Genomic DNA, 56,306 nt, shown 5'->3' on the forward strand with positions numbered 1-56,306 from the left:
GCTTCGAGCTTCGAGCTTCGAGCTTCGAGCTTCGAGCTTCGAGCTTCGAGCTTCGAGCTTCGAGCTTCGAGCTTCGAGCTTCGAGCTTCGAGCTTCGAGCTTCCAGCTTCCAGCTTTCAGCTGGCGGCGATCAGCCGCTGTCGCTTCTCCTTCTGCCGCGCCAGCGCCCAGCGCACGTGCTCGCGGACCAGGTCCGAGGGGTAGGGCAGCCGGGCGCGCAGCGCGGCCTCCACCGCCTCGCTCCAGGGGGCGTTGCCGAGTCCCACCGCCAGGTTGCGCAGCCAGCGCTCGTAGCCGATGCGCCGGATCGGGCTGCCGGCGGTCTTGTCCAGGAACTCCTCCTCGCTCCAGGCGAACAGCGCCGTGAGATCGACCCGGTCCAGGTCGTGGCGGGGCGCGAAGTCGGGCTCCCGGCTGGCGCGGGTGAAGCGGGTGAAGGGGCAGACCAGCTGGCAGTCGTCGCAGCCGAACACCCGGTTGCCCATGGCGGCGCGGAATTCCTCGGGGATGGCGCCGTGGAGCTCGATGGTCAGGTAGGAGATGCAGCGCCGGGCGTCGACGACCCTGTCCTCGACGATGGCGTCGGTGGGGCAGGCGGTGCGGCAGGCGCTGCAGCGGCCGCAGTGCTCGGTCTCGAAGGGTTCGTCGACCGGCAGCGGCAGGTCGGTGTAGAGCTCGCCGAGGAAGAACATCGAGCCGGCCTTGGGGTTGAGCAGCATGGCGTTCTTGCCGAACCAGCCGAGCCCGGCCTTGCGGGCCAGGGCTCGCTCCATCACCGGGGCGGAGTCGACGAAGGCCCGGTAGCCGAAGGGGCCGATCTCGGCCTGGATCTGCTTGGCCAGGGTCGCCAGGCGCTTGCGCATCAGCTTGTGGTAGTCGCGGCCGGTGGCATAGCGGGAGACGTAGGCCTTCTCCGGCCGGGCCAGCATCTTCGTCGTCTCCACCTCGGGGGGCAGGTAGTCCAGGCGCACGCTGATCACTCGCAGCGTGCCGGGTACCAGTTCCTCGGGCCGGGTGCGCTTGGTGCCGTGCTTGGCCATGAAGCCCATCTCGCCGTGGTGGCCGGCGTCGAGCCAGCGCTGCAGACGGGCCTCGTCCTCGGCCAGGTCGACGTCGGTGATGCCCACCTGCTGGAAGCCGAGTTCGCGGCCCCAGGTCTTGATGAGCATGGCCAGATGGTCGAGGTCGGGGGCGTCGCCCTGCGGGGACGGCTGGGTCATGATTCGGGAAACACCGTGGGGAAAGCGGCCGCGACGCTTGGCGGGCGGCGGGAGAAACGACACACTCCATGGTAAAGCATCGCGTTCAAGGGAGACAGCGCATGGCGGGCTCGTCCCAGTCCACCCGCGTCGCCCCGGGCCGGGCGCTGTATCGCGCCGACCAGGTCCGGGAGCTGGATCGTCGTACCATCGCCGCCGGCATCGAGGGCTTCGCCCTGATGCAGCGGGCCGCGGCCTCGGCCTGGCGGGAACTGCGCCGGGCCTGGCCCGAGGCGCGCCGGCTGAGCGTGCTGTGCGGCGCCGGCAACAACGGCGGCGACGGCCATGTGCTGGCCGCGCTGGCCGCCGCCGAGGGGCTCGAGGTCCAGCGCGTGGCCCTGAAGCCCGTCGAGGCGCTCTCGGGGGATGCCCGACGAGCCGCCGACATGGCCACCGCGGCCGGGGTCGAGCTGGTGCCCTGGCGGTCCGGGCTGGCGCTCACCGGCGAGGTGCTGGTGGACGCGCTGCTCGGCACCGGCCTGTCCGGGGACGTGCGTGGCGACTTCCGCGAGGCCATCGCCGCGATCAATGCCTGCGGCCGGCCGGTGCTGGCCATCGACATTCCCTCCGGGGTCCATGCCGATACCGGCGCCGAGCTCGGCGTGGCGGTGAGGGCCGCGCGGACCGTCACCTTCATCGGCGACAAGCTGGGGCTGCACACCGGCCGGGCCCCGGCGCTGACCGGGCCGGTGGTCTTCCGTGACCTCGACGCCCCCGAGGCGGCGACGGCGGGCGTGGCGCCCGCCGCCGAGCTGTTGCACCGCTCGATGATCGCCGCGGCGCTGCCGCCGCGTCCCCGGGACGCCCACAAGGGCGACGCCGGCCATGCCCTGGTGCTCGGCGGGGCGCCGGGCTTCGGCGGCGCGGCGCTGCTGGCCGCCGAGCACTGCGCGCGGCTCGGCGCCGGCAAGGTGAGCCTGGCCACCGCCCCCGAGCACGTCACGGCGAGCCTGGTGCGCCGCCCCGAGGTGATGGTGCACGGGGTGCGCGGCGCCGCCGACCTCGGTGAGCTGCCGGCGCAGGCCGATGTGCTGGTGGTGGGGCCGGGCCTGGGGCAGGGCAGCTGGGGGCAGGCCATGCTGCAGGCCGCCCTCGAGGCCGGCCGGCCGCTGGTGATCGACGCCGATGGCCTGAACCTGCTGGCGGCGCGCTTCGCCGGCGAGCGACGCGACGACTGGCTGCTGACCCCGCATCCCGGCGAGGCGGGGCGCCTGCTGGGTATCGGCGCCGCCGAGGTCGAGGCCGACCGCCCCGCGGCGGCGGCCGAGCTGCGGCGTCGCTACGGCGGCGTGGTGGTGCTCAAGGGCGCCGGCAGCCTGGTGGCCGGCCCCTCGGGGCTGGCGGTCTGCCCCTACGGCAATCCCGGCATGGCCAGCGGCGGCATGGGCGATGCGCTGTCCGGCATCCTGGGCGCCCTGCGGGCCCAGGGGCTGGCCCCGGAAGCGGCCGCCCGGGTCGGCGTGCTGGTGCACGCCCTGGCCGCCGACGGGGCCGCCGCCGCGGCCGGCGAGCGTGGCCTGCTGGCCGGCGATCTGGCATCCTGTGCGCGAATTCTGGTCAACCCGACGATGGGCGAAGACGATGCAGCTGCGACTCGATGACGAAGCCCGCCAGGTGGCCTTCGGCGAGGCCCTGGGGCGGGCCCTCGAGGGGCGGGGACGCCTCTACCTGGAGGGGGAGCTGGGCGCCGGCAAGACCACCCTGACCCGGGGCATCCTGCGCGCCTACGGCCATCTCGGGGCGGTGAAGAGCCCCACCTATACCCTGGTGGAACCCTACGCGCTCGAGGGCGTCCGGGTCCATCACTTCGACCTCTACCGCCTGGGCGACCCCGAGGAGCTGGAGTTCATCGGCGGCCGCGACCTGCTGGCCGACGATGCCCTGTGCGTGATCGAGTGGCCGGCCCGCGGCGAGGGCTGGCTGCCGGCCCCGGACCTGGTGGTGCACCTGCGCCTGGCGGGGGAGGGCCGCCGCGCCACCCTGACCGCCGGCGGCGACCGCGGGCGCCGGGTGATCGAGCGGCTCGCCGAGGCGCCGGAACTGGCCGGCCAGTGGCTCGAGGAGGATGAACGCGCCTCATGAGCAAGGGAGTGCTGCCCCGTCGCCTGCTCGGCGGCCTGTTGTCGCTGGCCCTGCTGGTGCCGGCCTGGGCCGGCGCCGCCAGCGTCGACAACCTGCGCCTGTGGGCGGCGCCGGACCACGCGCGGCTGGTGTTCGACCTGTCCTCGCCGGCCTCGGCCGAGGTGTTCGGCCTGGAGGACCCGCGTAGGCTGGTCATCGACCTCGAGGACACGCGCCTGCAGGCCGACGTGGCCCGGCTCGACCTGTCGGGCAGCGCCATCCGCGAGGTACGCACCGGCATCCGCGACGGCGACGACCTGCGGGTGGTGCTGGAGCTGTCCCGGGCGATCGAGCCGCGCCACTTCACCCTGGCCCCCAACGAGCAGTACGGCCACCGCCTGGTGGTGGACCTGGAGTATCCCGGCGAGAGCGCCGTGGAGGATCCCATCGATCCCATCGAGGCGATGATCCGCGAACAGGAGATCGCCGCCGACCGGGCCCAGGCCGAGGCCGTCGCCGAGGGCCGCGATCCCGACGCCGCGACCCCGGCGCTCGAGCCCGCGCGGCCGCATCCCAAGCGCGACATCATCATCGCCGTGGACGCCGGCCACGGCGGCGAGGATCCGGGGGCCATGGGGCCCTCCGGCACCCGCGAGAAGGACGTGGTGCTGGAAATGGCCGAGCGCCTGGCCCGCAAGATCGATGCCGCCGAGGGCTTCAAGGCGGTGATGATCCGCGACGGCGACTACTACGTGGGGCTGCGCCAGCGCACCCGCATCGCCCGGGAGCAGAAGGCCGACTTCTTCGTCTCCATCCACGCCGACGCCTTCCGCAGTCCGCGCCCCCACGGCAGCTCGGTCTATGCGCTGTCGCAGAGCGGCGCCACCTCGGAGACCGCCCAGTGGCTCGCCGCCACCGAGAACCGCGCGGACCTGATCGGCGGCGTGGACGGCAACCTCTCCCTGGACGACAAGGACGAGGTGCTGCGCGGCGTGCTGCTCGACCTGACCATGACCGCGACCCTCAACGATTCCCTGACCATCGGCGGCCAGGTGCTCGACCGCCTGGGGCGGGTCAACGACCTGCACAAGTCGCGGGTCGAGCAGGCCGGCTTCGTGGTGCTCAAGTCGCCGGACATCCCCTCGCTGCTGGTGGAGACCGGCTTCATCTCCAATCCCGACGAGGAGCGCCGGCTGCTCGACGCCGGCTATCAGGAGCGGATGATGGACGCGGTCTTCGGCGGCATCCGCGCGCATTTCCGGCGCAACCCGCCGCCGGCCAGCCTGCTGGCCTGGCGGCGCGACCAGGGTCGCGACACCGCCGGCAACGAGTACCGCATCCAGCCCGGCGACACCCTCTCCGAGATCGCCGCCCGCCATGGGGTGCCGGTGGCCCAGCTGCGCCAGGCCAACGAGCTCAGCGGCGACGTCATCCGGGTCGGGCAGGTGCTGCGGATACCCCGTTCATAAGCTGGAAGCCTGAAGAGCGGCGCTGCGCGCCTGGAAGCTGGAAGAATGGGGCTTCGGGCTTCGGGCTTCGGGCTTCGGGCCGTCTCCGTCGTATCGGGCTGGTTGGCAAACGCTCGCAGCTCGCGGCCCGTAGCCCGTAGCGTCCTTGAGGAGTGATATGACAGACAGCCAACGCATCCAGGTTCTCGACCCCCGACTGGCCAACCAGATCGCCGCCGGCGAGGTGGTGGAGCGACCGGCCTCGGTGGTCAAGGAACTCGTCGAGAACGCCATCGACGCCGGCGCGAGCCGGGTCGAGGTGGAGCTGGAGTCCGGCGGCGCGCGGCTGATCCGGGTCCGCGACGACGGCCGCGGGATCGGCGAGGACGACCTGCCGCTGGCCCTGTCGCGCCACGCCACCAGCAAGATCGCCTCGCTGGACGACCTGGAGGGCGTGGCCAGCCTGGGCTTTCGCGGCGAGGCCCTGGCCTCGATCAGCTCGGTGTCGCGCCTGGAGCTGGTCTCCAACACCCACGACGACCCCACCGGCGGCTGGCGCGTGGTGGTCGAGGGGCGGCGCATGGAGCCCCGGGTCACGCCCTCGCCGCACCCCCGCGGCACCTCGGTGACGGTGCGCGACCTGTTCTTCAACACCCCGGCCCGGCGCAAGTTCCTGCGCACCGAGAAGACCGAGTTCGGCCACGTGGAGGAGGCCTTCCGGCGCCAGGCGCTGTCGCGGCTCGACGTCGGCTGGGTGCTGCGCCACAACCAGAAGACCATCCACCAGCTGCGCCCCGGCGGCGACCTGGTGGGCCACGAGCGACGCCTCCAGGCGCTGCTCGGCCGCGCCTTCCTGGAGAACGCCCTGCACCTGGATATCGAGACCGGCGGGCTGCGGCTGTGGGGCTGGGTGGGGCTGCCCACCCACTCCCGGGCCCAGGCCGACCAGCAGTACTTCTTCGTCAACGGCCGGGTGGTGCGCGACCGCCTGGTGGCGCATGCCATCCGCCAGGCCTATCGCGACGTGCTGTTCCACGGTCGCCATCCGGTGTTCGTGCTCTACCTGGAGGTGGACCCCACGGTGGTCGACGTCAACGTCCATCCCACCAAGCACGAGGTGCGCTTCCGCGACGGCCGGATGGTTCACGACTTCCTGTTCTCCAGCCTGCACCGGGCGCTGGGCGAGGCCCGGGCCGGGGCGAGCGCCGGCGCGGAGGAAGGCGGCGAGTCGGGCAGCGAGACGCCGTCGCCCGAGCCGGCCGGCGGCGAGGTGCGCGAGGCCGCGCCGGAGCCGGCCTGGCGGCAGCAGCCCATGGCGCTGCATGGGCGCGAGGAGAGCGGGGAGCAGAAGGTCACGCCGGACCGGGTGCGGGCCTTCATGGAGGGCTATCGGGCCCTGCACCCGGAGCACGAGGAGAGCCTGCTGACGCCCCAGCCCGCCGCGCCCGGGGCCGGCGGCACCGCCGCCGACGTGGCGCTGGACGAGCGACGGGACGAGGCGGGCGCCGGCGTCGCGCCGCGGCCGGCGATGCCCGAGGCGGACGCCACCAAGGCGCCGCCGCTGGGCTATGCGGTGGCTCAGCTGCACGGTGTCTATATCCTCTCGCAGACCGAGCGTGGCCTGGTGGTGGTGGACATGCACGCCGCCCACGAGCGCATCGTCTACGAGCGCATGAAGGCCCAGGTGCACGGCGGGGCCCTGGAGGCCCAGCCGCTGCTGGTGCCGGTGTCGCTGGCCGCCAGCGCCGCCGAGGTGGCCACCGCTGAGGCCGAGCGCGACGCCTTCGCCCGCCTCGGCGTCGAGCTCGACGTGGCCGGCCCCGAGACGCTGCTGGTGCGCCAGGTTCCGGCGCTGCTGGTGGATGCCGACGTCGAGCCGCTGGTCCGCGACATGCTGGGCGACCTGGAGCGCTACGGCCGCTCGGACCGCCTCGAGGCCCATATCAACGAGCTGCTGTCGACCATGGCCTGTCACGGCAGCGTGCGCGCCAACCGCCAGCTGACGGTGGAGGAGATGAACGCCCTGCTGCGCGACATGGAGGTCACCGAGCGCAGCGGCCAGTGCAACCACGGCCGGCCCACCTGGACCGAACTCGGCATGAAGGAGTTGGACCGCCTCTTCCTGCGCGGCCAGTAAACGACGACGATGAGCATGAGCGACACCCGCCCCCCGGCGATCTTCCTGATCGGCCCCACCGCGGCCGGCAAGACCGACCTGGCCATCGCCCTGCACGAGCGCCTGGGCTGCGAGCTGATCAGCGTGGATTCGGCGATGGTCTATCGCGGGCTGGATATCGGCAGCGCCAAGCCGTCCCCCGAGGAGCGGGCGCGGGCCCCGCACCGGCTGATCGATATCCGCGACCCCGCCGACCCCTACTCCGCGGCCGACTTCCGCCGGGACGCGCGCCGCGAGATGGCCGCCATCACCGATGCTGGCGGGGTGCCGCTGCTGGTCGGCGGCACCATGATGTACTACCAGCGCCTGGTGGCGGGCGAGGCCAACCTGCCGCCGGCGGCTCCCGAGGTGCGCGCCGAGCTGGAGCGCGAGGCCGCCCGCCGGGGCCTCGGCGCCCTGCATGCCGAGCTCGCCCGGGTCGATCCGACCGCCGCCGGGCGCATTCATCCCAACGACCCCCAGCGGCTGATGCGGGCCCTGGAGGTGTATCGCGTCAGCGGGCGTTCGCTCACCGAGCTGTGGAACGAGCAGCGTCCGGAAACCTTTCCCTGGCGCACGCTGTCGATAGGGCTCGCGCCGGCCGACCGGGGCGTGCTGCACGAACGCATCGCCGCGCGCTTCGACGCCATGCTCGAGGCCGGCTTCCTCGACGAGGTCGCCGCGCTGCGCGAGCGCGGCGACCTGAGCGCGGAGCTGCCGGCCATGAAGAGCGTGGGCTATCGCCAGGCCTGGGCGCATCTGGAGGGCGAGATCGACCGCGCCACGCTGCGCCACCGCGGCATCGTCGCCACCCGCCAGCTGGCCAAGCGCCAGCTGACCTGGATGCGCGGCTGGCCCGAGCTGCACTGGGTCGACAGCCTGGGCGACGACCCGCTCGGCGAGGTCCTGAAACTCGTGCGCGAATTCGGGACTTAGCGTAAGATGGTCGTTTCGAGTGGCCGTTCGATCGCGCCCGTCGGTCAACCCGTGTCGTCCCGGAGTGGGACGAGCACATCAAGATCAACATCTGAGACAACTCAGGGAGAGCAACATGTCCAAAGGGCAGTCCCTTCAAGATCCGTACCTGAACATCCTGCGCAAGGAGCGCATTCCGGTATCGATCTTCCTGGTGAACGGCATCAAGCTGCAGGGCCAGATCGAGTCCTTCGACCAGTTCGTCATCCTGCTGCGCAACACGGTCAGCCAGATGGTCTACAAGCACGCCATCTCCACGGTGGTGCCGTCGCGCAACGTGCGCCTGCCGGCCCCGGATGCCGGCGCGCAGTCCGAGAGCAACGCGTGAGGTACTGATTGTTTTTCGAACGTCCCGACGCCGGTGAAACGGCGGTTCTCGTCCATGTGGACTTCCAGGACGAGCAGGAGCGCGAGGATGCCGGCGAGTTCCTCGAGCTGGTGCGCTCGGCCGGCGCGGAGCCGGCCACCCTGCTGACCGGCTCGCGCAGTCGTCCCGATCCCCGTGCCTTCATCGGGGCGGGCAAGGTCGAGGAACTGCGCGAGGCGCTGCAGACGCACCGGGCCGAACTGGTGATCTTCAACCACGCGCTCAGCCCCTCCCAGGAGCGCAACCTCGAGCAGTCGCTCAAGTGCCGGGTGCTCGACCGCACCGGGCTGATCCTCGACATCTTCGCCCAGCGGGCGCGGACCCACGAGGGCAAGCTGCAGGTCGAGCTGGCCCAGCTGGAGTACATGTCGACCCGCCTGGTGCGCGGCTGGACCCACCTGGAGCGCCAGAAGGGCGGCATCGGTCTGCGCGGGCCCGGCGAGACCCAGCTCGAGACCGACCGTCGCCTGCTGCGCGGCCGCATCAAGGCGATCCACAAGCGCCTGGACAAGGTGCGCAGCCAGCGCGACCAGAATCGTCGTGCCCGCTCCCGGGCCGAGATCCCCAGCGTGTCCCTGGTCGGCTACACCAACGCCGGCAAGTCCACGCTGTTCAACGCCCTGACCGCCTCCCGGGTCTATGCGGCCGACCAGCTGTTCGCTACCCTCGACCCGACGCTGCGGCGCCTGGAGGTCGAGGACGTGGGGCCGGTGGTGCTGGCCGACACCGTGGGCTTCATCCGGCACCTGCCGCACAAGTTGGTGGAGGCCTTCCAGGCCACCCTCCAGGAGGCCGCGGAGGCCAGCCTGCTGGTGCACGTGATCGACGCCGCCGACCCGGACCGCGAGCTCAACGTGGGCCAGGTGGAAGGCGTGCTGGACGAGATCGGCGCCCTGGAGGTGCCGACGCTCAAGGTGATGAACAAGATCGACCTGTTCGACAGCGCGCCGCGCATCGAGCGCGACGCCAACGGCCGCCCCGAGACGGTCTGGCTGTCGGCCCGGGACGGCAAGGGGCTGGCGTTGTTCGAGCAGGCGCTGTCCGAGTGCCTGGCCGATGACATCATCGACTTCGACGTCACCCTCGAGCCGCAGCAGGGCAAGCTGCGGGCCGGCCTGCACGAGCTCGGGGCGGTGCGCCAGGAGCGCTTCGACGAGGCGGGCCGCACCCTGCTGGAGGTGCGCCTGCCCCGGCGCGACTTCCTGCAGCTGATGGCCCGGCTCGGCGAGCGCGCCGACGACTACCTGCCGGAGGCCCTGCAGGAGCGCCCCCTTTGGGAACAATGAGTCGCCTTCGGGTGCCGGCGGGCTCGTCCCGGCCGGCACCACAAGGATCGCAACCGATGCCCGTCGCCCGGTGGCGCGGCGGAACGCAACGCAGAGTGGAGACGACGTATGGCCTGGAATGAGCCCGGTGGCGGCAACCAGCACGACCCCTGGAGCGGGGGAGGGCGCCGTGGCGGCAATGGCGGCGGTGGCAACCGCGGCGGCGGCAATCAGGGGCCGCCCGACCTCGACGAGGCCCTGAAGAAGTTTCAGGACAAGCTCAACAGCATGCTGGGCGGCCGCGGCAAGCGCGGCGGCCGTGGCGGCGGCGGTGGAGGTGGCGGCAAGCCGCGCAACGCCTTCGCCCTCCCGGGGCTGCTGCTGATCGTGGCGCTGGCCATCTGGGCGGCCTCCGGCTTCTACCTGGTCGACCAGTCCGAGCGCGGCGTGGTGCTGCGCTTCGGCAAGTTCCAGGAGGTGGTCACCCCCGGCTTGCAGTGGAACCCGCCGCTGATCGATGACGTGCGCATGGTCAACGTGACCCGGGTCCGCTCGATCACCCAGACCCAGTCGATGCTCACCCAGGACGAGAACATCGTCTCCGTCGAGATGTCGGCCCAGTACCAGGTCGCCGATCCTCGCGGCTACGTGCTCAACGTCCGTGACCCGGGGCTTAGCCTCGAGAATGCGCTGGACTCGGCCCTGCGACACGTGGTCGGCGGCACCGACATGATCGACATCCTGACCTCCGGCCGCGAGATCCTCGGCACCGCGGTGGCCAGCCGCCTGCAGTCCTACCTGGACAGCTACGGCACCGGCATCCGCCTGCAGACGCTCAACGTCGAGTCCACCGCGCCGCCCGATCCGGTGCAGGACGCCTTCGACGACGTCATCCGCGCCCGCGAGGATCGCCAGCGCACCATCAACCAGGCCATGGCCTACGCCAACGCCGTGATCCCGGCCGCCCAGGGCCAGGCCCAGCGGCTCGTCGAGCAGGGCCAGGGCTATCGCGAGTCCGTGGTGGCCGAGGCCCGCGGCCAGGCCAACCGCTTCAATGCCCTGCTGACCCAGTATCAGGATGCCCCGGCGATCATGCGCGAGCGCCTCTACCTCGACGCCCTGTCCGACGTCTACGGCGACACCGCCAAGGTGATGGTCGACGTCGACAGCGAGGCGCCGCTGATGGTGCTGCCCATGGACCGCCTGAGTCGCGGTACCACCGGCGCGGCCAGCCAGGGCGACGATGGGGAATCGCTGGACCCGGGGCTGCTCGAGCGCCTGCGTTCGAGCCAGTCCGACAGCGATAGCCGCAACAGCAATGCCAGCAGCAACGGAATCCGCAGGGAGGGCCGTTAATGATGATCAATAATCGATCCCTGCTCATCGTCGGCGGCCTGGCCGCCGTGGCCTGGCTGGCCAGCAACAGCCTCTACGTGGTGGACGAGACCGAGCGCGCGGTGAAGCTGCGCTTCGGCGAGGTGGTCGAGGAGAACATCCAGCCCGGGTTGCACTTCAAGATCCCGATCACCCAGACCATCCGCAAGTTCGACACCCGGGTGCTGACCCTGGACACCGATCCCAGCCGCTACCTGACCCTGGAGCAGAAGGCGGTGATCGTCGACTCCTATGTCCAGTGGCAGGTGATCAACCCCACCCGCTACTACGAGGCCACGGCCGGGGACGAGCTGCAGGCGGTGCGGCTGATCCAGCCGCGGGTCGACGAGAGCCTGCGTAACGAGTTCGGCCGCCTGAACCTCTCGCAGATCATCTCCGAGAGGCGCGATGACCTGATGACCGGGCCTACCCAGGAACTCGACAAGCTGATGCGCGAAGAACTCGGCGTGGCCATCCTCGACATCCGCGTCAAGCGCATCGACCTGCCCGAGGATGTGTCCTCGGCGGTCTACGACCGCATGCGCTCCGAGCGCGAGCGGGAGGCCCGCGAGTGGCGCGCCCAGGGCCAGGAAGAGGCCGAGCGCATCCGCGCCAACGCCGACCGGCGCCGCCAGGTGCTGCTGGCCCAGGCCCGTGCCCGCTCGGAGACGCTGCGGGGCGAGGGCGACGCCGAGGCGGCGGCGATCTTCTCCCAGGCCTACGGCCAGGACGAGGAGTTCTTCTCCTTCTGGCGCAGCCTGAATGCCTATCGCTCGAGCTTCCAGGGCGACGGCAACATGCTGGTGCTGGACCCGTCCAGCGACTTCTTCCAGTACCTCAAGTCGCCGCGTCCCCAGACCGGGGAGTGACGGTCGGGCGGGGCGGCGCCGCCGCCCCGTCCCGGGGTTCATCCCGCCCCCAAACGTGATAGACTCCTGTAACCGGGCGTGGCCCGGTTTTTTTGTGGCCTCTCCACTCCCCCGGCAATCCTCCGGCGCCCCGCCACGTCTCGCCGCGAGGCCTGTCGAAGGCCCAATCACCGTCTTGCAGGAAGAACGACATGACCATCGCTGACCGCTGGCTGTTGCCCGACGGCATGGACGAGGTGCTGCCGCCCCAGGCCAGCCGCATGGAGGAGCTGCGCCGGGCGCTGCTCGACCTCTACCATCGCTGGGGCTACGACCAGGTGATGCCGCCCCCCGCCGAGTTCCTCGATTCCCTGCTCACCGGTATCGGCACCGAGCTGGATCTGCAGACCTTCAAGCTGACCGACCAGCAGACCGGCCGCATGATGGGCGTGAGCGCCGACGTCACCCCCCAGGTGGCGCGCATGGACGCCCACTCCCTGAAGCGCCAGGGCCCGGTGCGGCTGTGCTACTGCACCAATGTGCTGCGCGCCAAGGCCGACCCGCATCAGGGCGGACGCAGCCCGGTGCAGGTCGGGGTGGAACTGTTCGGGCATGCCGGCCTGGAGGCCGACCTGGAGATCCTGCGCCTGGCGCTGACCAGCCTGCAGGCCGCCGGTGCCGGCGAGGTGCACCTGGCGCTGGGCCACATCGGCATCTACCGTAGCCTGGTGGAGGCCGCCGATCTCGGCCGCGAGCAGGAGCGGGCCATCTTCGAGGCCCTGGAGCTCAAGTCGCCCGGCGAGCTGGCCGCCCGGGTGGACGCCAGCGTCGACGATCCCGCCCTGGCGGCGATGCTGCGCGCCCTGGGCGAGCTGCACGGCGGCCCCGAGGTGCTGGACGAGGCTCGCGAGGCCTTCGAGGAGGCGCCCCAGGCGGTCTGGGCGGCCCTGGACCAGCTGCAGGCCCTGCACGCCGGGGTGACCGCCGAGCACCCCGAGGTCGAGCTCTACTTCGACCTGGCCGAGCTGCGCGGCTACCAGTACCACACCGGCATGATGTTCGCCGCCTACGTGCCCGGCTACGGCCAGGCGCTGGCCAAGGGCGGCCGCTACGACGACACCGGCCGCGCCTTCGGCCGCGCCCGGCCGGCCACCGGCTTCTCCCTGGAGCTCAAGCAGCTGGCCACCCTGGTGCCCAGCGAGCCGCGTCACGACGGCATCTGGGCCCCGGCCGAGGGCGACGGCCTGGCGGAGGCGGTGAATGCCCTGCGCCGGCAGGGCGAGCGCGTGGTCCAGGCGCTGCCGGGCCAGCGCACCGGCCCCGAGGAGCACCGCTGCCAGCGGCGCCTGGTCCCCGTCGACGGCGGCTGGCAGGTGGTTTCCCTGGCGTCGCCCTCCGAGCGGGCCTGACGTCGACAGACACGATACCGGCACCGCCCCGAGACCGGCGGCGCAGCAACGAGAGACGAGAGCACTATGGGCAAGAACGTAGTCGTACTGGGCACCCAGTGGGGTGACGAAGGCAAGGGCAAGGTGGTCGACCTGCTGACCGAGTCCGCCGGCGCGGTGGTGCGCTTTCAGGGCGGGCACAACGCCGGCCATACGCTGGTGATCGACGGCGAGAAGACCGTCCTGCACCTGATCCCCTCGGGCATCCTGCGAGACGACAAGACCTGCGTCATCGGCAACGGCGTGGTGCTGTCGCCGGAGGCGTTGATCGAGGAGATCCGCGAGCTGGAAGGCAAGGGCGTGCCGGTCCGCGAGCGCCTGCGCCTGTCGCCGGCCTGCCCGCTGATCCTGCCCTACCACGTGCGCCTCGACCAGGCTCGGGAGAAGGCTCGCGGCGTTGCCAAGATCGGCACCACCGGCCGCGGCATCGGCCCGGCCTACGAGGACAAGGTCGCGCGTCGCGGCCTGCGCCTGGGCGACATGCTGCACCGCGAGCGCTTCGCCTCCAAGCTCGGCGAGGTGCTCGACTACCACAACTTCGTGCTGACCAAGTACCACGGCGAGCCGGCGGTGGACTTCCAGGAGGTCCTCGACGACGCCATGCGCATGGCCGACGAGCTGCGCGACATGGTCTGCGACACCGTGAGCCTGGTCCATGACGTGCGCAAGGCCGGCGACAACATCCTCTTCGAGGGCGCCCAGGGCTCGCTGCTGGACATCGATCACGGCACCTACCCCTTCGTGACCAGCTCCAACACCACCGCCGGCGGCACCGCCACCGGCTCCGGCGTCGGGCCGCTGTACCTCGACTACGTGCTGGGCATCACCAAGGCCTACACCACCCGGGTCGGCTCCGGCCCCTTCCCGACCGAGCTGTTCGACGAGCACGGCCGCCACCTGGCCGAGAAGGGCCACGAGTTCGGCGCCACCACAGGCCGCGCCCGGCGCTGCGGCTGGTTCGATGCCGTGGCCCTGCGCCACGCCGTGCAGATCAACTCGGTGTCGGGCATCTGCCTGACCAAGCTCGACGTGCTCGACGGCCTGGAGAACATCCGCGTCTGCGTGGGCTATCGCAGCAAGGACGGCGACGTCCTCGACACCCCGGTGGATTCCGAAGGCTACGAGGCCATCGAGCCGGTGTATCAGGACCTGCCCGGCTGGACCGAGTCCACCCTGGGCGTCAAGCGCGTCGAAGACCTGCCGGCCAACGCCCGTGCCTACATCGCCTTCCTCGAGGAGCGGGTGGGCACCTCCATCGACATCATCTCCACCGGCCCGGATCGCAACGAGACCATCGTGCTGCGCAATCCCTTCGCCGAGGCGTGAGCGCGCCGGCGCCGAGGCCACTCCGCAACGCCGCCCGGGTCCTCCCGGGCGGCGTTTTTTATCAGCATCAGGTCCCCATCGGTGTCGTGGGAGCGCAATGCATTGCGCGATGGCGCCTCAGGCGCCCGGCGTATTCAGTGGCTCGCCAGCAGCAAGCAATGTACCCACGACTTCACCGGTTCCACGCTGATCTGCGAGGAATCAAAAAAAGATCGCCCCGCACGGGGCGGGGCGATCACGCTCGGGGAGCCGGCGCCAGGCCGGCTCGGTACGGGCGGTCTCAGACGCTCCTGGGCTCGCTCATCAGGCCCTTGACGATGGCGTAGCAGGCCGCCAGCAGGACCAGGGTGAACGGCAAGCCGGTGGTGATCACCGCGGTCTGCAGGGCGGTCAGGCCGCCGCCCAGCAGCAGGGCGATGGCGATGGCGCCCTCGATCAACGCCCAGAACACGCGCTGCGGCTTGGGTGCGTCCACCTTGCCGCCGGCGGTGATGGAGTCGATCACCAGGGACCCGGAGTCCGAGGAGGTGATGAAGAACACCATCACCAGCACGATGCCGACGAAGGAGGTGACGGCGGTCAGCGGCAGCTGGCCGAGCATCACGAACAGCTGCAGCTCCAGGGCCGCCTCCTTGACGCCCTGGAAGCCGTCGTTGATGACCTGGTCGATGGCGGTGCCGCCGAAGGCGGTCATCCACAGCACCGAGACCACGGACGGCACCAGCAACACGGCGACCAGGAACTCGCGTACGGTACGACCGCGGCTGACGCGGGCGATGAACATGCCGACGAACGGCGACCAGGAGATCCACCAGGCCCAGTAGAAGGCGGTCCAGCCCTGGCTGAAGTTGGCGTCCTCGCGCCCGAACGGCATGGACAGGCCGGGCAGGTGGACCACGTAGGACACCAGGTTCTCGAAGAAGCCGGTGGCGATCAGCAGGGTCGGGCCGACGAAGATCACGAAGACCAGCAGCAGGAAGGCCAGGACCATGTTCAGCTGGGAGAGGCGCTGCACGCCCTTGTCCACGCCCAGCAGGATCGAGCCCAGGGCCACCAGGGTGATCCCCATGATCAGGATCACCATGGTGGTGTTGGAGTCGGGCACGCCGAACAGATAGCCCAGCCCTGCCGAGGCCTGGGAGGCGCCCAGGCCCAGCGAGGTCGCCAAGCCGAACAGGGTGGCGAAGACCGCCAGGATGTCGATGACATGGCCCGGCCAGCCCCAGACGCGCTCGCCCAGGATGGGGTAGAAGATCGAGCGCATGGTCAGCGGCAGGCCCTTGTTAAACGAGAACAGGGCCAGGGACAGGGCGACGATGGCGTAGATCGCCCAGGGGTGCAGCCCCCAGTGGAAGATGGTCGCGGCCATGCCCAGCGAGATGGCGCCTTCCTGGTTGCCGGCGGCGGCGCCCAGCGGCGACCAGTCGGTACGCACCCCGTCTTCCACGGTGGTGCCGCCCATGGCGGTGCCGAAGTGGGTCAGCGGCTCGGAGACGCCGTAGAACATCAGGCCGATGCCCATGCCCGCGGCGAACAGCATCGCGAACCAGCCGGCATAGCTGAAGTCCGGGGTGGCGTGGGCGCCCCCGATCCTCACCTTGCCCATCGGGGTGAAGATCAAGGCGATGGCCAACACCACGAAGATGTTGGCGGCCAGCAGGAAGAACCAGGACAGGTTGCCGGTCAGTACGCCGAAGATGGCGTTGAAGATCGGCTCCACCTGATCCTGCAGGGCCAGGGTGATGATCACGAAGAACAGGATCACCAGCGAGGAGACGGTGAACACCTTCCCGTGAAGGTCCACATTCACGCCCAGCGGCGAGGCGGTGATGTTGTCCTGGCCGATCACGTAATCGGTATCGATGAGGTTGGCCGGGCCTTCGGGGGCGGGAATGCCCTCCCCGACGGCCGGCTCTTGCGCCTTGTTGTCGTTCGTCACGGGATCTCTCCTTGTCGACGTCGATTCAGGATGTGGCTGGAGGCGTCAGTCCTTTCCGGGGCGTACCAGGAAGATCGAGGCCGTGGTATGGGTGGCCACCTTGCCGCCATGGGAAGGAATGACGATATCCAGATGCTTCGGGGGATGCGTGGGCATGATCACCAGGTCGGCCCCGACCTCGTCGATGGCCTCGACCAGCACGTCGTCGAGGTCGGCGATGGGGTCCGGGCTGGTGATGACGCGGGCGCTGACCGGCTGGCCATGCACCTTGGCGCGCTCCTGGGCGAAGGCCTCCAGCTTCTGCTGGTATTCCTCCGGGGTGCGCGCCACGCTGCCGGGGGTGTTGGCGGTGACCGCGACATAGCAGATCTCGGCATCGTAGTGCCGCGCCTGGTCGGCGACGACCTTCAGCGACGGCTCGATGACCTCGATATGGGCCAGGTCCACCGGCACCATGATCTTGTTGAACATGCCTGCACTCCTTGTGGGTTGCGAGTCGGGTGATGAGACTAGTGTGGCCGCTCGACGGCGTTTCCGGGAGCCGCGCTTTCAACGGCTCCCTCGGTCGGCGCCGCCCACCCTACACCATCCCTGTGTCATGTAGCGGTCAGAGGCGCCAGGGGTCGGCGGCCTCGGATAAGCGATTTTAATCGAGATTGCGAGTGCTGATAACAGTCAATTAGCAAAGCCGGGTATCAGCTCGGCCGCGTGGTCGAGGGCGACAGCGACATGGCGTTCCGCGCCCGGAGCCGACAGCGTTGACGCCGGCCCGCGCGAGGCGCGGGAGAGTGCGCGCCTTGAATAGGATTTTATGATTCTGAAGACAAAATAAATATATTTTATTTAATCAGGGCCGACTCCTAAGGTGGATCCCACAAGACAACAAGGAGATCTTCCCATGACCGAGCCCGTTTTCGACAAAGAGTACACCGACACCCTGGTGGTCGGTGGCGGTCAGGCCGGCGTGGCCATGAGCGAGCACCTGGGCAACCTGGGGGTGCCCCACCTGGTGCTGGAGCGTGACCGCATCGCCGAGGCCTGGCGGACCCGCCGCTGGGATTCGCTGGTGGCCAACGGGCCGGCCTGGCACGACCGCTTCCCGGGCATGGAGTTCGACGACGTCGACGCCGATGCCTTCGCCCCCAAGGAGCGAGTGGCGGCCTATTTCGAGGCCTATGCGCGCAAGATCGGCGCGCCCATCCGCACCGGCGTGGAGGTCAGGAAGGTCGAGCGCAACCAGGGCCGGCCCGGCTTCACCGTCGAGACCTCCACGGGGGTGATCGAGGCCCATCGTGTGGTCGCGGCCACCGGGCCTTTCCAGCGCCCGGTGATCCCGCCGATCGCCCCCGAGGACGAGCGCCTCGTACAGATCCACTCGTCCGAGTACCGCAATCCCCGGCAGCTGCCCGAGGGCGCCGTGCTGGTGGTCGGCGCCGGCTCCTCCGGGGTGCAGATCGCCGAGGAGCTGCAGCGGGCCGGCAAGTCGGTCTACCTCTCGGTGGGCCCCCATGACCGTCCGCCGCGCGCCTACCGCGGACGCGACTTCTGCTGGTGGCTGGGCGTGCTCGGCGAGTGGGATGCCGAGGTCATGAAGCCGGGCACCGAGCACGTCACCATCGCCGTGAGCGGCGCCGACGGCGGCAAGACGATCGATTTCCGCGAGCTGGCGCACCGGGGCATGACGCTGGTCGGGCGCACCCAGGCCTTCGCGGACGGCGTGGTCACCTTCGAGGGCGATCTGGCCGACAACCTGGCCCGGGGCGATGCCAACTACCTGGCGATGCTGGATGCCGCGGACGACTACGCCGCCCGCAACGGCCTCGACCTGCCGGAAGAGCCCGAGGCGCGGCGCATCCCGAGCGATCCCGCCTGCGTGACCGAGCCGCTGCGCGAGCTGGACCTGCAGGCGGCCGGGGTGACCGCGATCGTCTGGGCCACCGGCTTCTCGGTGGACTACGGCTGGCTGGACGTCGACGCCTTCGACGACGACGGCAAGCCGCAGCATCAGCGCGGGGTGTCCAGCGAGCCGGGCGTCTACTTCGTGGGCCTGCCCTGGCTGTCGCGGCGTGGCTCCAGCTTCATCTGGGGCGTCTGGCACGACGCCAAGCACATCGCCGACCACATCGCCACCCAGCGCAAGTACCTGGCCTACCACGAGGCGACCAAGTGCCAGGACACGCCCGGGGCAGCCGAGTCATCCACCGACGACACCAGCGCAGAGAGGGTCAACTGATGCCGACGCACACCCGAATCCGCATGTTCAACACCAAGGCGACGTACCCCAACCAGGCGTTGGACAACGATCTCTGCCAGGCGGTGAGGGCGGGCAACACCGTCTACGTCCGCGGCCAGGTGGGCACCGACTTCGAGGGCCGGCTGGTCGGCCTCGGGGATCCGCGGGCCCAGGCCGAGCAGGCGATGAAGAACGTCAAGCAGCTGCTCGAGGAAGCCGGGTCCGACCTTAGCCATATCGTCAAGACCACCACCTATATCACCGACCCGCGATTCCGCGAGCCGGTCTATCGCGAGGTGGGCAATTGGCTCAAGGGCGTCTTCCCGATCTCCACCGGCCTGGTGGTGGCCGGCCTCGCCCAGCCCGAATGGCTGATGGAGATCGACGTCATCGCCGTGATCCCCGACGACGAGGAGGGCAACGCATGACCTTTTCCATCGCCGGCTTCTGCCGCCAGACCGGACAGTTCGGCACCGCCATCAGCTCCTCGAGCATCTGCGTGGCCAGCCGCTGCCCCTTCATCGCCCCCGGCAAGGGGGCGGTGCTGACCCAGAACGTGACCAATCCCGAGCTCGGCCAGCTGGGCGTGCGGCTGCTCGAGGAGGGGAGCGATGCCGAGAGCGTGCTGGCACGGCTCGTCGAGCACGAGGCGCACCCCGAGTGGCGCCAGCTCCAGGTGCTCGACGCCGAGGGGCGCAGCGCGGTGCACAGCGGCGCCGAGACCCTCGGCATCCACGCCACCCGGCAGGGCCGGGACTGCGTGGCCGGCGGCAACATGCTCGCCGACGAGGCCGTCATCGACGCCATGGTCGCGGCCTTCGAGTCCCACGACGGCGAGCTGGCCGAGCGCCTGCTGGCCGCCATGGACGCCGGCCTCGCCGCCGGCGGCGAGATGGGCCCGGTGTTCTCGGCGGGGCTCAAGGTCACCGATCGGGCCAGCTGGCCGGTGGTCGACCTGCGGGTCGACTGGCACGTGGCGCCGCTCAGCGAGCTGCGCATGGTCTGGGAGCACTACCTGCCGCAGCGCGACGCCTATGTACTGCGGGCGGTGCGCCCCGACGACTCGCCGTCCTACGGCGTGCCGGGGGATGCGCGCTGATCGTCGTGCGCCGATGCCGGTCGGAGGCGGCCATGGCCCCATGGCCGCCGTCTTACCTCTTCCCTGACCACCGGGGGTTCCTGATGTCCCAAGACAGCGTCGTCGACCTGCTCGCCGAGCTGGTGGCCTTCGACACCACCAGCCATCGCTCCAACCTGCCGCTGATCGCCTTCATCGAGGCGTACCTGGCTCGCCACGGCGTGGCCTCGCGGCGGGTGACCGACGCGACCGGCGAGAAGGCCAACCTCTATGCCACCATCGGCCCGGTGGACCGCCCCGGCGTGATGCTCTCCGGGCACACCGACACCGTGCCGGTCACCGGCCAGGCCTGGCGCGTCGAGCCCTTCCGCCTGACCGCCGAGGGCGAGCGCCTCTACGGCCGCGGCACCGCCGACATGAAGGGCTTCCTGGCCGCGATGCTGGCCGCCGTGCCGGCCCTGGTCGAGGCGGACCTGGCGGCGCCCGTGCACCTGGCCTTCTCCCACGACGAGGAGGTGGGCTGCGTGGGCGTGCGCACCCTGCTCGCCGACCTGGCCCACCAGCCGGTGCGTCCGGCGGCCTGCCTGGTCGGCGAGCCGACGTCCATGCGCCCGGCCACCGCCCACAAGGGCAAGCTCGCCGTTCGCCTGCACGTGCGCGGCAAGGCCTGTCATTCCGGCATGGCCCCCGAGGGCGTCAACGCCATCCATGCCGCCGCCCGCCTGGCCACCTGGGTCGAGGAGACGGCCGCCGCCAAGGCCACCCGCGGCCCCTTCGATGAGCGCTTCGCGATTCCCCACACCACCCTGCAGGTGGGCACCATCCAGGGCGGGGCGGCGCTCAACATCGTGCCCCAGGACTGTCGCCTGGACATCGAGATCCGCAACGTCGCCGAGGACGACCCCGAGGCACTGCTCGGCGAGCTGATGGCCGTCGCCGCCTCCCTGGAGGCCGAGATGCGCGAGACCTTCCCCGAGGCGGGCATTCGGCTGGAGCGCTTGAGCGACTACCCGGGCCTGTCGATGGCCGACGACCACGCCCTGGTGGCCTTCATCCTCTCGCTGCTCGACGCCGGCGAGCTGGAGCGCATCGGCTACGGCACCGAGGGCGGACTCTTCCATCGCGAGCTGGGCATCCCGACCCTGGTCTGCGGCCCCGGCAGCATGGCGCAGGGTCACCAGCCCGACGAGTTCGTGACCCGCGACCAGTTGGCCCGTTGCGAGGCCTTCCTGGCCCGGTTGATCGAGGCGCTCTCGGGCCTCGAGGCGCGGCGGCGCCTGGCCGCCGGCGAGCTGCTGGCCGCCGACCCGGCGTGAAGCGCCTGGCCGGGGCTCGCCCGGGACGTCCGGCCCCGGCAGCTGGTATGCTGGGAGGCGCCGCACCGCGCGTCGCGGGGCGGCGTCCCTTCCCAGCGGCGGTGGCGAGTCGATGCGTCAATTCACCCTCAAGCAGCTGCGCTACTTCGTGGTGGCCGGCGAGCTGTCCAGCGTTACCCAGGCGGCCCGCAAGCTGCACGTCTCCCAGCCCTCGATCTCCGCGGCCATCCAGCAGATCGAGGAGGTCACCGGGCTGCAGCTGTTCGTGCGCCATCATGCCCAGGGGCTGTCGCTGACGCCCTCGGGCAAGCAACTGATGCAGCGCGCGCGCCAACTGCTGCGCGACGCCGAGGGCCTGGAGAAGTACGCGCTGTCGCTGGGCGAGGAGATCGGCGGGGAGCTGCGCCTGGTGGCCTTTCCCACCTTCGCGCCGGTGTTTCTGCCCCAGCTGCTGCGCCGCTATGCCGATCGCCACCCCGCGGTGAGCCTCTACTGCGACGAGATGAACCAGGTGGACATCGTCCGCGGCCTGGGGCAGGGCGACTACGAGCTGGCCTTCACCTACGATCTCCAGGTCCCCGAGGAGATCGACTTCACGCCGCTCTACCGCTTTCCCCCCTATGCCGTGGTCGCCGCCGACCACCCGCTGAGCGGGCGCGACAGCATCGGCCTCGCCGAGCTGGTGGCCTATCCCATGGTGCTGCTCGACTGGCCGCTGAGCCGTGAGTACTTCCTGTCGATCTTCACCCACCACGGCCTCTCGCCCGCGGTGTCCCACCGCGCCAAGTCGATGGACATGCTGCGCGGGCTGGTGGCCAACGGCTTCGGCTTCTCGCTGTTCAATACCCCCTTGTCGGCCTTCGAGGCCCTCGACGGCGGCGGCCTCACGCCGCTGCGGCTCGAGGACGATGCCCCGCCGCTGTCGATGGGCATCGCCTGCCTGCGCGGCCTGCGGCTCAGTCCCGCGGCCGAGGCCATGCACCGCCTGGCCCGGGATCCCGACGCCCGGGGCGAAGTCTTCGCCCGCCTCGGCGACGGTCAGGCTCAGCCGGCCGGCGCCTGAGCGCGACCCAGGGACGATCCGCCTTCGCATGACCCCCGCCAGGGATGGCATCCCGGCCCGTGCACGCGGCCGTCTGCATAGGAAAATATGATGCTGTTGTTCGAGTAAAAATATTTTAATTAACCAAAAGCTCGGGGCTATCGTGACCTCAAGGTCGCAATAGATGCCGAGACGACCTCGACAACAATGACACTGACAACGGAGACCCTCCCGATGGCGGCACACGATCTGTCCTTCTGGCGAGACCTGCGCTCCCGGCTGACCCTGCCGGACGGGGCCTTCATCGACGGCCGGCGCGTCCAGGCCGACGATGGCGAGACCCTGACCACCTGGAATCCGGCTAGCGGCGAGGCGCTGACCGAGGTCGCGGCCTGCGGCGTCGACGACGTGGAGCGCGCGGTCGCCGCGGCGCGGCGCAGCTTCGAGGCCGGCGACTGGTCGCGGGCCGCGCCGGCCCACCGCAAGGCGGTGCTGCAGCGCCTGTCGGCGCTGATGATGGAGCATCAGGAAGAGCTCGCCCTGCTCGAGACCCTGGACACCGGCAAGCCGATCCGCGATGCCTTCGAGCTCGACATTCCCGGCGCCGCGGGCTGCTTCGGCTGGTACGCCGAGGCCACCGACAAGCTCTACGGCGAGGTGGCGCCCACCGACGGCGACAACCTGGCCACCATCACCCGCGAGCCGGTCGGCGTGGTGGCCGCGGTGATCCCGTGGAACTTCCCCCTCGACATCACCGCCTGGAAGCTGGCCCCGGCGCTGACCGCCGGCAACAGCGTGATCCTCAAGCCCGCCGAGCAGTCCCCGCTCACCGCCCTGCGCCTGGCCCAGCTGGCCACCGAGGCGGGCATTCCCGACGGCGTCTTCAACGTCCTGCCCGGCCATGGCCATATCACCGGCGAGGCGCTGGGCCTGCACATGGACGTGGACTGCCTGACCTTCACCGGCTCCACCGCCACCGGCAAGCGCTTCCTGGAGTACGCCTCGCGCTCGAACATGAAGCAGGTGTGGCTGGAGTGCGGCGGCAAGAGCCCCAACCTGGTGTTCGCCGACAGCGACCTGGACGCCGCGGCGAAGACCGCGGTGCAGGGCATCTACTTCAACCAGGGCGAGGTGTGCTCGGCGAACTCGCGGATCCTGGTCCAGCGCGACGCCAAGGCGGCCTTCGTCGAGCGCTTCGTGGCCGCCGCCTCCGAGCTGGTGGTCGGCGACCCGCTGGACCCGGCCACCGACGTCGGCTCGCTGATCGATACCGCCCATGCCGGCAAGGTGCGCGGCTATATCTCCCTGGGTCTGGAAGAGGGCGCCCGCCTGGCGCTGGGCCAGGCGCCCAGCGGCGAGGAGCGGGACGCCTTCGTCTCGCCGACGCTGTTCGAGGGCGTGACCCCGCAGATGAGCATCGCCCGGGAGGAGATCTTCGGCCCGGTGGCCGCGCTGATCGAGTTCGCCGACGAGGACGAGGCGGTGGCCATCGCCAACGACTCCATCTACGGCCTGGCCGCCTCGGTGTGGACCGAGAACCTGTCCCGGGCGCACCGCATCTCGCGCCGCCTGCGCGCGGGGACCGTCTCGGTGAACACCGTGGACGCCATCGACTTCACCACGCCCTTCGGCGGCTACAAGCAGTCCGGCTTCGGCCGCGACCTGTCGCTGCACGCCCTGGACAAGTTCACCCAGCTCAAGACCACCTGGGTGCGCCTCTGAGCCACCCCGATCACGCCCGCCGGTGCCTCGCCGGCGGGCGGATGACCCCACAACAACAAGAGGGTTGACGACAATGCAACACACCGTACCCAATGCGGCCGCGCCCACGGCCGCCGGCAAGCAGGCCCGCGGCGTCCTGGGGCTCAAGTCCCTGATGGCCGTCGCGGTCGGCCTGGTGGTGTCCCAGGGCGTCATGGTGCTGATGCTCCAGGGCGTCGGCATCGCCGGCTCGGCCTTCATCGTGCCGCTGGCCATCGCCTGGCTGCTGGCGCTGTGCTACGCGGCCTCCTTCTCCGAACTGGCCCTGCTGGTGCCCCGGGCGGGCAGCCTGAGCGCCTACACCGAGGTGGCCCTGGGACACTTCCCGGCGATCCTCTCGGTGTTCTCGGGCTATGTGGTGGTGGCCATGTTCGCGCTTTCCGCCGAACTGCTGCTGGTCAACTTCCTGCTCGGCGTGCTCTATCCGGCCGTGGAGGGCACCCACTACGTCGCCTTCGGCATCCTCGGCGCCTTCACGGTGCTCAACCTGCTGGGCATCGACGTCTTCGCCAAGCTGCAGAACCTGCTGGCCTTCGCCATGGTGGTGGCCCTGACCCTGCTCGGCGTCAGCGCCCTGACCGGCGGCTTCGCGCCTCACGCCTTCGAGGCCGGCGAGCTGGCCGCCGGCTTCAACCTGGGCGAGGGCGCCTTCACGCTGATCGCGCTGGCCATCTGGGGCTATGTGGGCGCCGAGTTCGTCTGCCCGCTGGTCGGCGACGCGCGTAAACCCGAGCGCTATATCCCGCGCTCCATGTACCTGGGCCTGACGGTGATCTTCGCGGTCTTCGCCCTCTATTGCCTGGGCGCGCTCTTCTACCTGCCGCGGGACGTGCTGATGACCGCCGAGCTGCCGCACCTGGAGTATGCCTCCGCCGCCTTCGGCGGCTCGGGCACCTTCCTGCTGGCCGTGGCGGCGATCACCGCCACCTGCAGCACGGTGAACACCTCGCTGGCCGCGGTGCCGCGCATGCTGCAGGGCATGGCCGAACAGGGCCAGGCCTTCCCGGTGCTGGGCTGGAAGACCCGGAAGACGCGCGAGCCCTGGGTCGCGGTGCTGTTCACCGCCGCCATCACCGGCCTGCCGCTGCTGATCTGGGGCAACGACGCCGGCACCGTGGGCCTGCTGCTGATCTCCGCCGCCATCGCCTGGCTGATCGCCTACATCATCGCCCACGTCAACGTCATCGCCCTGCGCCTGCGCTATCCCGACGCCGAGCGCCCCTACCGCTCGCCCTTCTACCCGCTGCCGCAGCTGATCGGCATCGCCGGCATGGTCTACGCCATCGTCTATGCCTCGCCGGCGCCGGAACTGACCGCGGAGATCTTCACCAACGCCGGCGTGGTGCTGGGCATCGTCAGCGTCATCGCCGTGGCCTGGATCAAGCTGGTGATGAAGAAGCCGCTGTTCAAGCCTGAACCCTTGAACGAGATCGCCAAGCGCTGACCCCCGGCGCCACAGGCAACCCCGGGAGGCGCCCCGCGGCGCCTCCCGACCCCGAAGGAGAATCACAATGACCAGTCAGAACGCATCCGCCCAATTCGACAAGCAGGAAATCTGGCAGAAGGATCGCGATCACTTCATGCACCCCTGGACCGACTTCTCCACCTTCAAGGAGACCGGGTCCATGGTCTTTCACCAGGCCGACGGGGTCTCCCTCCAGGACGCCGACGGCAAGCGCTACCTGGACGGCATCGGCGGCCTGTGGTGCGTGAACATCGGCTACGGGCGCGACGAGATCGCCGAGGCCGTCGCCGAGCAGATCCGCGACATTCCCTACTTCTCGACCTTCGGCCACCACACCACGGCCCCGGCCGCGCGGCTGGCCGCCAAGCTCGCCGAGCTGGCGCCGGGCGACCTCAACCACGTCTTCTACGGCTGCGGCGGCTCGGTGGCCAACGACACCGCCGTGCGCATGATCCACTTCTACTTCAACCAGCTCGGCCAGCCGAGCAAGAAGCAGATCATCTCGCGCATCGACGGCTACCACGGCAGCACCTACATGGCGATGTCGATCACCGGGGTCGAGGTCGACCACATCGGCTTCGACATCGACCGGCAGCTGGTGCATCACATCTCCAGCCCCAATCCCTATCGCCGCCCCCAGGACCAGAGCCTCGAGGCCTTCTGCGACGAGAAGGTGCAGGAGCTGGAGGACAAGATCCTCGAGCTGGGCCCGGACAACGTGGCGGCCTTCTTCGCCGAGCCGATCATGGGCGCCGGCGGCGTCATCGTGCCGCCCGAGGGCTATCACCGGAAGACCCTGGAGGTGTGCCGCAAGTACGACGTCCTCTACGTCTCCGACGAGGTGGTCACCGCCTTCGGCCGCCTGGGCCACATGTTCGCCTCGGAGGACGAGTTCGGCATCGTCCCGGACATCATCACCTGCGCCAAGGGCCTGACCTCCGGCTACCTGCCGCTGGGGGCGACCATCTTCTCGGACCGCATCTACGAGGTGATCAGCAAGCCCCAGGCCGACGGCGCCATCTTCACCCATGGCTTCACCTATTCCGGCCATCCGGTGAGCTGCGCGGCGGGTCTGAAGAACATCGAGATCATGGAGCGCGAGGGGCTGTGCGCGCACGTCGAAGACGTGGGCGACTACTTCGAGCGACGCCTCCACGAGCTCGAGGATCTCGAGATCGTGGGCGATGTCCGTGGCCGCAAGTTCATGATGTGCCTCGAGAACGTCGCCGACAAGACGACCAAGGATCTGATCGCCCCCGAGGCCAAGGTGGGCAACCGGATCGCCGACGAGTGCCAGCAGCGGGGCCTGATCGTGCGGCCGCTGGCGCACATGAACATCCTCTCCCCGACGCTGATCCTGAGTCGCGAGCACGTCGACTTCGTGGTGGCGACCCTGCGCGAGAGCATCGAGGCCGCGACCGCCTCGCTCAAGGCCGACGGCTACCTGCCGCGCTGATCCCCGGCAGGGGCTTCGCGAGGGCTTGCCCATCCCGGCCCGCGCCGGGGTGGGCATGTGCGTGTCGGGAGAGGCGGTTCGGCCGCCGACGGCCTGGGGGAGAGCCGGGCGACGCGCCAGCCGGCCGTGCCGGCAAACAAGAGGGGGAGATGCCTTGCGGCATCTCCCCCTGCTGGTTGGCCGGAATGTCGGCGGGAGGCATCAGGCCTCCGGCAGCCACTCCTGGACCAGCTCCTGGTTCTCCTCGACCCACTGCTTGGCGTTCTCGTAGGGGTCGGCGTCTTCCTCCTGATTCATGAGCATGACCTGGCCCATCTGCTCCGGGGTCCACTCGAAGGCGTCCAGGATGGCGTAGGCCCCCGGCAGGTCCTCCTCGAGTCCGTCGCGGACGATGGTGTGGATCTGCTCGGCGCCGCCGTAGACGTTCTGCGGGTCCTCGAGGTACTTGAGGTCCCAGCGGGCGAACATCCAGTGCGGCGTCCAGCCGGTCACCGCGATCTCTTCCTGGTTCTCGATGGCGCTCTTGAGGGCCGCGGTCATGGTGGCGCCGCTGCCGCTCTGCAGGTCCAGGTCGAGATCGTAGGCGTCGATGACGTCCTCGGTGAGGCTCATGATGCCGGCGCCGGGATCGATGCCGGTGATCTTGCCCTCGAAGTCCTCGGCGTGCTCGTTCAGGTCGGCGATGGAGTTCGCCTCGCTGTAGGCCGGGACCACCAGGCCGAGCTTGGTGCCGTCGAGGTTCGGGCCCAGATCGTCGACCTGGTCGCCGACACGCTCGAGGTAATCGGCGTGGGTGGTGGGCAGCCAGGCGGCGACGATGCCGTCGGCGTCGCCGGAGGCGACCGACTGCCACATGGCGGCGGCGGACAGCGAGGTGAGTTCCACCTCGTAGCCGGCCTGCTCCAGCACGGCGCGCACCACGTTGGTGGAGGCGACTTCGGAGGCCCACTCGACGTAGGCCAGGTGGACGGTGCCCTTGTCCTGGGCCTGGGCGGTGGCGGCGCTGAGGCCGGCGCCGGCGATCAGGGCCAGGCCGGCGAGACGCATCGGTTGCTTGGTCATTAGGTAAGCCTTTATGAGGAATGCGCTCCAAAGCATGCAGATCCCCGCCCCGGGATGCAACCGGGGCGGGGCGAGAGGCGTCAGGCCTTCTGCTTGCGCAGCGACTGGGTCAGGCGATCGAGCAGCATGGCCAGGATGACCACGGCGATGCCGGCCTCGAAGCCGTCGCCCGGGCGCAGGCGCTGGATGGCGCGCCACACCTCGCTGCCCAGGCCGTCGGCGCCGATCATGGCGGCGATCACCACCATCGACAGGGCCAGCATGATGGTCTGGTTGATGCCGGCCATCACGGTGGGCAGCGACAGCGGCAGCTGGACCTTGAACAGCTTCTGGCCGCGGGTGGCCCCGTAGGCGTCGGCGGCCTCGACCAGGTCGGTGGGGACCTGACGGATGCCCAGGGTGGTGAAGCGGATCGCCGGCGGCATGGAGAAGATCACGGTGGCGAAGATCGCCGACACCGAGCCGATGCCGAAGAACGGGATCGCCGGGATCAGGTAGACGAAGGCCGGCATGGTCTGCATGAAGTCGAGCACCGGCATGATCGTCCGGTAGAGCCGCTCGGAGAGCGCCGCGGCGATGCCCACCGGCAGGGCGATGACCACCGCCACCAGGGTGGCTATCACCACCAGGGTCAGGGTCTCGATCATCGGGTCCCAGAGGCCCAGGTTCCAGATCAGCGCCAGGCCGGCGACCGCGCCGATGGCCAGGCGCACGTTGGCCAGCCACCAGCACAGCGCGGCGATGATCACCAGCAGCGACCAGTCGGGCAGCCACATCAGGGCGTCGTTGAGGCCGTCGATGCCGGTCTGGGTGAGCCTTGAGATGCCGCGGGTCACGGCGGAGTATTCGCTGGTCAGCCAGTTGAGGCCGCCCTCGATCCAGTCGCCCAGCGGCATGCGCGGAAATTCGATAGCCATCAGTGATCTCCTGCCTGTGCGAGTTCGTCGAGCACGGCGCCTTTCACGACCACGCCCTGCAGTACCTGGTTGTCGTCCACCACCGCGATGGGGAAGCGGTTCTCGCTGAACATGGCGAAGAGATTGTGCAGCGGCTCGTCGCGGGTGACCTTGCGGAACTCCTGGGTCATCACCTCGGTGACGGTCTCCTTGCCGTCTTCCAGCGCCTGGCTGGCGGCATCGGCGTCGATCAGGCCGATCAGGCGGCGCTCGCGGTCGAGGATGTAGATGGAGTCCAGGCTGTGCTCGCGCATCTTGCGCAGCGCGGTGCGCGGGCCGTCGGTGTCGCGCACGGTGGAGCGCACCTTGCGCATGGCGCTCTCGGCGCTGAGGATGCGCGACTTGTCGACGCCCTCGATGAAGCGGCGCACATAGTCGTCCGCCGGCTTGGTGAGGATCTCCTCGGGGGTGCCGATCTGCACCACCTCGCCGTCCTTGAGCAGCACGATGCGATCGCCGATGCTCAGGGCCTCGTCGAGGTCGTGGGTGATGAAGACGGTGGTCTTCTTCATGCGGTGCTGGAGCTGCAGCAGTTCCTGCTGCATGTCGCCGCGGATCAGCGGGTCGAGCGCCGAGAAGGCCTCGTCCATCAGCAGCACGCTGGCGTCATTGGCCAGGGCCCGGGCCAGGCCGACGCGCTGCTGCATGCCGCCGGACAGCTGGCGGGGCAGGGCGTCCTCCCAGCCGTCCAGGCCGACCTGCTTGAGCGCGTTGCGGGCGATCTCGCGGCGCTCGGCGGTGTCGATGCCGCGGATCTCCAGGCCGAACTCGGCGTTCTGCTGCACCGTGCGGTGCGGGAAGAGGGCGAAGTTCTGGAACACCATGGAGAAGTGGCGGCGGCGGCACTCCAGCAGCTCCTTCTCCTTGAGGCTCGGGATGTTCTGCCCGTCGATGACGATTTCGCCCTCGGTGGGGTCGATCAGGCGGTTGAGGCAGCGGATCAGGGTCGACTTGCCGGAGCCGGACAGGCCCATGATCACCAGCAGCTCGCCCTCGTAGACATCGAAGTCGATGTTGGACAGGCCCAGGGTCTGGCCGGTCTTGTCGAGGATCTCGGGGCGCTTCAGTCCCTGGTCACGCAATTCCAGCGCCTTCTTCGGCTGGCTGCCGAAGACCTTGCTGAGATTGCGGACCCGAATCTTGACGTTTCGGTTGTCACTCATTGGCGGTGCCTTGGTCGGCGCCCGGTCGCGGCGGGAACGCGATCGGGAAATGGGTTGTGGGGTTGGGTGTCGACAAGCATGCCGTGCGGCTGCGTTGACGCGAAGCGAGGCGCCATACCCTAGCGTTTATTAAATAAACGTTCAAATTTGGCGCCGATGCCGACAGTTCAGGCTCAGTCGGCGCAACGGGGCGCACCCTGGGCGCTCGGGGGCGCCGGCGACAGCCGCCAGAGGCTACCTCCGGGATCGTCGTCGAGCAAGTAGAGGGCGCCGTCCCGGCCCTGGCGGACTGTGCGGATGCGGCCGATCTCGCCTTCCAGGATGGCCTCGCGCTCGACCACCGCCCCGCCCGCCAAGCGTAGCCGCAGCAGGGTCTCGCTGCGCAGGCCGCCGGCCAGCAGGTCGCCCCGCCAGGGGGCGAAGCCCTCGCCGGTCACCCGGGCCAGGCCGGAGGGAGCGAAGCGGCCCGAGAAGGCATGCACGGGGTCGCGCATCCCCGGGGCGCTGTCGCGACCGAGGGGCAGGTTGGTGACATAGTCCCGCCCCAGGGTGACCTCCGGCCAGCCGTAGTTGGCGCCGGGCACCAGCCGGTTGAGCTCGTCGCCGGTGCGCGGGCCATGCTCGGTGGACCAGGCGGTGCCGTCCCCGGCGACGATCAGCCCCTGGGGGTTGCGGTGGCCGAGGCTGAAGATCTCGTCGCGCACCTCGGGATCGTCGACGAAGGGGTTGTCGGCCGGCACCCCGCCGGTGTCGGTGAGGCGCAGGATGCTGCCGGCATGGTCGCCGCCGTCCTGGGCGCGCGACGGATCGACGCCGCGATCGCCGATGCTCATCAGCAGGGTGCCGTCGGGCCGCCAGGCCAGCCGCGAGCCGTAGTGGCGCCCCGGCGTCGAGAATCGATCCTGGACGAAGAGCGGCTCGAGGTCGGTGAGGCGGCCGTCGCCGAGCCTGGCCCGGGACAGGGCGGTCGCCGTGCCGCCGGGGCCCGGCCGGCTCCAGGTGAAGTAGAGCCAGTCGTGCTCGCCGTCGCCGTAGTCCGGGTGCAGGGCCAGGTCGAGCAGGCCGCCCTGGCCCCGGGGCGAGACCTCGGGCAGGCCGGCGAGCCGGGTGATCCGGCCGTCGTCGATCAACGCCAGCCGGCCGTCGCGCTCGCTCGCCAGGAAGCGCCCGTCGGGAAGCATGACCAGCCCCCAGGGGTGGGCCAGGCCGGCGGCGATCGGCGTCAGGCAGAGGGCGAGGTGGCGGGTGACGAGGGGGCGCTCATCGGCCTGGGCCGTGAGGGTGGCGGCCAGCAGGGCGGTGGCCAGCCAGCGGTGGTGCGGGCGCATCCGAGACCTCCATGAACGGACGACGCCTCACAGTATAGGGGGTGCGCGCATCAGCAGGGCCAGCAGGACCGGCAGGTAGAGCAGCGACAGCAGGGTCGAGCAGAACACCAGGCTGGCCACGTAGTCCGGCTGCCGCCGGGCCTTCTGGGCGAACAGATAGTTGAACACCGCCACCGGCATGCTCATCTGCAGGATCAGGATGGCGTGGGCCGTGGCGGGCAGCTCGAGCAGCGCGCCCACCGCCCAGGCCAGGCTCGCCGCCAGCGGCAGCCGCAGCAGGCTGAAGCCGACACCCGAGCGCAGGCCGCGGACCTGGATGTTGGCCAGCGAGACGCCGAGGGTGATCAGCATCAGCGGGACCGTAAAGCCCGAGATCAGCTCGACGCTGTTGGCCAGCCAGCGGGGCAGGGCGGTGTCGGTGAGCAGCAGCGCCAGGGCGATCAGGATGGCGTATACCGTGGGCGTTGTGGCGAGGATCCTGAGCGGGTGGCCGCGCCCGGCCATCAGCGAGCCCAGGGTGAACTGGAACAGCGTCACCGTGACCATCACCGTGATGCCGAAGGCGAAGCCGGCGCTGCCGAAGGCATAGAGCACCACCGGCAGGCCCATGTTGCCGGTGTTGGGGTACATCATCGGCGCCAGCAGCACCCGCCAGTCGCGCCGCAGCAGCCGGGCGACGAGGACGGTGGCCGCGCCCATGCCCAGCAGCACCAGGGCCGTGGCGAGCATGGTGCGCCCGAAGCTGCCGGCGTCGATCTCGGCATCGGCCAGCGAGGCCAGCACCAGCGAGGGGGTGCCCACGTTGAACACCAGGCGGGTGACGAAGGCCACCGGGAAGTCGTGGCCCAGCCTCACCCAGCCGAAGCCCAGGCCGGCCCCGGCCAGCACCGGGGCCATCACGGCGAACAGTTCGGCGAACATGGCGAGTCTCCTATCCGTGTGAGCGACGCGGCCGGCCCCGCCGCCGTCAGGCCGCCGCCGGCAGCGGCGCGGCCCGCGACTCCCGGGCCCGGCGGGCCTGTCGACGCAGCGCCAGGTCCAGGCGCTCCACCAGCCCCGCCAGCATGGCGCGCCGCCGTTCGGCGAGCGCGGCCTGGTCGTCGAGCGCGGCGATCAGGGTCCGGCCGGTGCGACGGACCGCCTCGTTGGTCTCGCCCCGGGCGCTGTCGGCGAAGGCGCGGGCCAGGGCGGCGAAGAAGGCGCGCCGGGCCTCGCCCAGGGCCGCGCCCGGCAGGTCGTCGAGCCGGCGGCGCAGCTGCAGGCAGGCGTAGCCCACGTCGAGGCCGGTCAGGCCCAGGGCGAAGAGGTGGCGGCGCTCCTCCGGCAGCAGGTCGTCGTGGCGGGCCAGGTGCAGCAGGCGGTCGGCCATGTGGCCGATGAAGCGCGTCTCCGCCTCGGCGAGGCGTCGCTCGGGCAGGGCCCGCAGGTCGCGGGCGATGGCCCCCACCAGGCGCCGGCGATGCAGCGCCGGCCCCAGCCCCGGCAGCAGGCGGAAGCCGGTGACCACCGTGCCCAGGCCGATCATCACCGCGATGGCGCGGTTGAGGAAGGCGTCGAAGGAGAAGTCCATGCCGTTGCCGGGCATGGTCAGCAGGATGTTGCCGATGGTGAAGGCCAGGCAGTAGCCGGTCAGCCGCGGGCTGGCCGAGCCCAGCAGGCCCAGGAACAGCGGCGGCAGCATCAGCAGGGCGAGCAGCGGGAAGCCGCTGGCCTGGGCGAGCAGCACATGGCCGAACAGCAAGGCGCTGGGGATCGCCGCCAGCATGCCCTTGGCGAACATCAGGCTCACCGTCACCGGATCGTCGCGGCTGGCGAAGAAGGCCGAGCCCAGGGTGCCCATCAGCATCGCCACCTGGCCGTTGGTCCAGCCGGTGGCCAGCCAGAAGGCCGCCAGGGTGGCGAAGACCCCGCCGGCCCGCAGGGCGTTGAGGCCGGCGTCCAGGTGGTCGCGATGCCAGGCCAGCGGCGCCTCGCGCAGCCGCATGCCCCCGGGGCGGCCGATGGCCGCCCGGGCATCAAGCATGACCAGCGCATGGCCGAGGATCTCGCGCAGCCCCAGCACCACGCGCAGCTCCAGCGGCGAGAGCGCCTCGTCGGGGCAGTCCATGGCCTGGTGGCGCAGCGCCTGCAGGCGTCGGCGGGCCCGGTCGTGGTCCTCGTCCTCGGCCGCGGCCCCCAGGCCCTCGGCCAAGGCCTCGACCAGCCGCCGGGTCGCCGGGGCCAGGCGCCGGCCATGGTGATGCAGCAGCTGCTGCAGGGCGTGCAGGGTGGCCATCAGCCGCAGGGTGCGGCGCGTCAGCACATGGCTGGCGCGAATCCGGCCGCCGCCCTCCGGGCCCTCGTAGCGGGCGGCCTGGCTGTCCGACTCGAGCTGGGTCAGCGGCCCCAGGCTGCCGGTCAGGGTGGCCTGGAGGGCGGCCGGGTCGTCGCTGTCGGTCAGCCGCAGCCGGGCATGCCGGAAGGCCTCGAGGAGCACCCGGTCGGCCTGGTCGGCCAGGTGGTCGCGTACCCGCACCGGCCACAGCAGGGCGCTGACCAGGGTGGCGGCCACCGCGCCCAGGGCCAGCTCCGAGAGCCGGGCCACGGCGATGGCGAAGATGCCCTCCGGGCGGCCGGCACCGATCACCACGATCAGCATGGCGGTGACGCCGCCCATGATGCAGCCGTAGGAGGCGTTGTTGCGCATCAGCGAGCTGCCGTAGGTGCACAGCATCAGCCACAGGGTCAGGGTCGTCAGCGCCGGCACCGGGGCCTGGGCGAACAGCGCCATGATGGCGATGCCGGCGCCGCAGCCCACCAGGGTGCCGGTGAGCTGGCTGAGCCCCTTCTCGATCACCATGCCGCTCATCGGCCGGATCTGCAGGAAGGCCGCCGAGATCAGCGCCCAGTAGGGGCGCTCCAGGTCGCACCACAGGGCCGCGTAGAGCGCCAACAGCATGGCCAGGCTGGCCTTGACGGCGAACTGCACGGCCCGGGAGGACGGCGTCAGGTAGGCCTCGAACCAGGGCGACATGGGCGCCTCACTCCGCCGCGTCGAGGATGTGCACCGAGGCCGTCATGCCGGCGCTCAGCGCGCGTTCCTCGGGAAGCTCGTCGAGGGCGATGCGCACCGGGATGCGCTGGGCCAGCCGCACCCAGCTGAAGGTGGGATCGACCCGCGGCAGCAGCTGGGCATCGGGGGCGGTGTTGGGATCGGCGATGGCCCGGCCGATGCTCTCGACATGGCCGCGCAGGTCGACGTCGCCGCTCATCAGCGTCACCCGCGCCGGGTCGCCCACCGCGATGCGCGGCATCTTGGTCTCCTCGAAGTAGCCGGTGACGTAGAAGGAGTCCGCCTCGATCAGCGCCAGCACGGGCGTGCCGGCGGCGGCGTAGTTGCCCTCGGCCAGCTGGAGGTTGAGCACGTGACCCGCGGTGGGGGCGGTGACGGTGGTGCGCGCCAGGTCGAGCCGGGCGCGGTCCAGGGCGCTCTCGGCCTGGGCCAGGGCGGCCTCGGCCACCCGGCTGTCGATGCGCGCCGTCTCGCGGCTCTCGTCGCTGATCGCCTGGCGGCTCAGGCGGTTGCGCCGCGCGGCCTCGTGCTCGCGCAGCTCGAGCTCGGCCCGGCGCCGGGCGACCACCGCCTCGGCCTTGTCCACCGCCGCCCGGTAGCGCGCGGGATCGATCCGCAGCAGCGTCTCGCCGGCCTCGACGCGCTGGTTGTCGTCGACCGCCAGCTCGATCACCCGGCCCGCGACGTCCGGCGCCACGCTGACCACGTCGGCGCGGACCCGGCCGTCGCGGGTCCAGGGGGTGTAGAGATAGTAGTGCCACAGCCAGAGGCCGGCGGCGACGGCGATCGCCACGACGGCCAGGGTCACGAGGCTTCGAAGCAGGGTGCGCATATCAGACGGTCCCGGCGGCGATGGAGGAAAGGTAGGTGACGGCGGCGGTGCAGATCACGAACAGGGCGGTGTCGAACCAGGCCTCGAACCAGGGACGTCGGGCCCCCAGCCAGCGGTGCAGCAGGGCGCGCCCGATCAGCGCCAGGCCAATGCCCAACAGGGCATGCAGCAGCAGGGGAGAGAGGTAGAGGCCGCCGATGGCGATTTCGCGAAGTCCCATGTCCGTTCCTGGCCGGTCGCAGAGGCATATATCTTAGCAACCGAACGGTTTCGAGGCACGGTGCGCGCCTTGACGGCCCGGTGACCGGCGGCTAGGTTCCTGTATACAAATCTCTTGTCGTCAACCATGCCCGGGCCGCCGGCGCACGGTGCCTCCTCTCCGGATGCAGGCAGGACGCCGCCCTCGCGAAGCCGCGCCGCCCCGTCGATCGCCCGAGCCGCGAAGGGGGCGAGATGACGACCGACGATGCGACCCCCGCCCGACACCACAAGATCGTGGTGGATCATCTCTACAAGGTCTTCGGCGCGGATCCGGAGGCGACGATCCGGCGCGCCGAGGCCGGCGAGTCCAAGGACGATATCTACGCCGAGACCCGCTCGGTGGCCGCGGTCGCCGATGTCTCCTTCACGGTCGAGCCCGGCGAGATCTTCGTCGTCATGGGGCTGTCGGGCTCCGGCAAGTCGACCCTGATCCGCTGCCTCAATCGCCTGATCGAGCCCACCCGCGGCGCCATCCGCCTGGACGGCGAGGACGTGGTGTCGCTGTCCGCGGAGGCCCTGCGCGAGCTGCGCGCCCACAAGCTGTCCATGGTCTTCCAGCACTTCGCGCTCTTCCCCCACAAGACGGTCGGCGAGAACGTCGAGTTCGGCCTCAAGGTCCGCGGCGTCGCGCCCGACGAGCGCCGCGACAAGGCGCGTCGCGCCCTGGCCCAGGTGGGCCTGGAGGCCTATGCCGAGGTGCCGCCGGACAACCTCAGCGGCGGCATGCAGCAGCGGGTGGGGCTGGCCCGCGGGCTGGCGGTGGATCCCGATATCATGCTGATGGACGAGCCCTTCAGCGCCCTGGATCCGCTGATCCGCCGCGACATGCAGGAGGAGCTGCTGGCCCTCCAGGCGCGGCTGCACATGACCATCATCTTCATCACCCACGACCTGCACGAGGCCCTGCGCGTCGGCGACCGCATCGCCATCATGAAGGATGGCCGCTTCGTGCAGACCGGCACCCCCGAGCAGATCGTCGCGGCCCCGGCCGACGACTATGTCGCCGCCTTCACCCGGGACGTGGATCGCGGCCGGGTGTTCCGCGCCGGCCGCCTGGCGAAGTCGGCTCCCGCCGTTACCCCGGACGAGGCGCCGGCTCGGGCCCGTCGGCGCTGCGAGGAGGCCGGGCTGTCGGCCATCCATGTCGTCGACGCGGACGGCGTCCCGCAGGGCATCCTGACCCGGGACGAGCTGGCGAACGACGAGGGGCCGGGGCTGGGCGAACGGATGCGCCGCGACTTCCCCGTCGCCGGGGCCGACCAGGAGCTGATCGGCCTCTACGGGGCCTGCGCCGAGGGGCTGCCCATCGCCGTGCTCGATGAGGCCGGCCGGCTGCATGGCACCCTGGAGCCGCTGCGGGTCTTCGCCCTGCTGGCCGGCAACGGCGACGGCGCCGCGTCGACGCGCGAGCCCGCCCCGGCGAAGGAGGCGTGACCATGGCCACTCGCATCTCCGAGCTCTACACCCTGCCGCTGGACGACTGGATCGAGGTGGTCGTCAAGGAGTGGCTGGTGCCCAACTTCCGGCCCGCCTTCCAGGCCCTGCAGTGGCCCATCGAGCAGGTGCTCGGCGGGCTGGAGGCGCTGCTGCTGTGGCTGCCCTATCCGGTGTTCGTGCTGCTGGTGCCGCTGATCGCCTGGCGCGCCGCCGGCAGCCGGGTGGCGATCTTCGCCCTGGCGACGGTGCTGTTCCTCGACCTGCTGGGCATCTGGCGGGAGACCATGATCACCCTGTCGATGATCATCACCGCGGTGGCCTTCTGCGTGATGGTGGGCGTGCCGCTGGGCATCCTGGCCGCTCGCAGCGACCGCTTCGCCGCGCTGATCCGGCCGGTGCTGGACATCATGCAGACCATCCCGCCCTTCGTGTACCTGGTGCCGATCGTGATGCTGTTCGGGGTGGGCATCGTGCCCGGGGTGATCGCCACCATCATCTTCGCCCTGCCGCCGATGATCCGCCTGACCAACCTGGGGATCCGCCAGGTCCAGGCCGAGCTGATCGAGGCGGGGCTGGCCTTCGGCGCCTCGCGGCGCCAGCTGCTGTTCGAGATCCAGATCCCGCTGGCCCTGCGCACCATCATGGCGGGCCTCAACCAGACCCTGATGCTGTCGCTGTCGATGGTGGTGATCGCCGCCCTGATCGGTGCCGGCGGGCTGGGCCTGACGGTGTTCACCGGCCTGGGCCGCCTGGACATCGGCCGGGCGAGCCTGGGCGGCATCGGCATCGTGCTGCTGGCGATCCTGCTCGACCGGGTCACCCAGGCGCTGGGCGAGGGCGGCCATGCCCGCACCGGCGGGCGACGTTCCTTCAAGCGACTGCTTTGCCAGGGACTCGGCAAGATGCGCAGGGATCGGGCTCCATGAATCGCCCCGTCCGCGGGGCGCCACAAGGGGAGGGCAAGCGATGAACGCACGACACCAAGGCATCACCGGCCTGCCGTGGACGGGGCTGGCCCTGGCCCTGGCGCTGTGGGCCGCTCCGGCCCAGGGCGGCCAGCACCTGCCGGGTGAGGGCGTGGACGTGACGCCGGCCCGGGCCACCTGGGACACCGGCTGGTTTCCGGCCGCGGTCTACAGCCACCTGCTGGAAGAGCTGGGCTACGAGGTCGATCGACCCACCACCCTCGACAACCCGCCCTTCTACCAGTCCGTGGCCCAGGGCGACGTGGATTTCTGGGTCAACGGCTGGTTCCCGCTGCACAACACCTATCGCGCCACCTTCGAGCCGGGCGCCGAGCTGATCGGCTACGTGGCCCAGGGCGGCGCCCTGCAGGGCTACCTGGTGGACAAGCGGACCGCCGAGGCCCATGGCATCACCGGCCTCGAGGACTTCAAGGATCCCGAGATCCGCGCGCTGTTCGACAGCGACGGCAACGGCAAGGCCGAGCTGGTGGCCTGCCCGCCGGGCTGGGGCTGCGAGCTGGTGATCTCGCACCACCTCGAGGCCTACGGCCTCGGCGAGCACGTCGAGCCGATCAAGGCCGGCTACTCGGCCTCCATGGCCGATGCCCTGGGGCGCTATCAGGAGGGCGGCCCGATCTTCTTCTATACCTGGACCCCCAACTGGACGGTGGGGCTGCTCGAGCCGGGCAAGGACGTGGTCTGGATCACCGTGGACGAGGCCGACCTGCCCGCCGACCAGCAGGAATTCGAGGACGAGACCGTGGTCGAGGGCGTGACCGGGTGCACGGAGGATCCCTGCAACCTGGGCTGGCCGGCCAACGATATCCGCCCGGTGGTCAACAGCGACTTCGCCGCGGCGAACCCGGCGGCCGCGCGGCTGTTCGAGGTGGCGCGGATCCCCGTCGACGACATCTTCGCCCAGAACGCCAGGATGTTCGACGGTGAGGACAGCGCTGAGGACATCCAGCGCCATGCCGAGGAGTGGATCGCCGCGAACCGCGAACGGGTCGACGGCTGGCTCGAGCAGGCGCGTGACGCGGCGATGCCCTGAGCCCCGCGTCGCACAAGGCCTCGCCGGGCCGGTGCCTCACCGGTCCGGCAGCGTCTGCCAGGCCGCGGGGCGGGACTCGCGCAGGAACTCGAGCAGTGCGGTGACCCGGCGCGGCCGGTGCCCGTGGGCGTAGAGCAGGCTGACCGGCGCCGCCGGGGCCTGCCAGTCGGGCAGGCAGCGTTCCAGGTCGCCGGGGTGCGCGGCGCGGCGGCGCTCGGCCATCCAGATCGGCAGGATCCCCAGGCCCCGGCCCCGGGCGATGGCATCCGATTGCAGCACCAGCCGGTCGACGCGCAGCCGGGACCCCGGCGGCTTCACGTCGTGTTCCCCCTGCCGGGGGTGGCGCAGCACCAGGCCCCGGCCGGCCTCGCCGAGCAGGTCGATCCAGGCATGGCCGTCCAGGTCCCGCGGGTGGCGCGGCGACTCGTGGCGGGCCAGGTAGTCGGGATGGGCGTAGAGGCCGCGGGGCAGGTGCGCCAGCGGCTCCTGGCGCAGCGAGGTCTCGCCCACCCGGCCGTACCAGATCACCACCGAGCCGTCGGCCTCCCCCTCCGGGAGGCGTTCGCGCGTCGCCAGGGTCAGGTGCAGCCCCGGGTGGCGGCTCATGAAGTCCTCGATGGCCGGCGCCACCCAGCTGCGGGCCAGCGCCTCGTGGACCACCAGCGTCAGCTCGCCGCTGATCTCCTCGCGCAGCTCGTCCAGGGCCTGCTGCCCCTTGTCGGCCAGCGCGATCAGGCGGCGGCAGTAGTCGTGGAAGACGCGGCCGGCCTCGGTGGGCTCAAGGCGATTCGACTGGCGGCGCATCAGCGGCTGGTTCAGCCGGCCCTCGAGCTGCTGCAGGCGGCGGCTCAGGGTCGACTTGGCCACGCCCAGCCGGCGTGCGCTGACGGTCAGGCTGCCGGTGGTCATGACGCTGTGAAAGGCGTGCAGCTCGTCGAGATCGGTCATCGCAGGCGGCGGGTCGAGGGTTCGGGCGGGATGGTACCCCAGCGATGGCTGAAAATCATTCGCGTTGGCTGTTGCGTATCCTGCAACGCGGCGTGCGAGGACGCCGGCGTGACAGTGTGGAAGAATATGAATAATAAACATTCTTATTCATATCGCCGGCCGGAGGCGCCGGCGGGATCGTCAGGAGACCCCTTCCATGCCCTTGCCCCATGCTCGCTCCCTGCTGGCCACCGCGATCGCCGGCCTGGCCGCGCCGGCCGCCATGGCCGAGGACACCGCGCGACTCGAGGATATCGTGGTCACCGCCGCGGGCTTCGAACAGCAGATGCAGGACGCCCCGGCCTCGATCAGCGTGATCCCCCGGGAGCGGCTCGAGGACCGGGCCTATCGCGATGTCACCGATGCCCTGCGCGACGTCCCCGGGGTGACCGTCACCGGTGGCGGCTCCTCCTCGGACATCAGCATCCGCGGCATGGCCGCCAAGTACACCCTGATCCTGGTCGACGGCAGGCGCCAGGGCTCTCGGGAGACCCGGCCCAACAGCGACGGCCCGGGCATCGAGCAGGGCTGGCTGCCGCCGCTGTCGGCCATCGAGCGCATCGAGGTGATCCGCGGGCCCATGTCCTCGCTGTACGGCTCCGACGCCCTGGGCGGGGTGATCAACGTCATCACCCGCAAGGTTCCCGAGGCGTGGGGCGGCGAGGTCTCCACGAGCATGACGATCCAGGAAGACTCCGCCTCGGGCGACGCCTACAACGGCCGCTTCCATGTGGCCGGTCCGCTGGTCGCCGACCGGCTGGGCCTGCAGGTCTACGGCCAGTACGACCAGCGCGACGAGGATGACATCCTCGAGGGCTACAACGACCAGCGCCTGGCCAGCGGGACGGCGAAGCTCAGCTGGACCCCCGACGCCACCCACGAGCTCGGCCTGGAGGCGGGCTACAGCCAGCAGCGGCGCATCGCCCATCCCGGCGAGTCCATCCCGACCATGCGCCGGGGCCGGCCCGCGGAACGCTCCGAGCAGGACTATCGCCGCCGCCACTTCGCGCTGAGCCATGACGGCCACTTCGGCTTCGGCAGCACCGAGAGCTACCTGCAGCAGGAAACGGTCGACAACCCGTCCCGGGACATGAACTATCGCAGCACCGTGGCCAACACCAAGGGCGTCCTGCCGCTGGGCGAGCACATCCTGACGCTGGGCGCCCAGTACGAGGAGCAGCGCCTCGAGGACGGTGGCAACCAGTCCGAGACGTCCGACCTCGACGAGCTGACCCGCTGGCGCTGGGCGGTGTTCGCCGAGGACGAGTGGCGGCTCGCCGAGGCCTTTTCGCTGACCGGCGGCGTGCGCCTCAATCACGACGAGAACTACGGCAGCCACTGGTCGCCGCGCCTCTACGGCGTGTGGCGCCTGGACGAGCGCTGGACCCTCAAGGGCGGGGTGTCCAGCGGCTTCCGGGCCCCGGACCTGCGGGCCACCAGCCCCGGCTGGGGCCAGATCAGCCGCGGCGGCAACATCTACGGCAACCCGGACCTGGAGGCGGAGACCTCGCTGAGCCGGGAGCTGGGACTGCACTATGCCGGCCCTTCGGGGCTGGCGGCCGGGATGACGATCTTCCACACCGACTTCGAGGACAAGATCACCCGGGTCACCTGCCCCGACAGCGTCTGCAGCGTGGGGCCCAACCAGTGGGGCAGCGATCCGACCTATCGGGTCAACGTCGACGAGGCGGTCACCCAGGGGGTCGAGGTCTCGTTGAGCGCGCCCCTGGGCGAGGCCTTCGAGCTGCGCGGCAGTTACACCTACACGGATTCTGAGCAGAAGAGCGGCGAGTACAAGGGCGAGCCCCTGACCCAGCTGCCCGAGCATCAGCTCTCGGCGACCCTGGACTGGCAGGCCGGCGAGCGGCTCAGCCAATGGACCCGGATCTCCTATCGCGGCGAGGAGAGCCAGCCGACCACCGGGCCCTCCCAGGACGCCATCGTCGCGCCGTCCTACACCTTCGTGGACGCCGGTCTGGCCTACCGCCTGACGCCCGCCGCCACCCTCAGTGCCGGCCTCTACAACCTCCTCGACGAGGACATCACCGCCGACGAGTACGGCTATGTCGAGGACGGCCGCCGGCTGTGGCTTGGCGTGCAAGTCGACTTCTGAGGCGTTGCCGATCGTCGAACGCGATGTTCGGCGATCGGCCTGGTAATTTGCATCTGATATTCATTATCATTACGCGATTAGCCCGCGGGCGCGGCTCGCAGGCCGCCGTCGTCCAGCCAAGGAGCCATCATGCCAGTTTCCCTGCTCAAGCCCTCGCTGCGGGCCGTCGCCTGCCTGGCGGCGGCCCTCGCCGTCGCGGGGCCGACCCAGGCCCGTACCCTGGACACCGCCCATGGCGAGGTCGAGGTGCCGGACGCCCCCGAGCGGGTGGTCACCCTCTACGAAGGCGCCCTGGACGCCTCCCTGACGGCCGGCGTCATGCCGGTCGGCGCGGTGACCACCCGGGGCGGCGACGACGTGGCCCGCTACCTCGACGCGCACCTCCGCGACCAGCGCCCGGCGATCGTCGGCGTGGTGCGCGAGATCAACCTGGAAGCGGTGGTAGGCGAGCGGCCCGACCTGATCCTGGCCGGGCCGCACCTGCCCGATGCCCAGTACGCGCTGCTGTCGAAGATCGCGCCGACGGTGGTGCCGGACAGCCCGGGCCTCACGCCCGACGCCTGGAAGGTCGAGGCCCGCCAGTATGGCCGGGCCCTGGGGCGCGCTTCGGCGGTGAACGACGCCATCGCCGGCGTCGAGGCCCGCGCCGCCGAGCTGCGCGAGGACCTGGGCGATACCGAGGCGGGGACCGCCAACCTGGTGCGCTGGATGCCCCAGGGGCCGCTGGTGATGGCCGACCGGCTGTTCTCCTCGGGCCTGCTCGCCGCCGTGGGTCTCGAGGTCGACGCTGCCGGCCTGATCGAGGGCCAGGGCCCGCACAGCGACCCGCTGAGCCTGGAGAACCTCTCCTCCCTGCGGGGCGACTGGCTGTTCCTGGCCACCCTCAACGAGGAGGGCGGCGAGGCCCTGGCCGTGGCCCAGGCCTCCCCGGCCTTCGCCCGCCTGCCGGTGGTCGAGGCCGGGCGGGTGGTGCCGGTGGACGGCCAGCTGTGGACCAGCGCCAGCGGTCCCCTGGCCGCCGAGGCGATCCTCGACGACATCGAAGCGGCGCTGCTGCCCTGATGGCTCGGGGCGCCGCCGCCTCGTCCGAGCCCCGCCCATCGGCGGGGCTTGCCCGTGTCATGGCGATGCTGGCCGGGCTGCTGGCGCTGGCGGCGCTGGCCAGCCTGCTGTGGGGGGCCGGCGAGGTCGGGGCGGCCCGCGCCCTGGCCGTGCTGGTCGGGCACGGTGACGACGAGGCGCGCTTCGTGGTCGAGACCCTGCGTCTGCCGCGCACCCTGATCGGCATCGCCGTGGGCCTGGCCCTGGGCGTGGCCGGGGCGCTGCTTCAGGCGGTGTCGCGCAATCCCCTGGCCGAGCCGGGGCTGCTCGGCGTCAGCGCCGGGGCCGCCTTCGCGGTGGCCGTGGCGCTGTGGCTGGGCGCCAGCGCGGCGACCCTGCGCGTCGCCGTGGCCCAGCTCGGCGCCCTGGTCGGCTGCCTCGCGGTGATGGGCGTGGTGCGCCTGCGCGGCCTGGCCGACGACCCGGTGCGTCTGGTGCTGGCCGGCGCGGCCTTCTCGGCGCTGCTCGCCTCGCTGACCTCGCTGCTGCTGCTGTTCGATCAGCGCACCGCCGACGAGATCCGCTTCTGGGTGGTCGGCAGCCTGGCCGGCCGGCGCCTGGAGGACCTGGTCGCCGTGCTGCCGAGCCTGGCGCTGGCGCTCGTCGTCACCGGACTGATCGCCCGGCCGCTGGCGGCGCTGGCGCTGGGCGAGCGGGTCGCCTCCGGGCTCGGCCATCGGCCCGGGCGGGTGCGGGCCCTGGTGGTGCTGGCGGTGGCACTGCTGGTGGGCGCGGCCACCGCCATCGCCGGGCCGATCGCCTTCGTCGGCCTGGTGGTGCCCTTCGCCGCCCGCGCCCTGGCCGGCCCCGACATCCGCCGCACCCTGTGGCTGTGCCTGCCGCTGGGGCCGCTGATGGTGCTCGCCGCGGACGTGGTGTCGCGGCGGGTGGTGGCGCCCTCGGAGCTGCCGCTGGGGGTGCTCACCGCGCTGATCGGCGCCCCGGTGCTGGTCGCCGTGGTGCGTGCTCGCCGACTGCCGACCCTGTAACCCGGAGCCCGCATGTCCGAGACCCTCCCGCTATCGCCTCGCGCCGCCGCCCCGGCGGCGCCCCAGGCCGTGCCGCCGCCCCCCGGCCGCTGGCGGCTGGCTCTGGGCGGGCGCCACGTGCTGGTCGAGCGCCGCGCGCTGGCCGTCGGCCTGCTGCTGCTGGCCGCGCTGCTGGTGGCCTCGCTGGCCTACCTGTGCCTGGGCCAGCAGTGGCTGTCGCCCGTCGGCGCCTGGGCGGCGCTGTGCGGCGAGGGCGATGCCATGGCCGCCTTCGTGATCCGCGAGCTGCGCCTGCCGCGGCTGCTGGCGGCCTGGCTGACCGGAGCGGCCCTGGCCCTGGCCGGCTGCCTGATGCAGACCCTGGCCCGCAATCGCCTGGCCACCCCCGGCATCATCGGCATCGACAACGGCGCCACCGCCTTCGCCGTGGCCTCCATGGTGGGGCTGGGAACCTCGCTGGCGCCCTCGGCCATGGCCCTGGCCGGGGCCGCCACCGCCGCGGCCGTGACCTTCGGCGTGGCCAGCGGCGGCGACACCCGTGGCTATCGTTTCATCGTCGCCGGTATCGGCGTGGGCGCGGTGTGCGGGGCCGTCACCCAACTGCTGCTGGCGCGGGTGGACATCGACACCGCCAACGCCGCCTATCCGTGGACGGTGGGCACCCTCAACGCGCGCCCGGCCGGCGCCGTCACGCTGCTCGCCCTCGGCCTGGCCCTGGGCTGGCCGCTGGCCGTCGCCCTGTCGCGCTCGCTGTCGCTGATGCGCTTCAGCGACGCCGTGGCCCGTGGGCTCGGGGTGGGGTTGCGCCGCCGGCGCGCCCAGGTGCTGGGGCTCTCGGTGCTGCTGACCGCCCTGGCGGTGGCGGTCGCCGGCCCGGTGGGCATGGTGGCGCTGATCGGCCCCGAGATCGCCCGCTCCCTGGCCTCGCCCCGCGGCGTGCCGCTCACCGCCTCGGCGCTGGCCGGCGCCCTGGTGATGGTGCTGGCCGACCTGGTCGGGCGGCTGTTGCTGGCGCCCATCGAGCTGCCGGTGGGCATCGTCACCGCCGTGGTCGGCGGCCCCTGGCTGCTGTGGATCCTGCTGCGTCCGGTCAAGAGGACATCGACATGAACGCCCCCCAACGCCTGCAGGCCGCGTCCCTGAGCCTGAGCCACGGTCGCACGCCGATCATCGAGGACCTGGCCGTCGAGCTGCCGCCGGGCCGGGTGACCGCCATCGTCGGCCCCAACGGCTGCGGCAAGTCGACCCTGCTGGCCGGCCTGGCCCGGCTGCATGCGCCGGACCGCGGCGCGGTACTGCTCGACGGCCGCGACATCCGGCGGCTGCCGGCCCGGGAGCTGGCCCGGCGGCTGGCGCTGCTGCCCCAGGAGGCCACGGCGCCGGAGGGCCTGACCGTGGGCGACCTGATCCGCTTCGGCCGCCAGCCGCACCAGGGCTGGCTGCGCCAGTGGTCCGAGGAGGATCGACAGGCGGTGGCGGAAGCCCTGGCCGCCGCCGGGCTGGAGGCCCTGGCCGAGCGCCCGCTGGAGGCGCTGTCCGGCGGCCAGCGTCAGCGCGCCTGGATCGCCATGACCATCGCCCAACGCACGCCGCTGCTGCTGCTCGACGAGCCGACCTCGGCCCTCGACCTGGGCCATCAGCTGGAGGTCTTCGAGCTGGTGCGCCGGCTGGCCGCCGACGGGCGCACCCTGGCGCTGGTGCTGCACGACCTGGCCAGCGCCTGCCGCTACGCCGATCACCTGGTCGCCATGCGCGACGGCCGGGTGGTCGCCCAGGGGCCGCCGGCGGAGGTGGTCACCGAGGCGCTGGTCCACGAGCTCTACGGCGTGGCCTGCACCCTGGTGCCGGATCCGGCCACCGGGGCGCCGCTGCTGGCCGACCTGCGCCGGGCCTGAACGCGACGCGCCCCGGCGGAGCGGGGCGCGAGGAGGCGGACGGGGAGGTCGGGGCCGGCGGAGGGACTATTCGGCGGCCTTCTGGGCGCTTTCGCCGGCGCTCTGCAGGGCCTGGCCGATGCGGTCCAGGGCGGTGGAGGCGCCCTCCTGGGTGGTCTCCCAGGCGCTGGCGGCCCCCTCCCGGGTATCGGCCCAGGCGTCGCGCATGCGCTGGCGGGCCTGGTTCCACCAGCCGTCGGTGTATTCGGGCTGGTCGCGCAGGCTGGCGGCGTCGAGGTTCAGGGTGACGCGGTACTCGATGTCCTCGAGGCGCTCCCCATGGCGGGTCTCGACCTTGAACTGGTCGGCCTCGACCACGTATTGCTTCTCGCCCAGGTCGAGCAGGCTGCCGGAGTCGATGACCAGGGCGCGCAGGCGCATGTCGTCGTCGAGCAGCACGTCTTCCACCTCGCCGATCGAGCGCTCGGGGTCCGCCTGGGTATAGACGTCGGCGTCGAGCAGCTCGTCGGCGGAGTACAGGCCCTGGGGCGCGGCCTGGGCGGCGGCGGCCCAGGTCAGGCCGGCGGCGAGCAGGGCGCCGGCGAGGGCCGTCGGGCGGGACGTGTCGCGGAACATGGCATCTCTCCTTGTGTCGGTGTCCATGGGCGACGCCGGCGGGCGTCGCCTACGCTTGGTGTCCGCCGCCGCGGCCAGGGTTCCGGGAAACGGGTAACGAAGTGTTAAGGTGAAGGCGATGACGCAGCGGGCGGTGCAAGGCGACCAACGAGGGAGGCGAGCGATGCGAATCCGATGGGCGGCCCTGGGGCTGGCGATGACGCTGGGCACGGCCGAGGCGGCCGAGCCGCTGGATACGGTGGTGACGATCGGCATGCTCGGCGACGTCGCCCAGCGGGTCGGCGGCGAGTGCGTCGAGGTGACCACCCTCATGGGCCCCGGCGTGGACCCGCACCTCTACCAGGCCAGCGCCCGGGACGTGGCGACCTTCCAGCGGGCCGAGACGATCCTCTACTCGGGCTATTCCCTGGAGGGCCAGCTGGGCGAGGTGCTGGGGCGCTTCGCCGAGATCAAGCCGACCCTGGCGGTGGCGCCGTCCGCCATCGACACCGCCGACCTGATCACCGTCCAGGACGTCTACGGCATCGATCCCCACCTGTGGATGGACGTCTCGCTGTGGGCCGAGACCCTGCCGGTGCTGGCCGACACCTTCAGCGAGGCGCGGCCGGCCTGCGAGGCGCGGATCCGCGCCAACGCCGAGGCCTATGCTCGCCAGCTCGAGGCCCTGCACGCCTGGGTCGGCGACAGCATCGCCAGCATTCCCGAGGGCCAGCGCATCCTGGTGACCGCCCACGACGCCTTCAACTACTATGGCCGGGCCTATGGCATCGAGGTGGCCGGCATCCAGGGCATCAGCACCGAGACCGAGACCGGGGTGGCGGATATCCGCGCCATGACCGATATCGTGGTGGAGCGTGGCGTGCCGGCGGTGTTCGTGGAGACCACCATCAACCCGCGCACCGTCCAGGCGGTGATCGACGCCGCCCGCCAGCGAGGCCAGGAGGTGGCGATCGGCGGCCAGCTGTACTCCGACGCCATGGGCGAAGCGGGCACCGCCGACGGCACCTACATCGGCATGCTGCACGCCAACACCCGCCACATCGTCGAGGCGCTGGGCGGCACGCCGGCGCCGCTGCCCGAGGCGCTGCACGGCTGGGCCGAGCGCTGGCAGCGTCCGGCGGAGGCCGGTTCATGAGCGCCACCGGCCTCCATGAGCCGGACCTCGCCCTGCACGTCGAGGACCTGACCGTCAGCTACCACAGCAAGCCGGTGCTGTGGGACATCGACTTCGACGTGCCGCCCGGGGTCATGGCCGGCATCGTCGGCCCCAACGGGGCCGGCAAGAGCACCCTGATCAAGAGCGTGCTGGGGCTGGTGCCGGCGGTGGCCGGCCACGTGCGGCTGTTCGGCCTGCCCTACAAGGCACGGCGGCGGCGGGTGGGCTACGTGCCCCAGCGCTCCAGCGTCGACTGGGACTTCCCCACCACCGCCCTGGACGTGGTGACCATGGGGCTCTATGGCCGGCTGGGTTGGCTCAAGCGCCCCGGGCGCCGCGAGCGCGACGAGGCCCTGGCCGCCCTGGAGCAGGTCGGCATGGCCGACTTCGCCGGGCGCCAGATCAGCCAGCTCTCCGGCGGCCAGCAGCAGCGGGTGTTCCTGGCCCGGGCGCTGGTCCAGCAGGCCGACGTCTACTTCCTCGACGAGCCCATGGCCGGGGTCGATGCCACCACCGAGCGCGCCATCGTCGACATCCTCCGGCGCCTGCGCGACCAGGGCAAGACGCTGATCGTGGTGCACCACGACCTGCAGACGGTGCGCAGCTACTTCGACTGGCTGCTGATCCTCAACGTGCGGGTCGTCGCCCAGGGACCGGTGCGCGAGGCCTATACCGCCGACAACCTGCGGCGAGCCTACGGCGGCCAGATCGCCCTGCTCGACGAGGCCAGCTTCCTCGCCGGCGGGGAGCGCGACGGCCGATGAGCGAGCTGCTGGCGCTGCTGCGCGACTACACCCTCCAGAACGTGATGGCCGGGGCGGCCCTGCTGGGGCTGATCAGCGGCGTGCTGGGCAGCTTCGCGGTGCTGCGCCGTCAGAGCCTGCTCGGCGACACCATGTCCCATGCGGCCCTGCCCGGCGTCTGCCTGGGCTTCTTGATCGCCGGCGGCCGCCACCTGGGCAGCATCCTGGCCGGGGCCCTGATCACCGGCAGTCTGGCCGCGCTGCTGATGCTGCTGCTGACGCGCATGAGCCGCCTCAAGACCGACGCCGCCCTGGGCATCGCCCTGAGCACCTTCTTCGCCCTGGGCGTGGTACTGCTGACCCATATCCAGGGCATGAACAACGCCGCCCAGGGGGGCCTCGACGCCTTTCTGTTCGGCCAGGCGGCGGCCACGCTGCGCTCGGACGTGTGGATCATGGCCGGCGTCACGGCGCTGGCCCTGGCGCTGGTGGCGGCGCTGTGGAAGGAGTTCAAGCTGGTCACCTTCGACGCCGAGTTCGCCGCCTCCCTGGGCATGCCGGTGGTATGGCTGGAGGTGCTGTTGACGGTGATGATCGCGCTGGCCGTGGTGGTCGGCCTGCAGATGGTCGGTGTGGTGCTGATGGCGGCCATGGTCATCGCCCCGGCGGTGGCGGCCCGCCAGTGGAGCCGGCGTCTCGAGGGCATGGTCGGGCTGGCGGCGGCCATCGGCGTGGTCGGCGGCGTGGCCGGCGCGCTGCTCAGCGCGCTGTCCCGGGGCCTGGCCACCGGCCCGCTGATCATCCTCAGCGTCTCCGGCATGGTGCTGGTGTCGATCGGCCTGGCCCCGGGCCGCGGCCTGGTATGGGAGGCGCTGCGGCTGTGGCGGGGGCGGCGCCGGCTGCGCGAGCAGCAGGTGCTGACCACCCTCTACCGGCTCGCCGCCCACCATGCCGACCCGGTGTTCCGCTCCGAGCAGGGGCTGCTCGACACCTATCACGGCCTGGGCACGCGCACCGCGCTGCGCAAGCTGGAGCGGCGCGGCCTGGTGGCCTGGGGCGAGGCACCGCCGGGCGAGCCCGGGCCGCCGCGGCGCTGGCTGCTGACCCCGGCCGGGCGTCTCGAGGCCGAGCGGGTCCTCGCCGCGATCGACGGGGAGGGCGACTAATGCTGGCCGCGCTGTTCGACAGTCCGCCGCTGCTGATCATGCTGGTGGGGGCCCTGGTGGGCATCGCCTCGACCCTGGTGGGCACCTTCCTGGTGCTGCGCGGCAACAGCATGCTCTCGGATGCCATCGGTCATGCCATCGTCTTCGGCATCGTCATCGTCTGGCTGCTCACCCACCGGCAGAGCGGCCCGGTGCAGATCCTCGGCGCCGCCCTGACCGGCGTGTTCACGGTGGTGCTCACCGAGCTGCTGGTGCGCACCCGCCGGGTCAAGCAGGACGCCGCCATCGGCCTGGTGTTCCCGGTGCTATTCTCGATCGGGGTGCTGCTGCTCAACCTCTATGCCCGGGACGTGCACATCGACACCCATACGGTGCTGCTCGGCGAGATCGGCTTCGTGTGGCTGGATACCGTCACCCTCGGCGACTATCGGGTGCCTCAGGCGCTGCTGTCTATGGGCGCCATGACGCTGCTCAATGCCGCCTTCGTGGGCGCCTTCTACAAGGAGCTCAAGCTGGCGACCTTCGACGAGGGGCTGGCCCGGGCCCTGGGCCTGGCGCCCGGGGTGCTGTTCTACGGCCTGCTGTTGCTGACCAGCGGCACCGCCGTGGCGGCCTTCGATGCGGTGGGCGCGGTGCTGTTCGTGGCCTTCGTCATCGTCCCGCCGGCCACCGCCTACCTGCTCACCGACCGGCTGTGGCTGATGTTCGGCTACGGCACCCTGGTGTCGATCCTCGCCAGCGTCAGCGGCTACGGCCTGGCGGTGGCCTGGAACGTCTCCATCGGTGGGATGATGGCGGTGATGACCGGCGTTTTCCTGCTGCTGGCGTTCCTCGCCGGGCCTCGCTATGGCCTGGTGGCCCAGTGGCGGCGGCGCCGCGGCCAGCGCCGGCTCAACGAGATCCGCACCCTGGCGGTGCACCTCTACAACCACGAGGGCAGCCCCCAGCAGCACGAGGAGAACGTCACCCGGGCGCTGCGCGAGCACCTGCTGTGGGACGACGCCAAGGCCCGGCGGGTGGTGGCGCGCAGCCGCGAGCGCCGCCTGATCGAGCGCGCCGGCGAGGCGCTGACCCTGACCCCGGCCGGCCGCGAACTGGCCCGGGAGATCCTCGAGCCGGGGCGGTCGCGTCGCTAGGGTCGGCGATCAGGGGCGGCGTCGGCGGTGATGTCGATGGCGCGCCACACCTCGCTGGGGGTGGCGCCGGCTGCCTCGAGATCGGCGCAGGTATCGAGGCGGACCAGGGTGTCGCTCCGGCAGTGTACGACGAGCCGGCCGCTCAGCTCGCCCTCCCGCCAGCCGAACCTCAGCCGCCGGGTCCGGCCATCGCCGTCGTCATCCAATAGGCGCAGAGAGGCGTCGTGTCCGTGCGCCGCCAGCCAGCCCAGCGCCGCGATCTGGGCGCACTGCTGCACCGGCGTGAGCCTGGCGTCGCCGCGATAGCAGGGCAGGTAGGGCCGACCGCCGACCTCGGCCTCCAGCAGCGGCAGGACGTCCTCCTCGCCGATGCGTCCGTACTTGCGCAGGGCCGGAAAGACCATGGCGCTGGCCGCCAGGCGACAGCCCCCCAGATGGCTGCTCTCCCAGATCTCGATCGGCAGTTCGTGACGGGCCGCGGTGCTCGCCAGGGCCTTGTAGGCCGCGAACCCGAACTTGGCGCAGCACTTGTCCTTCTTGCCGTGGGTGCAGCACAGCAGCAGTGGCCCGCTGGGCGGCGCGACCTCCCAGGCGGCCAACGACTCGCCACGCCCGAAGGCGTCCAGGAAGTCGGGCAGGGCCTCGCGCTCGACCTCGTAGCCGCGATTCTCGGGCATCAGGTAGATGCGGTGGCGGTGCGTGGGTCGGTCATGGCGATGGATCAGGTTGACCCGACGCCCCGACTCGGCCAGGGCCGTCAGTCGCTCGACGACCGTCTCGGGCATGTCGCTGGCCTGGCGCAGGCTGCGGCACCATTTGGCCCGCGGCCAGGCGAGCAGCAGGTTGCGCTCGGCGTGGGTGGCGGTGCCCGCCAGCGGATCGCCGACGGCGGCGCTTTCGACGGCACAGAAGCGGCGGTTCATGCGCCGACCCCTCGCAGGGCCTCGCGACGCGAGCGGACGCGGCCCGACTGGGTGGGGACGCACACCGGGCTGCCGGTGCGAGGCTCGTGGATGACGTTGGCGTCGAGATCGAACACCTTCTTCAGGTTGTCGGCGCTGAAGACCTCGCCGGGGGGGCCCTGGCGCAGGATGCGACCATCCCGCATCATGACCAGGACATCGGCGTAGGCCGCCGCCAGGTTGAGGTCGTGGAGCACCACCAGCAGGGTGCGTCCCCGGTCGTGGGCCAGGGACACCAGCAGTTCCAGCAGGTCGACCTGTACCCGCAGGTCGAGAAAGGTGGTGGGCTCGTCGAGCAGGATCAGGTCCGTCTCCTGGGCCAGCACCATGGCGATCCAGCAGCGTTGGCGCTGGCCCCCGGAGAGCGCATCGACGCTGCGCTCGGCGAAGTCCGTGACGCCGGCGGCGGCCATCGCCTCCCGGACGATGCGGGCATCCCGCCCGGCATCCTGGCGCCACAGCCGCCGGTGCGGGAAGCGTCCCATGTCGACCAGCTGGCGGACCGTCAGCCCCTCCGGGGCGGAGGGGCCCTGGGGCAGGATCCCCAGCCGCCGTGCCACCTCCCGCGTATCGCGACGATGGATATCCTGGCCGTCGAGAAGGACGCGCCCGGCATCGGGCGTCAGGGTGCGCGCCAGCGTCTTCAGCAGCGTCGACTTGCCGCTGCCGTTCGGGCCCAGCAGCACCGTCAGCTTGCCCTCTGGGACCGCCAGGTCGACGCCGTCCAGGACGGGACGGGCCTCGTAGCCGGCATGCAGGGCTTCGCCCGTCAGTCGTGGCGGTCTGGCAGGGATCGGGGACATCGGCGGATCTCGCGGGTGAAGAAGGCGGAGCGAAGCAACGTAAGGCAAAGCATTCTCATTTTCAATCCCTGGGCGTCGCTCGAGGCCGCGCCTCCCGGAGGGCCGCCCCTCAGTGCCGTCGGTGGCGGGTGCGGTGCAGCAGGTAGACGAAGAAGGGGGCGCCGACGCCCGAGACGAAGATGCCGGCGGGGAGGTCCGCGGGCAGGAAGGCCACCCGGCCGAGCAGGTCGGCATGCAGCACGATCAGGGCCCCGACCAGGGCGGAGACGGGCGCCAGTCGGGCGAAGCCATGACCCACCAGGCGCGCCGCCACATGGGGCGCGATCAGGCCCACGAAGCTGAGCCCGCCGGCATAGGCCACCGCCGCACCTGCCAGCGCCACGCTGCAGGCCATCAGCACCAGTCGGCTGTGCAGGATGTTCACGCCCAGTCCCCGAGCCACCTGGTCGCCCAGTGCCATGGCATCCAGGTGCCGAGAACGGGCCAGGCACGGGGGAATGGCGACCAGCAACCAGGGCACCAGGCCGGCCACGTCCTGCCACTGGGCCGCATAGAGGCTGCCGGTCAGCCACACGTAGGCGACCATGGCGGCGGCATCGTCGCTGAGCACGATCAGCAGGGTGGTCATCGCCCCCATGGCGGCGGAGAGCCCGATACCCACCAGCACCAGCCGCGAGGGCGTGATGCCGCGCCGCCAGGCCAGGCTCAGGACCAGCGCGGCGGCACACAGCGCGCCGAGCAGGGCCGCGACCGGCAGCCAGTGAGCACTCAGCACGCCGCCGAACAGTGCCAGGAAGGCCACGGCGGCCAGGGCGGCCCCGCCGGTGATGCCGATCACGTCGGGCGAGGCCAGTGGGTTGCGCACGATGCCCTGCAGGATGGCCCCGGCCACGGCCAGGGCCGCGCCGACCAGCGTGGCCAGCAGGATGCGCGGCAGGCGCAGATCCCAGACGATGAAGGCGATGTCGCTGTCCTTTGGGTCGGTCAGGGCATGCAACACCCGGCCCGGCGGAGTGGGGAAGCTGCCGAGGGTGAGCGACAGGCCCATGCTGGCCAGCAGCGACAGCCCGAGCAGGGTCACGATGGCCGCGTAGCGGGCATCGCCGGCGGCGTCGCCGGTTCGGCCGAGGGGGAGTGCGTGCGCCATGATCAGGCCCCTTTCCTGCGCGCCAGGTAGATGAAGAAGGGCGTGCCGATCAGCGCGGTCATGACGCCCACCGGCACCTCCTGCGGGGGCATCAAGAAGCGCGAGGACACGTCGGCCAGCAGCAGCAGGCTGGCGCCCAGCAGGGCACAGGCCGGCAGCAGCCAGCGATGGTCGACGCCGAAGATGCCACGCGCCATGTGCGGCACGATCAGGCCGACGAAGCCGATCATGCCCGCCAGCGCGACCGAGCCGCCGGCGAGCAGGATCACCACCAGGCCCAGCAGCAGCTTGACGGTGCCGGCGCGCAGGCCCAGCCCCTGCACCATGTCGTCGCCCAGCATCAGGGCGTTGGCGTGCCGGACCAGCAGGGTGCACAGCAGCAGGGCGGCGGCGAAGAGCGGCAGCAGCGGCATCACCAGCGGCAGCTCGCGCCCCGACACGGAGCCGGCCAGCCAATACAGCACCCCCTCGAAGCTCTGCCGGTCGATGATCAGCAGCCCCTGGCTGAAGGAGACGAACATGGCGGTCACGGCCACCCCCGCCAGCACCACCCGCAGCGGCGAGAGCTCTCCCTGGCGGCCGCGACTCAGCGTGACCACCAGGCAGGCCGCCACCAGCGCGCCCAGCAGCGCTGCCCAGACGATCTCGGCCGGAGCATGCAGCGGCAGCAGCGAGACCGCGATGACCACGAAGAACATGGCCCCGGCATTGATGCCCAGGATGCTCGGCGAGGCGAGGGGGTTGCGGGTCAGGGTCTGCATCAGGGCCCCGGCGATGGCCAGGCTGGCGCCGACCAGGGCTCCGAGCAGCGCCCGCGGCAGCCGCTCGGTGTGGATGATGATGTGGGTGGCCCGGGACGGGTCGTAGTCCACCAGGGCCTCGGCGAAGGTCGAGGCGGCGATCGGTGTGCTGCCCAGCATGAGGCTTGCGGTGAAGGCCGAGGCGGTCAGTGCCAGGCCCAACAGCAGGCCCAGGCCCCGCGCGAGGCGACTGTTCAGCATGCGGTGGCCTCCTCTTCTTCCGGGAGCTCGGGCCGGGGAGCCGCGGCCGTCGAACAGCGGGCAGCGTCGGGCAGGGCCGAGACGTGTTCCGCGGGGCCTCCGGGCGTCGCCAGCCGGTAATGGGCATAGAGGTCGTCCAGCATGGCGTTGGCGGCCAGGATGCCGCCGCCCATGATCCAGTTCACCGTATCGACCTCGAAGACGCGCCCGGCTTGCACGGCTTCCAGCCGTTGCCAGAGGGGGTGGGAGGTCCAGTGGCGGTAGTTCCGGGCGATGGCGGGATCGTCCGGCTCGAGGAGCACGAAGAGCACGTCGGCATCCAGGACCGGGATGTTCTCCTCGCTGGTCAGCTTCATGCCCCAGCCCTGATCCCGAACGGCAGTCGGCTGTTCGAAGCCCAGCTCCTCCAGGATCGAGCCGGCGAACCCCGTGGAATAGAGGCGCACATGGTCGCTCTTGAAGCGCACCACGGCCGCCTTCTGCGGCCAGGCATCGCCCAGCGCCGCGGCGATGCGCCGGCGAAAGTCCGCCACCCGAGCGTCCCAGTCGTGGAGCAGCTCGCGGGCGCGTGCCTCGCGGCCCGTGGCCTCGGCCACCAGCCTCAGCGTAGCCTCGAAGTCGAACACGGTGTCGCTGGCGACCGTCGGCGCGATCTGCTCGAGCAGCGGCCGGACTCGCCCATGGCGGAAGCGCGTGGCCACGATCAGGTCGGGGGCCAGCCAGGCCACCTTCTCCAGGTTGGGCTGGGTCTCCAGGCCGACATGCTCGACGCTGGCGAGGTCGTCGCGCAGGTAGCGATACATCGGCGGCTCCAGCCAGGAGTCGACGACGCCCACCGGCGTGATGCCGAGCGCCACCGCGCTGTCGGTCGCTCCCTGGTAGAGGGTGACGATGCGTTGTGGCGTGGCGGACAGGCGGGTATCGCCGAACGCATGGGTGACGAGGCGCGCGCCGCCGGTGTCGCCCAGGACGGGCGCGGCGAGCCAAGGTGCGAGCAACACCAGCAGCGTTGCCAGCCAGCGGCTTCCGGGCCTTGTGTGCGCGTTCATGGCGATCTCCTGGCATCGACGGACATCGGGGCTGACTCGGCGGTGTCGGTGGAGGGCGCCGCCTGGCCGGGCGAGTCGCGGCCCTCCAGCAGGAGACCACCGGCGCTCGGGCCGATGGCCGGGGCGAACATCATCGCAAAGCCCCAGGGGCCGCTGGCATGGCCGCGGCGCTCCTCGGGATAGGCGGAGAAGACCAGCGACAGCGGAATCATCAGCCCCGCCGCCACGCCCTGGAGCCCGCGCGCCAGGAGAGAGCCGGTCAGAAACCCGGACAGGCCCAGCAGGTAGATGCGCTTGCGACCGAAGCGGTCGGCCAGGTAGCCGGTCAGCGGCATGGTCATGGCCACGGCGATCATGGACAGCGTCACCACCCGGCTGATACCTGTCGCACCGACATCGAAGGTGGCCATCGGGTCGGCGACGGCCAGCTTCCAGGCGCTGTTGTGGAGGCTGACGGCAAAGGTGCCCGGCAGCACACTGATCAGCACCTTTCCGCCTGTCCGGCAGGGTGCGACATGGG

General features: G+C 71.1%; 50 protein-coding genes. 31 read left to right on the forward strand and 19 right to left on the reverse strand.

All coding sequences use genetic code 11. From position 1 onward, the window contains the following. Positions 1-116: 116 nt before the first annotated feature. The gene (gene queG, locus QC818_RS11115; RefSeq protein WP_309652931.1) at positions 117-1,220 is read right to left on the reverse strand and encodes a tRNA epoxyqueuosine(34) reductase QueG; all 1,104 of its coding nucleotides are present in this window, start codon (positions 1,218-1,220) and stop codon (positions 117-119) included. Between the two features lie 101 nt (positions 1,221-1,321). Here queG and QC818_RS11120 point away from each other — a divergent pair, with 101 nt between their 5' ends. From QC818_RS11120 to QC818_RS11170, 11 genes are all read left to right on the forward strand, one after another. Next, the gene (locus QC818_RS11120; RefSeq protein WP_309652932.1) at positions 1,322-2,860 is read left to right on the forward strand and encodes an NAD(P)H-hydrate dehydratase; all 1,539 of its coding nucleotides are present in this window, start codon (positions 1,322-1,324) and stop codon (positions 2,858-2,860) included. After that, complete coding sequence (tsaE, locus tag QC818_RS11125; RefSeq protein WP_309652933.1) at positions 2,841-3,341, forward strand: tRNA (adenosine(37)-N6)-threonylcarbamoyltransferase complex ATPase subunit type 1 TsaE; 501 nt, start codon at positions 2,841-2,843, stop codon at positions 3,339-3,341. Before QC818_RS11120 ends, tsaE begins: the two co-directional genes overlap by 20 nt. Beyond that, the gene (locus QC818_RS11130) at positions 3,338-4,789 is read left to right on the forward strand and encodes an N-acetylmuramoyl-L-alanine amidase (RefSeq protein ID WP_309652934.1); all 1,452 of its coding nucleotides are present in this window, start codon (positions 3,338-3,340) and stop codon (positions 4,787-4,789) included. Before tsaE ends, QC818_RS11130 begins: the two co-directional genes overlap by 4 nt. 157 nt (positions 4,790-4,946) lie before the next feature. Then, the gene (gene mutL, locus QC818_RS11135) at positions 4,947-6,905 is read left to right on the forward strand and encodes a DNA mismatch repair endonuclease MutL (RefSeq protein ID WP_309652935.1); all 1,959 of its coding nucleotides are present in this window, start codon (positions 4,947-4,949) and stop codon (positions 6,903-6,905) included. A gap of 15 nt (positions 6,906-6,920) precedes the next feature. Continuing rightward, positions 6,921-7,859 carry a tRNA (adenosine(37)-N6)-dimethylallyltransferase MiaA gene (gene miaA, locus QC818_RS11140; RefSeq protein ID WP_309652936.1) on the forward strand — a complete coding sequence of 313 codons (939 nt, stop codon included), beginning with the start codon at positions 6,921-6,923 and terminating at the stop codon, positions 7,857-7,859. A gap of 115 nt (positions 7,860-7,974) precedes the next feature. Beyond that, complete coding sequence (gene hfq, locus QC818_RS11145) at positions 7,975-8,226, forward strand: RNA chaperone Hfq (RefSeq protein WP_309652937.1); 252 nt, start codon at positions 7,975-7,977, stop codon at positions 8,224-8,226. A gap of 8 nt (positions 8,227-8,234) precedes the next feature. Further along, complete coding sequence (hflX, locus tag QC818_RS11150) at positions 8,235-9,551, forward strand: ribosome rescue GTPase HflX (protein ID WP_309652938.1); 1,317 nt, start codon at positions 8,235-8,237, stop codon at positions 9,549-9,551. A gap of 108 nt (positions 9,552-9,659) precedes the next feature. After that, positions 9,660-10,886: an FtsH protease activity modulator HflK gene (gene hflK, locus QC818_RS11155; RefSeq protein ID WP_309652939.1), complete on the forward strand. Its 1,227-nt coding sequence runs from the start codon at positions 9,660-9,662 to the stop codon at positions 10,884-10,886. Positions 10,887-10,888: 2 nt separating this feature from the next. After that, positions 10,889-11,773, forward strand: a complete 885-nt coding sequence (gene hflC, locus QC818_RS11160) for a protease modulator HflC (protein WP_309653074.1) — start codon at positions 10,889-10,891, stop codon at positions 11,771-11,773. Positions 11,774-11,964: 191 nt separating this feature from the next. Next, positions 11,965-13,161, forward strand: a complete 1,197-nt coding sequence (locus QC818_RS11165) for an ATP phosphoribosyltransferase regulatory subunit (protein ID WP_309652940.1) — start codon at positions 11,965-11,967, stop codon at positions 13,159-13,161. 66 nt (positions 13,162-13,227) lie between these two features. Next, entirely contained in the window at positions 13,228-14,526 is a 1,299-nt protein-coding gene (locus QC818_RS11170; RefSeq protein ID WP_309652941.1) for an adenylosuccinate synthase, read from the forward strand. Positions 14,527-14,806: 280 nt separating this feature from the next. On the opposite strand, the gene QC818_RS11175 is transcribed toward QC818_RS11170, so the two are convergent. Further along, positions 14,807-16,465: a BCCT family transporter gene (locus tag QC818_RS11175; RefSeq protein WP_309652942.1), complete on the reverse strand. Its 1,659-nt coding sequence runs from the start codon at positions 16,463-16,465 to the stop codon at positions 14,807-14,809. A 45-nt stretch (positions 16,466-16,510) separates the two neighbouring features. Then, positions 16,511-16,936 (reverse strand): universal stress protein, encoded by a 426-nt coding sequence (locus QC818_RS11180; RefSeq protein WP_309652943.1) that lies wholly within the window; start codon positions 16,934-16,936, stop codon positions 16,511-16,513. Between the two features lie 427 nt (positions 16,937-17,363). On the opposite strand from QC818_RS11180, the gene QC818_RS11185 reads away from it, so the two are divergent. The 8 genes from QC818_RS11185 to QC818_RS11220 all read left to right on the forward strand — a co-directional run bounded on the left by QC818_RS11185 (position 17,364) and on the right by QC818_RS11220 (position 26,816). Next, a complete protein-coding gene (locus tag QC818_RS11185; protein ID WP_309652944.1) occupies positions 17,364-18,698 on the forward strand; it encodes a flavin-containing monooxygenase in 1,335 nt (444 codons plus the stop codon). Then, entirely contained in the window at positions 18,698-19,126 is a 429-nt protein-coding gene (locus QC818_RS11190) for a RidA family protein (RefSeq protein ID WP_309652945.1), read from the forward strand. The genes QC818_RS11185 and QC818_RS11190 overlap by 1 nt, the downstream gene beginning before the upstream one ends. After that, a complete protein-coding gene (locus QC818_RS11195; protein ID WP_309652946.1) occupies positions 19,123-19,797 on the forward strand; it encodes a DUF1028 domain-containing protein in 675 nt (224 codons plus the stop codon). The genes QC818_RS11190 and QC818_RS11195 overlap by 4 nt, the downstream gene beginning before the upstream one ends. 83 nt (positions 19,798-19,880) lie before the next feature. Next, positions 19,881-21,092 carry an acetylornithine deacetylase gene (argE, locus tag QC818_RS11200; protein ID WP_309652947.1) on the forward strand — a complete coding sequence of 404 codons (1,212 nt, stop codon included), beginning with the start codon at positions 19,881-19,883 and terminating at the stop codon, positions 21,090-21,092. A gap of 112 nt (positions 21,093-21,204) precedes the next feature. Continuing rightward, on the forward strand, positions 21,205-22,155 hold the full coding sequence (locus QC818_RS11205; RefSeq protein ID WP_309652948.1) for a LysR family transcriptional regulator: 951 nt from the start codon (positions 21,205-21,207) through the stop codon (positions 22,153-22,155). A 213-nt stretch (positions 22,156-22,368) separates the two neighbouring features. Further along, positions 22,369-23,856 carry an aldehyde dehydrogenase gene (locus tag QC818_RS11210; RefSeq protein ID WP_309652949.1) on the forward strand — a complete coding sequence of 496 codons (1,488 nt, stop codon included), beginning with the start codon at positions 22,369-22,371 and terminating at the stop codon, positions 23,854-23,856. A 73-nt stretch (positions 23,857-23,929) separates the two neighbouring features. Beyond that, positions 23,930-25,339, forward strand: a complete 1,410-nt coding sequence (locus QC818_RS11215; RefSeq protein ID WP_309652950.1) for an APC family permease — start codon at positions 23,930-23,932, stop codon at positions 25,337-25,339. A gap of 67 nt (positions 25,340-25,406) precedes the next feature. Next, positions 25,407-26,816: an aminotransferase gene (locus QC818_RS11220; protein ID WP_309652951.1), complete on the forward strand. Its 1,410-nt coding sequence runs from the start codon at positions 25,407-25,409 to the stop codon at positions 26,814-26,816. A 201-nt stretch (positions 26,817-27,017) separates the two neighbouring features. Here QC818_RS11220 and QC818_RS11225 read toward each other — a convergent pair whose 3' ends face one another. The 8 genes from QC818_RS11225 to QC818_RS11260 form a co-directional block, all read right to left on the reverse strand. Next, on the reverse strand, positions 27,018-27,878 hold the full coding sequence (locus QC818_RS11225; RefSeq protein WP_309652952.1) for a glycine betaine ABC transporter substrate-binding protein: 861 nt from the start codon (positions 27,876-27,878) through the stop codon (positions 27,018-27,020). Positions 27,879-27,958: 80 nt separating this feature from the next. Beyond that, positions 27,959-28,795, reverse strand: coding sequence for an ABC transporter permease (locus QC818_RS11230; protein WP_374710085.1), 837 nt, complete (start codon positions 28,793-28,795; stop codon positions 27,959-27,961). Then, on the reverse strand, positions 28,795-29,997 hold the full coding sequence (locus QC818_RS11235) for a quaternary amine ABC transporter ATP-binding protein (protein WP_309652953.1): 1,203 nt from the start codon (positions 29,995-29,997) through the stop codon (positions 28,795-28,797). Before QC818_RS11235 ends, QC818_RS11230 begins: the two co-directional genes overlap by 1 nt. 173 nt (positions 29,998-30,170) lie before the next feature. After that, complete coding sequence (locus QC818_RS11240; protein WP_309652954.1) at positions 30,171-31,325, reverse strand: PQQ-dependent sugar dehydrogenase; 1,155 nt, start codon at positions 31,323-31,325, stop codon at positions 30,171-30,173. A gap of 27 nt (positions 31,326-31,352) precedes the next feature. Beyond that, positions 31,353-32,246: an AEC family transporter gene (locus tag QC818_RS11245; RefSeq protein WP_309652955.1), complete on the reverse strand. Its 894-nt coding sequence runs from the start codon at positions 32,244-32,246 to the stop codon at positions 31,353-31,355. A gap of 46 nt (positions 32,247-32,292) precedes the next feature. Next, positions 32,293-34,338: an FUSC family protein gene (locus QC818_RS11250; RefSeq protein ID WP_309652956.1), complete on the reverse strand. Its 2,046-nt coding sequence runs from the start codon at positions 34,336-34,338 to the stop codon at positions 32,293-32,295. Between the two features lie 7 nt (positions 34,339-34,345). Next, positions 34,346-35,209: an HlyD family secretion protein gene (locus QC818_RS11255; protein ID WP_309652957.1), complete on the reverse strand. Its 864-nt coding sequence runs from the start codon at positions 35,207-35,209 to the stop codon at positions 34,346-34,348. A 1-nt stretch (position 35,210) separates the two neighbouring features. After that, a complete protein-coding gene (locus tag QC818_RS11260; protein WP_309652958.1) occupies positions 35,211-35,429 on the reverse strand; it encodes a DUF1656 domain-containing protein in 219 nt (72 codons plus the stop codon). A gap of 233 nt (positions 35,430-35,662) precedes the next feature. On the opposite strand from QC818_RS11260, the gene QC818_RS11265 reads away from it, so the two are divergent. The 3 genes from QC818_RS11265 to proX are packed head-to-tail and all read left to right on the forward strand — an operon-like array spanning position 35,663 to position 38,923. Beyond that, on the forward strand, positions 35,663-36,904 hold the full coding sequence (locus tag QC818_RS11265; RefSeq protein WP_309652959.1) for a quaternary amine ABC transporter ATP-binding protein: 1,242 nt from the start codon (positions 35,663-35,665) through the stop codon (positions 36,902-36,904). A gap of 2 nt (positions 36,905-36,906) precedes the next feature. Further along, positions 36,907-37,833, forward strand: coding sequence for an ABC transporter permease (locus QC818_RS11270; protein ID WP_309652960.1), 927 nt, complete (start codon positions 36,907-36,909; stop codon positions 37,831-37,833). Between the two features lie 40 nt (positions 37,834-37,873). Next, positions 37,874-38,923, forward strand: a complete 1,050-nt coding sequence (proX, locus tag QC818_RS11275) for a glycine betaine/L-proline ABC transporter substrate-binding protein ProX (protein WP_309652961.1) — start codon at positions 37,874-37,876, stop codon at positions 38,921-38,923. Between the two features lie 36 nt (positions 38,924-38,959). Here proX and QC818_RS11280 read toward each other — a convergent pair whose 3' ends face one another. Next, a complete protein-coding gene (locus tag QC818_RS11280; RefSeq protein ID WP_309652962.1) occupies positions 38,960-39,871 on the reverse strand; it encodes a LysR family transcriptional regulator in 912 nt (303 codons plus the stop codon). A gap of 196 nt (positions 39,872-40,067) precedes the next feature. Between QC818_RS11280 and QC818_RS11285 the strand changes: the two genes are divergently transcribed. The 5 genes from QC818_RS11285 to QC818_RS11305 all read left to right on the forward strand — a co-directional run bounded on the left by QC818_RS11285 (position 40,068) and on the right by QC818_RS11305 (position 46,008). Continuing rightward, entirely contained in the window at positions 40,068-42,023 is a 1,956-nt protein-coding gene (locus QC818_RS11285) for a ligand-gated channel protein (protein WP_309652963.1), read from the forward strand. A gap of 129 nt (positions 42,024-42,152) precedes the next feature. Continuing rightward, positions 42,153-43,085, forward strand: a complete 933-nt coding sequence (locus QC818_RS11290; RefSeq protein ID WP_309652964.1) for an iron-siderophore ABC transporter substrate-binding protein — start codon at positions 42,153-42,155, stop codon at positions 43,083-43,085. 59 nt (positions 43,086-43,144) lie between these two features. After that, positions 43,145-44,113, forward strand: a complete 969-nt coding sequence (locus tag QC818_RS11295) for a FecCD family ABC transporter permease (RefSeq protein WP_309652965.1) — start codon at positions 43,145-43,147, stop codon at positions 44,111-44,113. A 12-nt stretch (positions 44,114-44,125) separates the two neighbouring features. Beyond that, positions 44,126-45,223 carry a FecCD family ABC transporter permease gene (locus QC818_RS11300; RefSeq protein WP_309652966.1) on the forward strand — a complete coding sequence of 366 codons (1,098 nt, stop codon included), beginning with the start codon at positions 44,126-44,128 and terminating at the stop codon, positions 45,221-45,223. Further along, complete coding sequence (locus tag QC818_RS11305) at positions 45,220-46,008, forward strand: ABC transporter ATP-binding protein (RefSeq protein WP_309652967.1); 789 nt, start codon at positions 45,220-45,222, stop codon at positions 46,006-46,008. The genes QC818_RS11300 and QC818_RS11305 overlap by 4 nt, the downstream gene beginning before the upstream one ends. A 66-nt stretch (positions 46,009-46,074) precedes the next feature. On the opposite strand, the gene QC818_RS11310 is transcribed toward QC818_RS11305, so the two are convergent. Further along, entirely contained in the window at positions 46,075-46,623 is a 549-nt protein-coding gene (locus tag QC818_RS11310; RefSeq protein WP_309652968.1) for a PRC-barrel domain-containing protein, read from the reverse strand. A 163-nt stretch (positions 46,624-46,786) separates the two neighbouring features. Between QC818_RS11310 and QC818_RS11315 the strand changes: the two genes are divergently transcribed. From QC818_RS11315 to QC818_RS11330, 4 genes are read left to right on the forward strand one after another with little or no spacing between them, the layout of a single operon-like run. Further along, complete coding sequence (locus QC818_RS11315; protein ID WP_309652969.1) at positions 46,787-47,758, forward strand: metal ABC transporter solute-binding protein, Zn/Mn family; 972 nt, start codon at positions 46,787-46,789, stop codon at positions 47,756-47,758. Next, on the forward strand, positions 47,755-48,543 hold the full coding sequence (locus QC818_RS11320; protein ID WP_309652970.1) for a metal ABC transporter ATP-binding protein: 789 nt from the start codon (positions 47,755-47,757) through the stop codon (positions 48,541-48,543). The genes QC818_RS11315 and QC818_RS11320 overlap by 4 nt, the downstream gene beginning before the upstream one ends. Beyond that, the gene (locus tag QC818_RS11325) at positions 48,540-49,688 is read left to right on the forward strand and encodes a metal ABC transporter permease (RefSeq protein WP_309652971.1); all 1,149 of its coding nucleotides are present in this window, start codon (positions 48,540-48,542) and stop codon (positions 49,686-49,688) included. The genes QC818_RS11320 and QC818_RS11325 overlap by 4 nt, the downstream gene beginning before the upstream one ends. Continuing rightward, entirely contained in the window at positions 49,688-50,824 is a 1,137-nt protein-coding gene (locus QC818_RS11330) for a metal ABC transporter permease (protein WP_309652972.1), read from the forward strand. The genes QC818_RS11325 and QC818_RS11330 overlap by 1 nt, the downstream gene beginning before the upstream one ends. On the opposite strand, the gene QC818_RS11335 is transcribed toward QC818_RS11330, so the two are convergent. From QC818_RS11335 to QC818_RS11360, 6 genes are all read right to left on the reverse strand, one after another. After that, positions 50,821-51,747, reverse strand: a complete 927-nt coding sequence (locus tag QC818_RS11335; protein WP_309652973.1) for a sucrase ferredoxin — start codon at positions 51,745-51,747, stop codon at positions 50,821-50,823. The genes QC818_RS11330 and QC818_RS11335 overlap by 4 nt on opposite strands. Next, a complete protein-coding gene (locus QC818_RS11340) occupies positions 51,744-52,589 on the reverse strand; it encodes an ABC transporter ATP-binding protein (protein ID WP_309652974.1) in 846 nt (281 codons plus the stop codon). The genes QC818_RS11335 and QC818_RS11340 overlap by 4 nt, the downstream gene beginning before the upstream one ends. A gap of 109 nt (positions 52,590-52,698) precedes the next feature. Continuing rightward, positions 52,699-53,736: a FecCD family ABC transporter permease gene (locus tag QC818_RS11345; RefSeq protein WP_309652975.1), complete on the reverse strand. Its 1,038-nt coding sequence runs from the start codon at positions 53,734-53,736 to the stop codon at positions 52,699-52,701. Between the two features lie 2 nt (positions 53,737-53,738). Further along, positions 53,739-54,737, reverse strand: coding sequence for a FecCD family ABC transporter permease (locus tag QC818_RS11350; RefSeq protein ID WP_309652976.1), 999 nt, complete (start codon positions 54,735-54,737; stop codon positions 53,739-53,741). After that, positions 54,731-55,786, reverse strand: coding sequence for an ABC transporter substrate-binding protein (locus QC818_RS11355; RefSeq protein WP_309652977.1), 1,056 nt, complete (start codon positions 55,784-55,786; stop codon positions 54,731-54,733). The genes QC818_RS11350 and QC818_RS11355 overlap by 7 nt, the downstream gene beginning before the upstream one ends. Further along, on the reverse strand, positions 55,783-56,274 hold the full coding sequence (locus tag QC818_RS11360; protein WP_309652978.1) for an MFS transporter: 492 nt from the start codon (positions 56,272-56,274) through the stop codon (positions 55,783-55,785). The genes QC818_RS11355 and QC818_RS11360 overlap by 4 nt, the downstream gene beginning before the upstream one ends. Between the last annotated feature and the right edge of the window lie 32 nt (positions 56,275-56,306).

Source organism: Halomonas koreensis, assembly GCF_031451675.1.
In the GTDB taxonomy this organism is placed as follows: domain Bacteria; phylum Pseudomonadota; class Gammaproteobacteria; order Pseudomonadales; family Halomonadaceae; genus Halomonas; species Halomonas koreensis.

Bases quoted from the DNA above. Each gene is read 5' to 3' on its own strand.
- QC818_RS11270 (WP_309652960.1), top strand. From the start codon at position 36,907: ATGGCCACTCGCATCTCCGAGCTCTACACCCTGCCGCTGGACGACTGG.
- QC818_RS11120 (WP_309652932.1), top strand. From the start codon at position 1,322: ATGGCGGGCTCGTCCCAGTCCACCCGCGTCGCCCCGGGCCGGGCGCTG.
- QC818_RS11325 (WP_309652971.1), top strand. From the start codon at position 48,540: ATGAGCGAGCTGCTGGCGCTGCTGCGCGACTACACCCTCCAGAACGTG.
- QC818_RS11345 (WP_309652975.1), bottom strand. From the start codon at position 53,736: ATGGCGCACGCACTCCCCCTCGGCCGAACCGGCGACGCCGCCGGCGAT.
- QC818_RS11260 (WP_309652958.1), bottom strand. From the start codon at position 35,429: ATGGGACTTCGCGAAATCGCCATCGGCGGCCTCTACCTCTCTCCCCTG.
- QC818_RS11315 (WP_309652969.1), top strand. From the start codon at position 46,787: ATGCGAATCCGATGGGCGGCCCTGGGGCTGGCGATGACGCTGGGCACG.
- QC818_RS11185 (WP_309652944.1), top strand. From the start codon at position 17,364: ATGACCGAGCCCGTTTTCGACAAAGAGTACACCGACACCCTGGTGGTC.
- QC818_RS11220 (WP_309652951.1), top strand. From the start codon at position 25,407: ATGACCAGTCAGAACGCATCCGCCCAATTCGACAAGCAGGAAATCTGG.
- hfq (WP_309652937.1), top strand. From the start codon at position 7,975: ATGTCCAAAGGGCAGTCCCTTCAAGATCCGTACCTGAACATCCTGCGC.
- QC818_RS11215 (WP_309652950.1), top strand. From the start codon at position 23,930: ATGCAACACACCGTACCCAATGCGGCCGCGCCCACGGCCGCCGGCAAG.
- QC818_RS11130 (WP_309652934.1), top strand. From the start codon at position 3,338: ATGAGCAAGGGAGTGCTGCCCCGTCGCCTGCTCGGCGGCCTGTTGTCG.
- QC818_RS11280 (WP_309652962.1), bottom strand. From the start codon at position 39,871: ATGACCGATCTCGACGAGCTGCACGCCTTTCACAGCGTCATGACCACC.
- hflK (WP_309652939.1), top strand. From the start codon at position 9,660: ATGGCCTGGAATGAGCCCGGTGGCGGCAACCAGCACGACCCCTGGAGC.
- QC818_RS11285 (WP_309652963.1), top strand. From the start codon at position 40,068: ATGCCCTTGCCCCATGCTCGCTCCCTGCTGGCCACCGCGATCGCCGGC.
- QC818_RS11190 (WP_309652945.1), top strand. From the start codon at position 18,698: ATGCCGACGCACACCCGAATCCGCATGTTCAACACCAAGGCGACGTAC.
- QC818_RS11350 (WP_309652976.1), bottom strand. From the start codon at position 54,737: ATGCTGAACAGTCGCCTCGCGCGGGGCCTGGGCCTGCTGTTGGGCCTG.
- tsaE (WP_309652933.1), top strand. From the start codon at position 2,841: ATGCAGCTGCGACTCGATGACGAAGCCCGCCAGGTGGCCTTCGGCGAG.
- QC818_RS11250 (WP_309652956.1), bottom strand. From the start codon at position 34,338: ATGTCGCCCTGGTTCGAGGCCTACCTGACGCCGTCCTCCCGGGCCGTG.
- QC818_RS11230 (WP_374710085.1), bottom strand. From the start codon at position 28,795: ATGGCTATCGAATTTCCGCGCATGCCGCTGGGCGACTGGATCGAGGGC.
- QC818_RS11210 (WP_309652949.1), top strand. From the start codon at position 22,369: ATGGCGGCACACGATCTGTCCTTCTGGCGAGACCTGCGCTCCCGGCTG.
- QC818_RS11180 (WP_309652943.1), bottom strand. From the start codon at position 16,936: ATGTTCAACAAGATCATGGTGCCGGTGGACCTGGCCCATATCGAGGTC.
- QC818_RS11340 (WP_309652974.1), bottom strand. From the start codon at position 52,589: ATGTCCCCGATCCCTGCCAGACCGCCACGACTGACGGGCGAAGCCCTG.
- QC818_RS11330 (WP_309652972.1), top strand. From the start codon at position 49,688: ATGCTGGCCGCGCTGTTCGACAGTCCGCCGCTGCTGATCATGCTGGTG.
- proX (WP_309652961.1), top strand. From the start codon at position 37,874: ATGAACGCACGACACCAAGGCATCACCGGCCTGCCGTGGACGGGGCTG.
- QC818_RS11290 (WP_309652964.1), top strand. From the start codon at position 42,153: ATGCCAGTTTCCCTGCTCAAGCCCTCGCTGCGGGCCGTCGCCTGCCTG.
- QC818_RS11335 (WP_309652973.1), bottom strand. From the start codon at position 51,747: ATGAACCGCCGCTTCTGTGCCGTCGAAAGCGCCGCCGTCGGCGATCCG.
- QC818_RS11305 (WP_309652967.1), top strand. From the start codon at position 45,220: ATGAACGCCCCCCAACGCCTGCAGGCCGCGTCCCTGAGCCTGAGCCAC.
- queG (WP_309652931.1), bottom strand. From the start codon at position 1,220: ATGACCCAGCCGTCCCCGCAGGGCGACGCCCCCGACCTCGACCATCTG.
- QC818_RS11300 (WP_309652966.1), top strand. From the start codon at position 44,126: ATGTCCGAGACCCTCCCGCTATCGCCTCGCGCCGCCGCCCCGGCGGCG.
- QC818_RS11240 (WP_309652954.1), bottom strand. From the start codon at position 31,325: ATGCGCCCGCACCACCGCTGGCTGGCCACCGCCCTGCTGGCCGCCACC.
- QC818_RS11320 (WP_309652970.1), top strand. From the start codon at position 47,755: ATGAGCGCCACCGGCCTCCATGAGCCGGACCTCGCCCTGCACGTCGAG.
- QC818_RS11225 (WP_309652952.1), bottom strand. From the start codon at position 27,878: ATGACCAAGCAACCGATGCGTCTCGCCGGCCTGGCCCTGATCGCCGGC.
- QC818_RS11165 (WP_309652940.1), top strand. From the start codon at position 11,965: ATGACCATCGCTGACCGCTGGCTGTTGCCCGACGGCATGGACGAGGTG.
- QC818_RS11195 (WP_309652946.1), top strand. From the start codon at position 19,123: ATGACCTTTTCCATCGCCGGCTTCTGCCGCCAGACCGGACAGTTCGGC.
- mutL (WP_309652935.1), top strand. From the start codon at position 4,947: ATGACAGACAGCCAACGCATCCAGGTTCTCGACCCCCGACTGGCCAAC.
- QC818_RS11310 (WP_309652968.1), bottom strand. From the start codon at position 46,623: ATGTTCCGCGACACGTCCCGCCCGACGGCCCTCGCCGGCGCCCTGCTC.
- QC818_RS11355 (WP_309652977.1), bottom strand. From the start codon at position 55,786: ATGAACGCGCACACAAGGCCCGGAAGCCGCTGGCTGGCAACGCTGCTG.
- QC818_RS11205 (WP_309652948.1), top strand. From the start codon at position 21,205: ATGCGTCAATTCACCCTCAAGCAGCTGCGCTACTTCGTGGTGGCCGGC.
- QC818_RS11295 (WP_309652965.1), top strand. From the start codon at position 43,145: ATGGCGATGCTGGCCGGGCTGCTGGCGCTGGCGGCGCTGGCCAGCCTG.
- QC818_RS11265 (WP_309652959.1), top strand. From the start codon at position 35,663: ATGACGACCGACGATGCGACCCCCGCCCGACACCACAAGATCGTGGTG.
- QC818_RS11255 (WP_309652957.1), bottom strand. From the start codon at position 35,209: ATGCGCACCCTGCTTCGAAGCCTCGTGACCCTGGCCGTCGTGGCGATC.
- argE (WP_309652947.1), top strand. From the start codon at position 19,881: ATGTCCCAAGACAGCGTCGTCGACCTGCTCGCCGAGCTGGTGGCCTTC.
- QC818_RS11245 (WP_309652955.1), bottom strand. From the start codon at position 32,246: ATGTTCGCCGAACTGTTCGCCGTGATGGCCCCGGTGCTGGCCGGGGCC.
- QC818_RS11170 (WP_309652941.1), top strand. From the start codon at position 13,228: ATGGGCAAGAACGTAGTCGTACTGGGCACCCAGTGGGGTGACGAAGGC.
- hflC (WP_309653074.1), top strand. From the start codon at position 10,889: ATGATCAATAATCGATCCCTGCTCATCGTCGGCGGCCTGGCCGCCGTG.
- QC818_RS11235 (WP_309652953.1), bottom strand. From the start codon at position 29,997: ATGAGTGACAACCGAAACGTCAAGATTCGGGTCCGCAATCTCAGCAAG.
- miaA (WP_309652936.1), top strand. From the start codon at position 6,921: ATGAGCGACACCCGCCCCCCGGCGATCTTCCTGATCGGCCCCACCGCG.